This window comes from Flammeovirga sp. OC4, assembly GCF_000812565.1.
Lineage (GTDB): Bacteria > Bacteroidota > Bacteroidia > Cytophagales > Flammeovirgaceae > Flammeovirga.
In genome coordinates, this window is record NZ_JTAM01000017.1 from 1 (window position 1) to 57,671 (window position 57,671).

At 36.2% G+C, this 57,671-nt stretch carries 37 protein-coding genes (1 of these 37 running past the window's edge); 19 read left to right on the forward strand and 18 right to left on the reverse strand.

What is annotated here, in order from left to right:
* Window positions 1-664: 664 nt before the first annotated feature.
* From PL77_RS12615 to PL77_RS12630, 4 genes are all read right to left on the reverse strand, one after another.
* Window positions 665-2,536 (reverse strand): hypothetical protein, encoded by a 1,872-nt coding sequence (locus PL77_RS12615; RefSeq protein WP_044205662.1) that lies wholly within the window; start codon window positions 2,534-2,536, stop codon window positions 665-667.
* Between the two features lie 218 nt (window positions 2,537-2,754).
* The gene (locus PL77_RS12620) at window positions 2,755-4,479 is read right to left on the reverse strand and encodes a hypothetical protein (protein WP_044205665.1); all 1,725 of its coding nucleotides are present in this window, start codon (window positions 4,477-4,479) and stop codon (window positions 2,755-2,757) included.
* Window positions 4,480-4,512: 33 nt separating this feature from the next.
* The gene (locus PL77_RS12625) at window positions 4,513-6,090 is read right to left on the reverse strand and encodes a RagB/SusD family nutrient uptake outer membrane protein (RefSeq protein ID WP_044205668.1); all 1,578 of its coding nucleotides are present in this window, start codon (window positions 6,088-6,090) and stop codon (window positions 4,513-4,515) included.
* 71 nt (window positions 6,091-6,161) lie between these two features.
* Window positions 6,162-9,203: a TonB-dependent receptor gene (locus PL77_RS12630; RefSeq protein WP_044205671.1), complete on the reverse strand. Its 3,042-nt coding sequence runs from the start codon at window positions 9,201-9,203 to the stop codon at window positions 6,162-6,164.
* Between the two features lie 594 nt (window positions 9,204-9,797).
* On the opposite strand from PL77_RS12630, the gene PL77_RS12635 reads away from it, so the two are divergent.
* From PL77_RS12635 to PL77_RS12695, 13 genes are all read left to right on the forward strand, one after another.
* Entirely contained in the window at window positions 9,798-10,838 is a 1,041-nt protein-coding gene (locus tag PL77_RS12635; protein ID WP_044205674.1) for a nucleoside hydrolase-like domain-containing protein, read from the forward strand.
* A gap of 23 nt (window positions 10,839-10,861) precedes the next feature.
* Entirely contained in the window at window positions 10,862-11,992 is a 1,131-nt protein-coding gene (locus tag PL77_RS12640) for a glycoside hydrolase family 26 protein (protein WP_044205677.1), read from the forward strand.
* A gap of 14 nt (window positions 11,993-12,006) precedes the next feature.
* The gene (locus PL77_RS12645; RefSeq protein ID WP_044205680.1) at window positions 12,007-13,890 is read left to right on the forward strand and encodes a sodium:solute symporter family protein; all 1,884 of its coding nucleotides are present in this window, start codon (window positions 12,007-12,009) and stop codon (window positions 13,888-13,890) included.
* Window positions 13,891-14,076: 186 nt separating this feature from the next.
* Entirely contained in the window at window positions 14,077-15,285 is a 1,209-nt protein-coding gene (locus tag PL77_RS12650) for a glycosidase (protein WP_044205683.1), read from the forward strand.
* Between the two features lie 214 nt (window positions 15,286-15,499).
* Complete coding sequence (locus tag PL77_RS12655) at window positions 15,500-16,708, forward strand: AGE family epimerase/isomerase (protein ID WP_044205686.1); 1,209 nt, start codon at window positions 15,500-15,502, stop codon at window positions 16,706-16,708.
* A gap of 262 nt (window positions 16,709-16,970) precedes the next feature.
* Window positions 16,971-18,308: a cellulase family glycosylhydrolase gene (locus tag PL77_RS12660; protein ID WP_044205748.1), complete on the forward strand. Its 1,338-nt coding sequence runs from the start codon at window positions 16,971-16,973 to the stop codon at window positions 18,306-18,308.
* A 2-nt stretch (window positions 18,309-18,310) separates the two neighbouring features.
* The gene (locus PL77_RS12665; protein WP_082026519.1) at window positions 18,311-20,092 is read left to right on the forward strand and encodes an arylsulfatase; all 1,782 of its coding nucleotides are present in this window, start codon (window positions 18,311-18,313) and stop codon (window positions 20,090-20,092) included.
* A gap of 302 nt (window positions 20,093-20,394) precedes the next feature.
* Window positions 20,395-22,080: a DUF4493 domain-containing protein gene (locus tag PL77_RS30525; RefSeq protein WP_172665847.1), complete on the forward strand. Its 1,686-nt coding sequence runs from the start codon at window positions 20,395-20,397 to the stop codon at window positions 22,078-22,080.
* 8 nt (window positions 22,081-22,088) lie between these two features.
* Window positions 22,089-22,718, forward strand: coding sequence for a DUF4493 domain-containing protein (locus PL77_RS12675; protein ID WP_044205689.1), 630 nt, complete (start codon window positions 22,089-22,091; stop codon window positions 22,716-22,718).
* Between the two features lie 102 nt (window positions 22,719-22,820).
* Window positions 22,821-26,351, forward strand: coding sequence for a two-component regulator propeller domain-containing protein (locus tag PL77_RS12680; RefSeq protein ID WP_044205691.1), 3,531 nt, complete (start codon window positions 22,821-22,823; stop codon window positions 26,349-26,351).
* 97 nt (window positions 26,352-26,448) lie between these two features.
* Entirely contained in the window at window positions 26,449-27,018 is a 570-nt protein-coding gene (locus tag PL77_RS12685; RefSeq protein ID WP_044205694.1) for an AraC family transcriptional regulator, read from the forward strand.
* Between the two features lie 253 nt (window positions 27,019-27,271).
* Entirely contained in the window at window positions 27,272-27,832 is a 561-nt protein-coding gene (locus PL77_RS12690; protein WP_044205698.1) for a hypothetical protein, read from the forward strand.
* Window positions 27,833-28,224: 392 nt separating this feature from the next.
* Complete coding sequence (locus tag PL77_RS12695; protein ID WP_172665848.1) at window positions 28,225-33,663, forward strand: PKD domain-containing protein; 5,439 nt, start codon at window positions 28,225-28,227, stop codon at window positions 33,661-33,663.
* 611 nt (window positions 33,664-34,274) lie between these two features.
* On the opposite strand, the gene PL77_RS12700 is transcribed toward PL77_RS12695, so the two are convergent.
* Complete coding sequence (locus PL77_RS12700) at window positions 34,275-35,780, reverse strand: sulfatase-like hydrolase/transferase (protein ID WP_044205703.1); 1,506 nt, start codon at window positions 35,778-35,780, stop codon at window positions 34,275-34,277.
* A 274-nt stretch (window positions 35,781-36,054) separates the two neighbouring features.
* On the opposite strand from PL77_RS12700, the gene PL77_RS12705 reads away from it, so the two are divergent.
* Entirely contained in the window at window positions 36,055-38,853 is a 2,799-nt protein-coding gene (locus tag PL77_RS12705) for a PQQ-binding-like beta-propeller repeat protein (RefSeq protein ID WP_172665849.1), read from the forward strand.
* A gap of 309 nt (window positions 38,854-39,162) precedes the next feature.
* Here PL77_RS12705 and PL77_RS12710 read toward each other — a convergent pair whose 3' ends face one another.
* The 3 genes from PL77_RS12710 to PL77_RS12720 are packed head-to-tail and all read right to left on the reverse strand — an operon-like array spanning window position 39,163 to window position 41,343.
* Window positions 39,163-40,074 carry an AraC family transcriptional regulator gene (locus tag PL77_RS12710; RefSeq protein ID WP_044205753.1) on the reverse strand — a complete coding sequence of 304 codons (912 nt, stop codon included), beginning with the start codon at window positions 40,072-40,074 and terminating at the stop codon, window positions 39,163-39,165.
* Between the two features lies 1 nt (window position 40,075).
* On the reverse strand, window positions 40,076-40,411 hold the full coding sequence (locus PL77_RS12715) for a hypothetical protein (protein ID WP_156152351.1): 336 nt from the start codon (window positions 40,409-40,411) through the stop codon (window positions 40,076-40,078).
* Between the two features lie 17 nt (window positions 40,412-40,428).
* A complete protein-coding gene (locus PL77_RS12720) occupies window positions 40,429-41,343 on the reverse strand; it encodes an oxidoreductase (protein ID WP_044205710.1) in 915 nt (304 codons plus the stop codon).
* Between the two features lie 609 nt (window positions 41,344-41,952).
* On the opposite strand from PL77_RS12720, the gene PL77_RS12725 reads away from it, so the two are divergent.
* The 3 genes from PL77_RS12725 (at window position 41,953) to PL77_RS12735 (ending at window position 47,614) form a co-directional block, all read left to right on the forward strand.
* Window positions 41,953-42,402: a hypothetical protein gene (locus PL77_RS12725; RefSeq protein WP_044205713.1), complete on the forward strand. Its 450-nt coding sequence runs from the start codon at window positions 41,953-41,955 to the stop codon at window positions 42,400-42,402.
* Window positions 42,403-42,857: 455 nt separating this feature from the next.
* The gene (locus PL77_RS12730; RefSeq protein WP_044205716.1) at window positions 42,858-45,350 is read left to right on the forward strand and encodes a hypothetical protein; all 2,493 of its coding nucleotides are present in this window, start codon (window positions 42,858-42,860) and stop codon (window positions 45,348-45,350) included.
* Between the two features lie 371 nt (window positions 45,351-45,721).
* A complete protein-coding gene (locus tag PL77_RS12735) occupies window positions 45,722-47,614 on the forward strand; it encodes a glycoside hydrolase family 36 protein (protein ID WP_052444369.1) in 1,893 nt (630 codons plus the stop codon).
* Between the two features lie 89 nt (window positions 47,615-47,703).
* Here the strand turns inward: PL77_RS12735 and PL77_RS12740 are convergent, their stop codons facing one another.
* Together PL77_RS12740 and PL77_RS12745 are read right to left on the reverse strand one after the other, a co-directional pair.
* On the reverse strand, window positions 47,704-47,979 hold the full coding sequence (locus tag PL77_RS12740; RefSeq protein ID WP_044205718.1) for a DUF3781 domain-containing protein: 276 nt from the start codon (window positions 47,977-47,979) through the stop codon (window positions 47,704-47,706).
* 63 nt (window positions 47,980-48,042) lie between these two features.
* A complete protein-coding gene (locus PL77_RS12745; RefSeq protein ID WP_044205721.1) occupies window positions 48,043-48,477 on the reverse strand; it encodes a DUF1801 domain-containing protein in 435 nt (144 codons plus the stop codon).
* A 219-nt stretch (window positions 48,478-48,696) separates the two neighbouring features.
* On the opposite strand from PL77_RS12745, the gene PL77_RS12750 reads away from it, so the two are divergent.
* Window positions 48,697-49,617, forward strand: coding sequence for a DUF5996 family protein (locus PL77_RS12750; protein WP_044205724.1), 921 nt, complete (start codon window positions 48,697-48,699; stop codon window positions 49,615-49,617).
* A gap of 57 nt (window positions 49,618-49,674) precedes the next feature.
* On the opposite strand, the gene PL77_RS30530 is transcribed toward PL77_RS12750, so the two are convergent.
* The 4 genes from PL77_RS30530 to PL77_RS12765 form a co-directional block, all read right to left on the reverse strand.
* Window positions 49,675-51,045, reverse strand: coding sequence for a family 43 glycosylhydrolase (locus tag PL77_RS30530; protein WP_052444370.1), 1,371 nt, complete (start codon window positions 51,043-51,045; stop codon window positions 49,675-49,677).
* 309 nt (window positions 51,046-51,354) lie between these two features.
* A complete protein-coding gene (locus PL77_RS31765; RefSeq protein WP_156152352.1) occupies window positions 51,355-51,510 on the reverse strand; it encodes a hypothetical protein in 156 nt (51 codons plus the stop codon).
* 135 nt (window positions 51,511-51,645) lie between these two features.
* Window positions 51,646-52,338 carry a DUF2490 domain-containing protein gene (locus tag PL77_RS12760; protein ID WP_044205727.1) on the reverse strand — a complete coding sequence of 231 codons (693 nt, stop codon included), beginning with the start codon at window positions 52,336-52,338 and terminating at the stop codon, window positions 51,646-51,648.
* A 373-nt stretch (window positions 52,339-52,711) separates the two neighbouring features.
* On the reverse strand, window positions 52,712-53,110 hold the full coding sequence (locus PL77_RS12765) for a hypothetical protein (RefSeq protein WP_044205729.1): 399 nt from the start codon (window positions 53,108-53,110) through the stop codon (window positions 52,712-52,714).
* Window positions 53,111-53,564: 454 nt separating this feature from the next.
* Here PL77_RS12765 and PL77_RS12770 point away from each other — a divergent pair, with 454 nt between their 5' ends.
* Window positions 53,565-54,758 carry a multidrug effflux MFS transporter gene (locus PL77_RS12770; RefSeq protein ID WP_082026521.1) on the forward strand — a complete coding sequence of 398 codons (1,194 nt, stop codon included), beginning with the start codon at window positions 53,565-53,567 and terminating at the stop codon, window positions 54,756-54,758.
* Here PL77_RS12770 and PL77_RS12775 read toward each other — a convergent pair.
* From PL77_RS12775 to PL77_RS12790, 4 genes are all read right to left on the reverse strand, one after another.
* Window positions 54,744-55,730, reverse strand: coding sequence for a hypothetical protein (locus PL77_RS12775; protein WP_044205736.1), 987 nt, complete (start codon window positions 55,728-55,730; stop codon window positions 54,744-54,746). The genes PL77_RS12770 and PL77_RS12775 overlap by 15 nt on opposite strands.
* Window positions 55,731-55,822: 92 nt before the next feature.
* Window positions 55,823-56,083, reverse strand: a complete 261-nt coding sequence (locus tag PL77_RS12780) for a hypothetical protein (RefSeq protein WP_044205738.1) — start codon at window positions 56,081-56,083, stop codon at window positions 55,823-55,825.
* 246 nt (window positions 56,084-56,329) lie between these two features.
* A complete protein-coding gene (locus PL77_RS12785) occupies window positions 56,330-56,809 on the reverse strand; it encodes a GtrA family protein (RefSeq protein ID WP_044205741.1) in 480 nt (159 codons plus the stop codon).
* A 148-nt stretch (window positions 56,810-56,957) separates the two neighbouring features.
* On the reverse strand, window positions 56,958-57,671 hold the 3' portion of the coding sequence (locus PL77_RS12790; protein WP_044205743.1) for a hypothetical protein. 696 nt of this gene lie beyond the right edge of the window; 714 of the gene's 1,410 nt are visible here — the last part of the coding sequence; its start codon lies off the right edge, out of view — the gene reads right to left on this strand; it ends in the stop codon at window positions 56,958-56,960.

Consider the following 57,671-nt stretch of genomic DNA (forward strand, 5'->3'; position numbering starts at 1 on the left):
TAAGTTTTCGAATATTTATGGTATTTAGAAATCAGGAGATTTCTGATGATCTGAAGGACACGAATGCCGCTAACGCTTAACATTCGCGCCAGTGGCATTCTATCCAATTCGTTTGGCAGTACTTTCCTTGGCCTTGAAGGGAAAAGCGTTAAGAATTTCATGAATTGAGCCGTTAAAAATGATTTTGCTGTTTGAGCTTTAGCGAGTTTAAAATCATTTAGGCGAGAGGAATGGAATTTAGCTTTTGACTTCTAAGCCTAGATTTTTTGCTTCGTTTTTCATCAATGGAAAAATGAAGAAGAAAGAAGCTTGAAAGTAGAGCCTATAAATGTGTGTAGAAATGTTGATTAAATATTAACGTAAACTAAGTTTTCGAATATTTATGGTGTTTAGAAATCAGGAGATTTCTGCTGATCTGTAGGACACGAATGACGCTATCGCTTAACATTCGCGCCAGTGGGCTTTCTACCCAATTCATTTGCTACTTCTTCCCTTCAAGGCCGAGGGGAGTACTACTAAATGATCTTCTAAAATGCAGTATGTTGCTTTACAATGTCTTCGTGAGCCACAATACATCACCAGGTACCCTTTAATGGCATAAAAAAACAGGTTCAAGCCCTTTTTGATGAAAGACTTGAACCTGTTCTTTTTGAGGTAATTTATATTAATCTAGGATATTATACCCTTTCAAAACACCTTCTTGTTCAATCAGTTCCTCATCAATACCCTTTTCGTTCATTCTGTCATTTTCTAGTTCGACCCAAACTTTATATTCGAATTCATTCAAAATCTTTTTGATTTGTAATTTGAATTTTTCGTAGTTCTTGGCTTTAATTTTTAAATATTCATTTGGGTTATCACCATGTTGCAGAATAGCATTTCTATTAGCTATGAAATAAGTTTGAGCAGCCATTTTCCATGTGGCTTTATCTTCGTTTGAAAGAAGGAAACGAACGCCCATACTTGAGAGTTCAGACTTTAGAATAATGTCGCTCATTGCTATGGATTGATCATGATCCACCGAAGAGGTGATATACATTACAGGATCATATTTAAATTTATGTCCTGTAAAAGTTTTAGGAGATGTATAGTCAATGACTTTTTTACTTCCTCTTTTCACTTTGACATTGATTTTTGTTTCTTTTTCTTTTTTGATGTAAAACTCATCAATACCTGCTTTGGCAGTCCCTACATGAGTATTATTTACATATACTTCAGCAGGAGATTTTAAGAGTGTAACGATTTCTATCATGGATTCCCCTTCATAGTTATTCTTTTTATTTCTGATGCTGAACTTTCCCTCAATATCCATTTCGTTACGGTAGAGGTTTCTAAAGGCCACATAGGTCATTTCTTTTTCTACTTCATTTGATATTCCATTCCATTTATTGAAATGATAGTTCAAAAGTGAAGACAAGGCATACCCGTTGTGGATTTCAGGGTTTAAGTTATTCGATAAGTTATATAAATTCCATGAAGAAAGGTTGAGCAATTCTACATCCGGAGTTAAAGACATTTCCAATAACGTTCTAAACTTTTTTGTTCCTGAAGGATTGTTGGAAAGTAAATAAGTATCATCAATAGAGTGTTTTTTATTCACATATACCTTCTTGCCCGTCTCTTTATGGATAAATGTATTAGGCATATAGTTGAGATAAATATGAGGGAAGAATTTGATATTTTTGGAAGTAAATTTATCTTTTATTTTCTGGTAATCTTCCATTTTCTTCAAGTAGATAAACGAATGTGTAACTGCCTCAAAATGTTTGATAATTTCATCTTGAACTTCCTCCATATAGGTTTGTACATGATAAACTGGAACGAGGTTAAGACTAGCTTTTTGGTTTAAATCGTCAAAGAAGTTTTTGATGTCTTTGATATCTTCTTTTACAATTTTTTGAGATCTTTTAGGCTTAGAATATGAGATAATATTTTTTGTATTACCTGTAAATAAAACTATTTTTCCGTCGGTATTTCTAAGCCATTTCTTTGACATTTTTGTAGCACCATAGATTTCACCAAGATCTCCAGAAACCTTAGCAAAGAGTTGCTCTTTCGTATATTTTGATTTTTTATTTTTAGGAAAAAAAGCATCCAAACAGAAATTAAAATCTATATCTCTGTCTTCAGCTACCTTGATTGTGATGGCCAAAAGTCTTTTAAAGCTCGCTTTGTATTGGTCACTACCGAAAACATTGTATTTGATTTTGAAGACGTCAATACCATACATTTTGGCACTTCTAAGTTCTACCTCTATGGCGTCTCTGAGCTCCAATAAATGTACCTGTAATGAAGTTTCTGACACTGCAGTTTTGTATTTGTTCATGAGTAACTCCTGCTCCAATCCCAAAGTATATTCATACTTATAAGCTTGTAGACTTGAGTATTCATCACCTAAAATACTGTTGAGGTTATAAGAAGCCATTACTCTCTTTTTATGGAAAAAAGATGGAGTGGAACTTTGGTCTTGAGCAGTAATAAAGGGTGTAAAAGATGAAAGTATTAGTAGTACTAAAAGTATTTTTTTAAAAAACATGTTACAAAGTAATTAATGTTAGTATATGTGGATCGTTAGGTCCAATCTTGTAATAATTTACTGTCGCAATCTCATGCTTTTTTATAATATAAGCAAATAAAGCATTTTAACTTTCTGTTGTACTTATACTGAAGAAGAGCAAGGTAAAATGAAGTGCACAAAAAAGGCCGATTCCCTACAAGAGAATCGGCCTCACACTTTTTAATGAAATAAATCGTTTAGAACATTGGTCCATCAGTGATCATGATATCGTCAACGTTCACTTCGTAACGCTCACCATCAATATTACCAGTTGAGAAACCGAAAGCGATGTAGTCTAAAGTACCAGTGAAGTCGGGTTTTTCTGCGTCGCCACCCCAGTTACTCCATGCCATAGTACTCAATCGGAAAGTGTAAAGTTTCCACTCTCCACTTGTTTCCACAAAGTAATTTTCAGTGTTGATATTACCTCCAAATTTTGTGTCATTTTGGAAGATCTCAAATTGAAGGTTACCCTTTGCGTTACCAGTGTTTACCCAGAAAGAAAGGTGAGGATCAGTAACTCCAGAAAGGTCTAGGTTGTTGGAGTTATCCATTTTCAATGCACCTGTCCAGTTCCATCCAGTAGCACCGTTTAAGTGTACGTTTAGGTAGTGATCACCTGAGATAGCGTTCATGTCTCCGCCATCGATGCTGTGCGTAGCTCCTCCACCGTTATCGTCCCAGATGTAAGAAGCCGTTTCGAATCCTTCCAATTCATTTGCAACAACAACAGGACCATCCGTAATCATTACATTGTCGAGGTTTAATATGTAAGGGTTTGCACCATTACCTTGTTTATATGATAGTTTTACGAAATCTAAAGTTCCTTTAATATCCACTTTGTCTAATCCGCCACCCCAATCAGAAAGCTCAAGGTCTTTAAGACTTACAGTCACCCATTGCCATTCGTTATTTGTAGCACGGAATACATAGTTGTCACCATCATTACCAGTATTACTTGCTTTGAAATCAGCACCGTTATCGTTACCATTCTGACCAATTTGTAATTGGAAATAACCTTGAGAAGTTTCAGAGTTGATTTGGAAACTTAAGTGAGGATCTGTGAAAGTCACAAGATCAATTGGCGTATCATAATACAATTGTCCCATCCAAGAAGTCCAACCGTCACCATCAGCTTTTCTTACTGTCAAGTAGTGATCACCTCTACCTTTTGAGATACCGTTACCAGCGTCTAATCCATTTTCAGGCGTTACATCACCTGGCTCATAAGGGTTTACGCCGTCTTCGAAGTCAAATAAAACCACTGGTTCTACTGGATCGAAGAACTCACCTGCATCTTCTACAGAAATAGAACCTGACTCAGGTACATTCGAATCTGCATTGTAAGTAGAAACTTTAATAGTCACTTCGTCTGGTAATTGACTTGGTGCCAATACATTGATTTGAGAAGGGTTGGCATTTGCTCCGTCTACTTCAATAGTTTGACCACCTATGATCACTTCATAGATCAAGTCAACGTTCGTTCCTTTGATGGCAAATACTTGACCTCTTGTAATGAAAGTAGGGTATTCCACGTTGGAAGTCAATGGATAAACCGGCTCATATTCTCCTTCAGAAAACACTTCTTGTTTGTAGGCATTGACCACTCTAAGGTGAGAAACATCAAAGATTCTTGGTAGTGTAGCTTTGATTGTATCTTCAGTGGCACTGACAGTGACATCAGCACAAGGAGTTTCACCTAAATATACTTTTGCATTTTTAAAATTCTCACCCAAAATCATGAACGGTTCACCAATCACGGTAGGATTTTGCAGGTTTGAATCTGCGATTTTTGGTTGAGGGTAATCAATATCGTTCGATTGACTGTACTCTTTTTGAGTTGTACAAGAGTTCATTCCGCATACCATTCCGAAGAATGCTATGCTTAATGAAGCCTTTTGTATTTTATTTTTAATATTCATGATAAATAATCTCTTTTAAGTAAACCAATAGTATTAGTAACCAGGGTTTTGCGTTAAACCGAATGAAGCAACTTCACCTGCAGGAATTGGAAGAACTGGAACACCTCCAAGTTTTTTAGCTTCCATATTCGCCACTACAGTAGCACCATTGGATTCTTCTCTGTAACCAATATTGTCTTTTTGAAGAGCACTAACGTAAGTGTCTGTTCTAAGAAGGTCCCAAAAGCGTAGTCCCTCTAAAGCAAGTTCTGTTCTACGTTCGTGAAGAATAGCCTCCAATAATTGATTACCCGATGCAGTGACATCTGGAAGAGCACTAGAATTGTCTCTTGCAGGATAGTCATTTGCACCTTCATTCCATCCTTTCGGATAAGTCATGTTTCTAGCTCTAGCACGTACTTCGTTTACTCTTTGACGAGCAATTCCTTCATTGCCAAGGTGGTACGCTGCTTCTGCATTCATTAAAAGAATATCAGCATATCTGAATTTTCTTTGGTTCTGAGGGTTATCCGATTGCTCATTTGGACGTAAAGCAGCATCCATTAATACTTTTCTTGGGAAATACCCCGAAAGGAATTGTGATTCTGCCACACCTTGAGCAATACCATGAGCAAACTGTCCATTTTGACCTGCTGTCCAATCTAAGCGAGGATCATTTTCTTCAAACTCGTCTACTAAGTCTTGTGTTGGGTTTAAGAATCCCCATCCCCAACCTTTGATATCTGCAGTACCTCTTGGTGCAGTAAGGATTGGTGAAGTAGAACCAGTGTTGTTATTTGCCCATCCTGTATTTGAAGTGGTATGTTGTACCTCGAAGATAGACCCCGAACCATTTTCACCGTCTTTTTCAAATACTGTAGCAAGGTTTGATGCTAATGAGTACTGACCAGAAGTGATGACTTCGTTTGTTAAATCATATACTTCTTGCCAAGTATGATCATTTGATTTCCAGATACCAATATCATACATAATTACTCTAGCAAGGTAAGCTTTTGCAGCTCCAGAACTTGCTCTTCCTACTTCCATTTCAGATTTATTACCCATCATGTCAGCAGCCATTTTCAGGTCTTCTTCAATTTGAGCAATCACATCTTTGACAGGAGTTCTTCCTACAGCACCAATTTCTTCAGGTGAAACAGGAGCAGTGAATAAAGGCACATCGCCAAACAAACGTACTAAGTAGAAGTAGCTGTAAGCTCTGATAAATAAAGCTTCACCTACCATTTGATCTCTTAATGTTGCATCAAAACTTGTGGCAGGGCTGATACCCTTGATCGCCGTATTTGCTCTGTGAATGGCTTGATAATATGTTTTCCAAGCAGAGTGTGAAGGTCCGTTGATGTTGACAGCAGTCCATTCTTTCAACATTTGAACGTCTTGCATATCACCAAAGTCAGAACCACCTTTCCAAGCGTTGTCAGTCATTACCTCACCAAACATCCACTCTTGCATGTGAGCAACAACACCTTGATCTTGAGCAATTGCCTGATAACAAGCGTTGACGGCCATCTGTGCATTTTCGGGATCATCATAGTATACTGGAGTATCTACTGCTTGTCCTTGAGGATCACGTTCTAAAAAGCTAGAACAACTGTTTGCGAGGGTTAGCATACCGCAGCATGCTAGTATATTTATAATGTTTTTGAATTTCATTTCCTTTCTACTTTTTGAGTTTCAACTAATTAAAAAGTAACGTTCAAGCCTAAAGAGTAAGTAGTTGATTGTGGATAGTTACCAATATCAATACCTTGTGCTAGTGGGTCACCGTAGTGGTCTGGAACTTCAGGGTCGTAACCGCTGTAGTTTGTTAGCGTAAATAAGTTGTCAACTGAAGCATAGATTCTGAAACGTTGTAAATGTAACTTCTGGCAAAGGTCTTGGCTGAAGCTGTATCCTAACTGTACGTTTTGTAATCTTAAGTAAGAAGCATCTTCTACATATCTATCAGAGAATCTACGGTTGTTGTTTGGATCACCTGATACCACTCTTGGCATTGAACCGTTAGGGTTGTTTTCAGGATGGAAACGATTGTCGTAGTAGTTCTTTGTTTGGTTTTTCTGAACGTTTGAATCTTCGATCCAGAATTTTTGAATGTTTGCAGCTTCATTACCATAAGAACCAGTGAAGAATAAGTTCATATCAAATCCTTTGTACTCTAACCCGATGTTGAATGACCCAGTGAAAGTTGGGATAGCAGAACCTAAGTTCATTTTATCATCATCATCAATTACACCATCGCCATTGACGTCAACAAATCTAACATCACCAATACCTGCGTTAGGTTGTAAAGGATTTCCTTCTGCATCAACGTGAGCATCTAATTCTGCTTGAGATCTGAAGATACCGTCTGTTTTATATCCATAGAAGTAAGCAATTTCTTGTCCTTCTTCCGTTCTTGTTGTAAAACCTAATTTGTCAATATAACCACCGTCAATGTGTCCTGTTTCACCAAGGTTTGTGATTCTGTTCTTGATGACAGCAATGTTCGCTCCCACGTTCCATTTTACTTCGTGTTCTACATTTCTGTAGTTGACAGCAAACTCAAAACCTTTGTTTTGCATAGTACCTACGTTCACGTTTGGAGAGTTGGCACCTACATAATCAGGAACGGGCTGCGGAACTACCATGTCCTTCGTGTCTTTAATGAAGTACTCCGCACTAAATGTAAGTTGGTCATTGAAGAAACCAGCATCAATACCTACGTTGGCCATTTGAGCCGATTCCCATCTTAAATCCGGGTTAGACAGTGTAGTTGGTGTTCTACCTTCCACTACGTTTCCGTTGATTACATATCTTAAGTTGTTGGTTACTGTTGATACATAGTCATTGTTACCCGCAGAAGATTGGTTACCTACTTCACCCCATCCTGCTCTTAATTTCAATTGCGTTACGGCATCTGATGATTGTAAGAAGTTTTCCTCTTTGATATTCCATCCTGCTGAGAATGAAGGGAAGAAGCCCCAACGATTTCCATCAGCAAATTTCGAAGAACCGTCTGCTCTAAATGTAGCAGTCAGTAAGTATTTGTTTTGGTAGTTATAATTTGCACGAGCAAAGTAAGACATCAATGAGTTCATTCCTTGAGATGAAGTGGCGAAGTAATCAGATCCTTTCGCTGCTCCTAAGTATCTCATGTTTTCATTGAAAGGAACGTCATAACCTGTAGCTCTAATGTTGTTATAGCTGAAGGCTTGCATTTCCATACCGACCATACCACTGATAGAGTGATCACCAAATGTTTTCGAATAGTTCGCATAGTTAGACCAAACCCAGTCAAACTTGTTGTTTCTATTCTCATCCAATTGAGAAGTCATTCTTTGTTCCTCGTTAGAAACGAAGAATTCTGGTAAGTAAAGCTTTTGTTGTTGGTTTCTGTAATCCACACCAAAGTTAGATGTTAATGTCAAATCTTTAGTGGCTTTAGCATTTAAAGAGAAGTTACCAACAATTCTGTTGTCCCAAGAACGTTTGTATTGTTCTTGTTCTGCCATTCTAGCGGGGTTGCTGTTATAAGCCCAAGTAGAACGAGCATAAGAACCATCTGCATTGTAGACAGGAGTGATAGGGTCAGCCCATAAAGACTGAGTCAAAGGACTTGAATAAATGTCATTCAAGTTCGTTAAAGAGTAATTAGCGTGCGTATAGGCAATGTTTTGTCCAAAGTTTAACCAATCATTGAATTTGTGTGTGTTGTTGAATTTCACAAAGAATTTCTCTAAGTCAGTACCTTTTAAGATTCCTTCATCCTTTACATAAGAAGTAGAGAAGTTGAACTGATTTTTCTCAGAACCACCATTGATACCAAAATTGTAGTTTTGGAAAGAACCTTGTCGTAATAATTCATCTTGCCAGTCAGTACCATTATAGTTACCATTGGCTACATACATTAATTGTTCGAATTCATCTGTACCTTCAGCAAATCGGTTGGCCTCCAGCCCTAACTGAGCATATTCAGAAGCGTTGGCCATTTCAATTCTATTTGAAGCGTGCTTAACACCCGTTTGAGCATTGAAAGTATAAGTCAGTTTTTCTTGTACTTTACCGGTCTTTGTAGAGATCAAGATTACACCGTTAGCACCTCTTGAACCGTATACTGCTGTTGCAGATGCATCTTTCAAGACTTCCATTGAGGCAATATCTTGAGGTGCAATGTGAGAGATGTCTTGCATCGGGAAACCGTCTACTACATATAAAGGGTCTGAGTTGTTGATGGTACCAATACCTCTTACTCTTACTTTAGAACCAGAAGCAGGGTTTCCAGAGTTCGTCACTTGTACACCTGGTACACGACCTTGAAGTGCTTTGTTGACATCCTCTGTGGCAATCACTGTTAGTTCGTCGGTTTTAACAGTAGAAACTGATCCCGTTACATCACTTTTCTTAGCAGTACCGTAACCAATTACTACTACTTCATCCAATTCTTCTAAATCGACTTCCATCTTAATGTTGAAATCGGATTGAGCACCTACTGTAATTGTTTGCTTTTTGTATCCAATTGAGGAAATAAGTAATACTGTTTCATCTGATTTAATACTTAATTTAAAACGACCATCAAAATCTGTAATTGTTCCAATAGCTGTTCCCTGAATAGTGACATTTACTCCCGGAAGAGGACTATCTGTTTCATCTAATATGCTACCTTGTATTGTTCGTTCCTGTGCATAAGCACTCATTGAAAATGTAATAGCGATGAACAGCAGAAAAAAATTTTTTAAGATCTGCATGACTATTTTTTATTGTTTAGTTGTTATTCAATCTAAATACGTTTAGATGAATAGGATTAAATAATAACCGCGGCGTTATGTTTACAAATGTAGGGTAGACACTAATTAATCAGAGGTTGATTTTTGACAAATAAGCGTTGAAAAAAATATTTTTTCATCAACCATGGTTTTTAAAATAGGTAAAAAAATGACTTTTGTGATGAAAATTTACCCCTATAACTACAAGTGCGTCCTACCATGATGGGATTACAATTTATGGGAGAGCTCTGTTGGACCAAAAGGTAATAATTTGGTTTGATGTTTTGAGTAAGTAAGTAATATTCATTTCAATATTTATGATAAAAAAGACCTTTTTTTGAGATTAAAATAACATCATAAATATACACTTTTGTGCAAGAATAATACCCTTTTATATTCGTTTTTATATACATTATGTATGTTTTTGATGAAAATTTACCTAAACTAACAATAGTGGTCCAAGGAGTAGAATTCCAATGTCATCATCAAATTTAAAAATCTCCATAACGTTCGTTAACCGTATCAAGTACATTTGAAATATGATTATCGGAAAATGAAATAAAATCACATCTGATTATGGAGAAAATGTACACTTATATATTGATAATTTTATCCTACTACCTTATTCAAGGGTGTTCTGCTGTAGAGCAGAAGAAGGATATCAGTGTACAGGCCATTCCTAATGTGATTATTACTACCGATATCAATAATGAATCATTTTCGACTACTGATGAACATGCCTTAATTTACTTATTATGGCATCTAAATAATGTTAGACTTCAATCAGTAGTAATGGAGGGATTTAACATTTATGGAGAAAAGAAATTGCAAAGCATCTTAAAATGTTATGCTGAAGATTTCCATAATCCATCACATTCTTTCCAAGAAAATAACTTTCCAACACCTAACGCCATCCAACAACTTATAGTAAAAGGAGAGGATGCAGGTACGAAGAAAATCATACGCCTTTCAAGACAAAATAGAGAAACACCTCTTTACATATTAGTCATGGGAAGTATGAAACCGATCAAAGAAGCATTATTTCTTGCTCCTGACATTGCTCAAAATATAAGAGTGATTACTGTAGGAACGGGTATCAAGCCTCCTAATGAGGATGTTTGTGGAAATCTGAACTGGAACGGATGGGGAAGAACAGAAATCTTTGAAAGGTTTACAGATTTATGGTGGATTGAGAACGATTGGGCATTTAAAGGAATGTCAGAGGGTAAGGAACCTACTGCATATTACAACAATGTCATTAACTACGGAGCCTTGGGAAAATATTTGACCGAGAGCAAAATACAAACAATAAACCTTGAGGAAGCCATTCCTATCATGTTTTTGATTGATTCTAATATCAATGTGAATCACCCAGAATTTGGAGGCTGGACCGGAAACTACATCAAACCGTTTCCGGTAGAGCGACCTAATTATTGGGTAGACAGAGCAAAGACCAAAAAATGGAATTATCGAAAACCTTGTAACTCCTGGGAGCTGGCGGATCAAGTGTTGGAAGAACGGAAACTGAATATCATCCTCAGACGAGGTGATATGTTTTCTTCCCTATTGTCTAAACTAAACAAACTTTATTCTCCAGCAGCAAGGGAGAATAGTTAAAGCATTTTTTAAATTATACTAAAATGAAAAAGATTTTACTTATTTCTTTTCTGTATGGTTTCTTCTCTATTGGAACTAACGCTACCAATACGAATGAAGATCCAAAACCGAATGATAAGAAAGCAACAAAAGCAACAATAGCGCTTTACCAACAATTAAATAGTGTTTCTCAAAACGGGCAGACCATTTTTGGACATCAGGATGACTTGGCTTATGGTTATCATTGGTGGGGCAATAATTCAGATGTCAAACAGGTCACTGGAGATTATCCTGGGCTTTATGGCTGGGATATGGGTGAAATTGGAAATGAAAAGAATTTAGATGGCGTGCTTTTCGAAGACATCAAAAAATACATAAAAGAAGCTTATGCTAGAGGAGGCGTGACTACTTTAAGCTGGCACATGATCAACTTAAAAGAACAATCAAGTTCTTGGGATACAACAAAGGTGGTACATGAGATGTTGAAAGGTGGAAAATACCATAAAGACTTTATCAAGAAGTTGGATTTATTCGCCGACTTTGTCAATGATTTGGAAATGAACGATGAGAAAATCCCGTTACTTTTCAGACCTTGGCACGAGCACAATGGTTCATGGTTTTGGTGGGGCGGTAAAAACGTTTCCATTGAAGATTACAAATCGCTTTGGCAGTTTACTGTGGAATATTTAAGAGATAAAAAGAAGATCCATCATTTGATTTATGTGTACTCTACTGATGCTTTCCAAACGCAGGAGGAATACTTAGAAAGATACCCTGGTGATGAGTATGTTGATGTTTTAGGATTTGATGATTATGGTGCATTCAGATCATATGCAGATGAAGCAAGGGAACAATGGATCATCAATGAGCTGGAAATAGTAGCGAAACTAGCCGAAGAAAAAGGTAAAATTTGTGCATTCACTGAATCAGGTTTAGAAGCAGTGACAGATGATACGTTCTTCACCAAAAAATTATTACCAAAATTGAATCACAATAAATGGACGAAAAAAGCCGCTTATGTGATGCTTTGGAGAAACGCCAACTACCAAAAAGAGCAGAGAGATCATTTCTATGTACCTTATAAAGGACATTCTTCTGCTAAAGACTTTATCCAATTTACGGAAGACCCTAGTATCCTCTTAGAGTCTGACTTTATGAAAATGAAAGAGAATTAATCAACGAACTCATTATGCAACTCGAAACCTTAGATCTGATCATTATTGGGCTTTATCTGCTATCAACAGTAGTGATTGGTATTTATCTGAAAAAACAAGCCTCCAAAAACATGGAATCGTATTTCCTTGGGGGCAACTCTTTGCCATGGTACATGTTGGGCTTGTCCAACGCTTCCGGAATGTTTGATATTTCGGGTACAATGTGGATGGTGTACTTGTGCTTTGTATATGGATTGAAAAGCGTATGGATACCATGGTTATGGCCTGCTTTCAATCAGATTTTCTTAATGATTTATTTATCAATCTGGTTGAGAAGATCAAACGTACTGACTGGTGCGGAATGGATCAGAACTCGTTTTGGTGATGGTACAGGAGGAAAGCTATCACATATGGTAGTGGTGTTCTTTGCCATTTTAAGTTGCCTTGGTTTCTTGTCTTACGGATTTATTGGAATTGGTAAGTTCATCGAAATCTTCATTCCATGGTCGTATGTAGGACAGTTTATGCCATTTGAACTAACGGCAGAGCAAGTACCTTACGCTTACGGTATTTTGTTCACTACAATTGCTACTTTTTATGTAGTAATGGGTGGTATGTTGTCCATTGTTTGGACAGACGTAATGCAGTTTGGAATCATGACCGTTTCCGCATTGGTGATTGGTGGTATTGCAATGTACCAAGTAGATGCAGAAACATTGATGGGCATGGTACCAGAAGGATGGGACTCTCCATTATTCAATTATGATTTGGATATGGATTGGTCGGCTTACATTCCTTCCGTAAATGAAAAGATGGAAAGCGATGGATTTACACCTTTCTCTATCTTCTTTATGATGATGTTGTTCAAAGGATTCTTCGCATCGATGGCAGGTCCAGCACCGAACTTTGATATGCAGAAAATCTTATCCACAAAGTCACCAAAAGAAGCGGCAAAAATGAGTGGTTTTGTATCGGCGGTAATGTTCTTGCCACGATACTTGATGATTGGTGGTTTCACGATTTTAGCGGTGGTTTATTTCAGCGGAGACATCAATCAGGTGGGCAGTGGTTTTGATTTTGAAAACATCTTACCAATGGCCATCAAGGAATTCGTGCCATCAGGTTTGATGGGCTTATTATTGGCAGGTTTATTAGCGGCCTTTATGTCCACTTTCGCATCAACCGTCAACGCTGCACCTGCTTACTTAGTCAACGATATTTACTTAAGATATATCAATCCAAAAGCCAGTGGAAAGCTACAAATGAGAGCAAGTTATATCATCTCGGCAGCCGTAGTGGTAATCAGTACTGTTATTGGATTATATGTTGAAAATATTAATTCTGTATTACAGTGGATTGTATCTGCACTTTACGGTGGATATATCGCAGCCAACTTCTTGAAGTGGCATTGGTGGAGATTCAATGGTCATGGTTTCTTCTGGGGAATGGCAGCAGGTATTGCCGCTTCAATGATCTTCCCATTAGTATTTAAAGAAACCTTGGAACTGTATTACTTCCCGCTATTATTTGCAGTATCATTAATTGGTTCGGTAGCAGGTACATTATTGACAAAACCTACAGAGGAAAAGACATTAATGAACTTCTACAAAACGGTAAGGCCTTGGGGATTCTGGGGACCAATCAAACGTAAAGTGATGGCGAAAGATCCAAACTTCGAAGGAAACAAAGATTTCAAAAAAGATATGTTCAATGTAGTGATCGGTATCGTATGGCAGTCAATGCTGACATTACTTCCACTTTACATCGTCATCAAAGAAGAAATGGGCATTCTTTCAACAGCTGCCATATTGATCATTACCACTTTAATCTTAAAGAAAAATTGGTACGACAAACTACCGGAAGAACCACAAAAAGTGCCGGAAAGTATTGAAGATAAGAATTTAGTAGAGGCGAATTAGATGAACAGACAGGCAACGTAGAACTATACATTGGCGAAGTCTCCTGACTTCGAAATACATATTGGTTTGATGATTCGAAGTCGGGAGACTTCGCCAATGCCCATCACAAGTGACGCCTAACGGCTTAACACTTGCGATATAAAAAGTTACATATAAAAGAGACAAAAAGAAATAAAGAATAATACAATGAACTTTAAAGAGAAATTAACCGGATTAATTGAAAAACAAGAAGCATTATTAAGTAAAACAAATCAACCTACAGATGCTTACAATGGTATTTTTACTAAATACGAAAACCCTATACTTACAGCAGACCATACCCCATTATATTGGAGGTTTGATTTAAACGAAACGTCAAACCCTCATCTTCAAGAACGTATTGGTATGAATGCCACTTTCAATGCCGGAGCCATTCGTTTTAATGGAAAATATGTATTGATGGTAAGAGTAGAAGGTGTGGATAGAAAGTCATTTTTTGCAGTAGCAGAAAGCGATAATGGTATTGACAACTTCCGTTTTTGGGATAAGCCTGTATTAATGCCGGAAACAGAAGAACCTGATACAAATGTGTACGACATGCGTCTAACACAGCACGAAGATGGCTGGATCTATGGTATTTTCTGTACAGAAAGAAAAGACCCTAATGTTCCAGCAGGCGACACATCTTCAGCTGTAGCGGCAGCAGGAATTGTTCGTACAAAAGACTTGGTGAACTTCGAACGTCTTCCCGATTTAATTTCTTACTCAGGTCAACAAAGAAATGTGGTATTGCATCCGGAATTTGTAGACGGAAAATACGCTTTATACACTAGACCTCAAGACGGGTTTATTGACACAGGTTCAGGCGGAGGAATCGCATGGGGATTGACAGATTCGATGGAGAAAGCGGAAGTGAAAGAGGAAAGAGTGATTGAGCCAAAAATCTATCATACGATCAAAGAAGTGAAAAATGGCCAAGGTCCCGCACCGATCAAAACTTCAGAGGGATGGTTGCATTTGGCACACGGTGTAAGAAATACTGCAGCAGGACTTCGTTACGTACTTTATATGTTCATGACTTCACTAGAAGATCCGACAAAAGTAACACATCGTCCAGCCGGTCATTTCATCGCTCCATTGGGTGACGAAAGAGTAGGTGACGTTTCTAACGTAGCCTTTGCCAACGGATGGATTGCCGATGAGAGTGGTGAAGTAAAAATCTACTATGCATCATCAGATACAAGAATGCATGTAGCGACATCAACAATTGATCAACTGGTGGATTACTGCAAAAACACACCAGAAGATGGTTATCGTTCGGTAACTTCAGTGCAGACCATTCATGATATGGTAGAGAAAAATGAAAAGATGATAGAGGAATTGGGACTTACAATTCCAAACAGACAAACAGTTTAAAGTAAGAGTGAAGTACCAAAATAAAGGGTGCAAAATAGTAGTGTGATTCGCGTAAAGTAGGGACGTTTTATTAAAACGTCCTCACGAATCACAACACAACCCCTCTTATTTTGAATGCATTTTCTGAAAAACATTTAGTAGAGAGTATGGAGAGGGGAGAGATTTTTTTGACTCTTCCTTCTTTCTTCAAACAAGCCATAAATTTTTGATAAAAATGATAGACTCGTTCAAAACAGCATTAGAGAAAGAATTGACAGACGGAATATTAAAATATTGGTCAGAACAAACCATAGATCACAAGAATGGAGGGTTTTATGGTCAGATTTCCTATGATAATAAAGTAAATGCAGAAGCGGACAAAGGTGCCATTATGCATGCTAGAATTTTATGGACTTTTGCTTCAGCATACCGTCAGTTGGGAGATCAAAAATACTTGGAGATTTGCGATTATGCTTATGCGTATATCAAAGCAAATTTCTTAGATGAGAAAAATGGAGGCGTGTTTTGGATGGTCGATTATTTGGGAAATAAAGTAGATGGAAAGAAGCAGATTTATGCGAATGCTTTTGTGATCTATGCTTTTTCAGAATATGCGATGGCCAAAGGAATTGTTGAGCCATTGGAATTGGCTTTAAATATTTTCCAAGACATCGAAGAACATTCTTTTGATCAAGAATTGAATGGTTATTTTGAAGCGTATACAGAGGAGTGGGTGTTGATGGAAGACCTACGATTAAGTGAGAAAGACAAGAACGAAAAGAAAACAAACAATACACATTTACATATTTTAGAAGCCTATACCACATTATACATCGCTACAAAAAATCAAAAAGTAGGACAGCAACTTCGTAACCTGATTGAATTATTCTTGGATAAAATCTTAGACACCGATACTTATCACTTTAAACTTTTCTTTGATGAAAAATGGACACTGAAATCAGATGAAATCAGCTATGGTCATGATATTGAAGGGGCTTGGCTGATTCAGGAAGCGGCAGTAGCATTGGGTGATGATGCACTTTTGGAGAAAGTAAAAGAAGTGGCAGTAAAAATTGCGGAAGTGACTTTAGCAGAAGGCATAGCAGAAGACGGAGCAATTGTCAATGAAGGTGATCCTTCAGGAATTACAGACACGGACAGACATTGGTGGCCACAAATTGAGGCCATGGTAGGCTTTATCAATGCCTATGAAAACTCAGAGAATGAAGTGTATTTGCAAGCGGCGCATCGACTATGGAAATACACAGAAGCTCATTTAATCAATAAGGAATTTGGTGAATGGTGGTGGAGAGTAGACGAAAACAATATTCCAAATTTAGAAGAAGATAAAGTGGGTCCTTGGAAAGCACCTTACCATAACGGCAGGGCTTGTATTGAAGGCATTAAACGATTAGAAAAAATACAGCAGGTACAAACAACATAAATACTAAAAAGGTAGAAGGATTAATTTTCGTGCAGTTAAAGAAATAAATTATATCTCAAGTGTTAAGCGGTAGCGTCACTTGGAACTATACATTGGCGAAGTCTCCTGACTTCGAAATACACTTTGGTTTGTTGGTTCGAAGTCGTGAGACTTCGCCAAAGTTTCATCACAAGTGACGCCTAACGGCTTAACACTTGCGATATAAAAGTTTTAACTATGGTGTACAAACCTCCTACAAATCACTACTAAAAACATGAATGAAATGAAAAGATTAAATACACTATTACTATTTGTACTCTTATTGGGAGTATCATGTGTAAAGCAAACCACGGAGCAAAACAACTCCGCTAAAAACAACTTTGTAACCATAGAAAATGGAGCCTTAATGCTGAATGGTCAACCTTACTATTTTATGGGTGCCAACTATTGGTACGGCATGAATATCGGTATGGAAAAATTAGGCGACCGTCAGCGTTTGATCAATGAATTGGATCAAATGAAGGCAATGGGAATTACAAACTTGAGAATCTTGGCGTCTTCTGAGGGAGATGAAAGTCAAGCATTCCAAGTGCATCCAACAATGCAATCTGCTTCTGGGAAATACAATAGAGAAGTGCTAGAAGGGTTGGACTTTTTCTTAAATGAAATGGGAAAGAGAGAGATGAAAGCGGTGATGGTATTGAACAACTTCTGGACTTGGTCTGGCGGTATGCCTCAGTACTTGTTATGGGCAGGAAAAGGAGAAGTACCTTATCCTCAAATTTCTCAAGAATGGAGCAAGTTCACGGATTATTCAAAGCAGTTTTATGCCAATGAAAAAGCCTCTAAAATGTTTGAAGATCATTTGAAAGTCTTGATTACGAGAACAAATACAGTTTCAGGAGTAAAATATACAGAAGATCCTACTATCATGTCTTGGCAATTGGGTAATGAGCCAAGAGGATACAGCGAAGTGGAAGAGTACCACAAGTGGATTGCTAAAACTTCAGCTTTAATTAAAGAATTAGATCCAAATCACTTAGTGTCAATTGGTTCAGAAGGAGATTCTCCAGGGCCTGATGCTGGGATTAATCTTTTGAAAGACAGTGATGTAAAAGATATTGATTACGTAACGATTCACATTTGGGCTCAAAATTGGGGATGGTATGATCCAGCAAAGCCTGAAGAGAAGTTTGATGAGACGAAGAAAAAAGTAAGAGAATATTTATACAAGCATGTAAATGATGCAAAGGCATTAGGAAAACCTGCTGTTTTAGAAGAGTTTGGAATTGCCCGCGACAATGATGATTACTCACCAACTGCGACTACGGTTTGGAGAGACAAATATTACAGTTTTGTGTTTGATGAAGTGTACCAATTAGCCAAAGATAATGCTCCTATTTACGGGATGAATTTCTGGGCTTACTCAGGAGAAGGAAGACCTCCAAGACCAAAGGAATTTTGGAAGAAGGGAGACAATTTCTTAGGAGACCCTCCACATGAACCACAAGGATGGTATGGTGTATATGATAAAGACCAATCCACTATCCAAGTGATTGATGATTATGCAAAAAAAATGAACGGGTTAACATCAAAAGTGATCGCTGATAACGCTCAATAACCATGATGAAATCCATTAGAAATAAAATATGTGTTTTGTGTGGCATGTTGCTCATACTCCTCCCGAAGGCGTATGGGCAAACATCAACAACATCGCCCAATGTCATTGTAATTTTGACAGATGACCAAGGCTGGGGAGACTTTTCCCACACTGGTAATCAGTATCTTTCAACACCTCATTTTGATCAAATGGCGAGTGAAAGTGCAGTACTCAACCGTTTCTACGTGAGTCCGGTTTGTGCTCCAACTCGTGCAAGTGTTTTGACAGGAAGATACCATTTGAGAACAGGTGTTTCTTTTGTCACAAGAGGAAGAGAAAATATGAGATCAGAGGAAGTGACCATCGCGGAAGCCTTCAAGTCAGCAGGATATACGACGGGTTGCTTTGGAAAATGGCACAATGGAGCACATTATCCTGAAAACCCACAAGGGCAAGGTTTTGATACTTTTTTAGGCTTCACTTCTGGTCATTGGAGTAATTACTTCGATACATCTTTGGAATACAATGGAGAAATGATTTCGACCAAAGGCTATATCACAGATGTATTGACGGATTCTACTTTGGCTTTTATTGATAGAAATAAAGAAAAACCGTTTTTTGCTTTCGTTCCATTGAATGCTCCTCACACGCCTTACCAAGTAGGAGATGAGTATTATGATTTGTATAAAGACATTGATTTCGGTTATGGAGAAAAGCAAAACAAGAAGATAGCAACCATCTATGGGATGTGTAAAAATATTGATGATAACATAGGAAGAATCCGTCAGTATTTAAAAGATAATGCTCTGGAAGAAAATACAATTGTCGTTTTCTTATCCGATAATGGCCCTCAAGGAGACCGCTACAATGGTCCTTGGAGAGGTGGGAAAACTTCAATACATGAAGGTGGCTCGTTGGTGCCATGTACATTGCAGTGGAAAGGAAAAATTAAACCAAGTCAGAAACAAGCTCTAACGGCTCATATTGATTTGATGCCTACTTTATTAGGCCTGGCAGGGGTTGAAAAACCAAAAGAGGTGAAGTTTGATGGTGTGGATTTAAGTCCTTATTTATTGAAAAATAAAGCACCTGAATCGAGAAAATTATATACGCACATGACAGGTTTTGAAATCACTGCCGAAAGAGGTGCCGTAAGAGCAGGTGACTTTAGGTATACCACTGAATTTGGAAAAACAGGCTTATATAACTTAACAGAAGATCCTTCAGAAAAACATGATTTGCAAGCTGAATTACCAGAAAAAGCAAAGGAAATGAAGGAGGCTTTCGAGGCGTGGTACACTGATGTAACTTCGGCAGGTTTTGCTGATTTGAGAATCCCGATGGGGTATAAAGAAAGTCCAAGAGTGGTATTGGCGGTCCACGAAAGTACAGGAAAAGGAGATCTAAAATTTAAAGCGAATGTCAATGGTTGGGCTCACGATTGGTTTTTAGTCAATGGAGATGCCACGATTGAATGGCCCATTGAAATTGTAACTCCTTCTACCTTCCAACTCTCCTTAAAATATGCGGGACAGGCCTTAAAAGGAGATGTGATCGAAGTGATTTTTGGTGATCAAATCATCAAAAAGAAAATCAAAAAAGACTTCAAACCCACAGCATTACCTACTCCTGATAGAGTAATGCGTGAGCAAGAAGCAGAGGAACAAACCTGGGGTACTTTGGATTTAGGAGCAATCACATTGCCTGCAGACAAAATCAAAACCTGCACGCTGAAAATCCATAAAAAAGGAAAGGGTGTATTGGAGGTAAAGGAAATTGTAAGTAGGAGAATGGATTCTCTTTAGGAATAAATAACCATGTTTCAAGTGTTAAGCGTTAGCGTCACTTGGAACTGTATATTGGCGAAGTCTCCTGACTTCGAATTACAGAAAAATCTTTTCGAAGTCGGGAGACTTCGCCAATAGTAAATCACAAGTGACGCTAACGCTTAACACTTGCGACATGGATTTATCACCAGCCCATGACTTCAGTCATGGTGCACGATCCAACACTCACAATAAAACAGAATTTTTCAGCATTTAATGCTACTTTTTAAGATAAACAAAAAAGAAAAATTACAATTCAATTTTTGATTATGGAACATAAAATGATTACTAACTTATTATTACTTCTAGTAGGGTTGATGGGCTGTTCTTCAGAAGACACCCCCTCAGATCCAGTCGTGCAGAATGGCAATTTGTCATTGGCTGTAACGATCAATGAGGATGTAGAAGAAAAGACTGCATTCAGATTACAGAGCGAAGGAAGTGGAGTGAAAGTTAACATTGTGGGCGCTGAGGGAAAGACGGTAGTTTCTTATGCTTCCATTGAAACGGTGCCTGAAGCAATCGAACTACCTTCTGGTGTGTATAAAGCTAAAGGTGAGAGTAACTCTTCCGCGCAGTTTGGGTTTGACGACCCTCAATATGGAGGTGTTTCAGAAGATTTCTCTATACAGGCAGAGCAATTAACCAACTCTAGTTTAGAATGTAAATTACAAAACTCTAAAGTGACGGTAGACTATTCTGATTTAGTAAAAAATCAATTCGGAACGTACTCATCAGTTGTGAAGTCTTCTTTCGGTGAATTAGTTTTTGAAAAAGCAGAAACGAGGGCAGGTTATTTCAGATCAAGTGGAAACCTTTCAGTGATTGCGACAATCGGTGAGGGAGAAAGCCAATTGACTTCCGAAATCACAATCAATTCCATCCAGCCGACAACACATTATGCCGTAACGATCGACGTCGATCAAGGAACAGGAAAATTAGTAATTTCTGTAGACGAAACGATTTTAGATGGAGGAAGCAAAGACATTGTGATTACGCCGATTGAAGGAGAAGCTCGCCCTGAGTACAACACCTCTATTGGTTTCTTTACAAAAAATGGAAAACTATACGATGCCAACGGAATGGAGTTTATTCTAAGAGGAGTAAACAACGGTCATTTCTGGTTTGACAGCGGAAATAGAAATACAGCCATCAATGCTTTGACGCCAATTTCGGCATATCATTCCAATACAGTCAGAATGGTTTGGCAAACGAATTATGTTCCTAGTCAATGGAACAATGTACCGGAGACGGATCAGTTGAGAAAAATGATCAATACTGCGATTGAGAAAGGGATGGTGCCGATGATTGAATTACATGATGTAACGGGTGATGAAAGCAAAGAGAACCTTTTGAAAATGGCAGAATACTATGTAAGACCTGACATTTTAGGTGTAATGAAAGAATATGAAAGTATCCTTTTGATCAACATTGCTAACGAATGGAGTGGTAAAACCACCACGTACAGAGATGCTTACAAAGAAGCAGTGACTATGATGCGTACAGCAGGTTTGAAGCACACATTAGTGATTGACGGAAGTGGCTGGGGACAAGATATGACACCAATTTTTGACTACGGTCAAGAGATCATCGATAATGATCCGCAGAAAAATATTCTTTTCTCAGTACACATGTATCAGAGTTACAGAAACGAAACAACGATCACTTCTAACCTGGAAAAAGCAGTAGAGATGAAGTTGCCTTTGATTGTAGGCGAATTTGGATTTCAACACGGAGGTACACCTGAAAACCCAATTCAGATTCCGTATGAGCATATTTTATCTGAATGTGAACGCCTAAATATTGGTTGGTTAGCTTGGTCTTGGAAAGGTAATTCAGGAGGAGTGGAGTATTTAGACTTATCAACGGATTGGGAAGGTACTTCATTGACCGATTGGGGTAAAGGCATTGTGAACGGTGCGAATGGCCTGCAAAATACATCAAAGAAAGTTTCAGTTATTAAATAATTAGTCGGATGAAAAACATTAAAAATATAGTAATGACACTTTTCGTAGGCTTAATAATAGTAAGCTGTAACGAAAAGCAAACGTTAGAAAAAGAATTAAATGAAGGGCAGTTGGTATTGCAATTCGGATCAAATGCAAGAACAAACCAAGACCTCAATGACTACGGTTTAAAAGTGGAAAATGCCTCTGGCGAAGTGGTACTTTCTTACGAGAAAATTTCAGAAGCACCAGAAAAAATCAGCTTGGCAGTAGGTAATTATACTGTAAAGGCATTTAGTGCTGAGGAAATGCCTTATTTCACTTTTGATGCCCCTTATTATTATGGAGAAAAAACGTGTACAATAAATAGTGGAGAAGAAACGGTAGTAGATATCGTTTGTGCACTGAAGCATGTAAAACTGATGATCAACTTTGATGAGCAGATTACAAGTACTGCAAAGTCTTATTCAGCGGTGATTCAAAGCACACATGATGAAATCACGATTGATGCTTCAACTGCCAAAACGGTCTATGCCGAACGCTCTGCTTTAATCATTTCAACAACCATTGAGGAACAAGATGGAACGATGATAAAGAATAAACAAATTGTGTCAGGTTTAGCGTCTAAATCTGAATACACTCTGAATATTTCATACTAGAATTTATAAGATTACTGAAAAGCTGCTTCTCTTTGAGAGGCATGCTTTTCCTATTAACACACTCATAAAAGTTCTACTACACACCTATAAAAATTACATGAAATGAAAGACTCTATTTTTACTCTATTTTTAATACTTCTATGTCAACACTCTTTTTCGCAAGAAAGATCTTTTCAACATATCTCTGATGCTTCCGGATTAACGAACAAAGTAGTAAAAGATATTTACAGAGATCAAAAAGGATTTTTATGGCTTGGTACTCAAAATGGTTTACACCGGTACGATGGCTATGAGATGAAAATCTATAGATCATCATCAGAAGAAAGTAAGTCATTATCTACAAATGATATCAATGTTATTTTTGAGGATGACCAACAGCAACTTTGGGTGGGTACTACTCATAATGTTCATATAATGAATGCTGATGGAGAACACTTTAGGACATTAATTCCTCGTTCGCCATTTGGTACAGAAGCATTTGCGTTTGAAATTTCGTCTATACTCCAAAGTCAAAAAGGAACAATCTGGGTAGGGACAAAAGGTGCTGGGCTCTATCAATTTAATCTGGAAGGACAATTGATCAGTCATCATTTAGCAGATCAGCAGCATCCTCATTTATCAATCATAAATACGTTAGCCGAAGATAAGAATGGCAATTTGTGGATAGGTCATGAAGGGCTCAACCTCAGTATTTATTATTCCCATCGAGGTATATTCAGACAATTATCGGTGGATCAAAACAAAAGTTATTTTTCAAAAAATACGGCCACTAAAATCACCAAAATTCTTCCTATAAGTACGAAGAAAATATTAATAGGGACATTACAAAATGGTGTTTTTGCGATGGACCCAACCACACAAAAAGTCAATTATCTACCAGAAGTTAATCAAGGTCTGAAACATCCAAGTATTAAGGATATTGTGATGGATGACTTTCAGAATATTTGGCTCGCTACTTCTGATGGACTTCACCAACTGTCTAGTTATTCGGATCAGATCATTAGAATTTACAGAAATAATGACTTGAACAATAAGTCCATCGCTGGCAATGCCTTACTTTCTTTACATTATGATCAACAAAATATCTTGTGGTGTAGTGTATCAGGACAAGGGGTAGATTACATAGAACCGAACTTCAAAAAGTTCAAAACTTACAAGAGAGAAGTGATGAATCAAAACAGTTTGAACCACACCACAGTGCAAGCTATTTTTGAAGATCGACATACAAATTTATGGTTTGGAACCAGTGGAGGTGGACTGACATTTTTAGACACTAAAAAGAATAAATTTGAACATTTTGTCCCTGAAAAAGGAAATCCTACTAAACTTCAAGCGTGGGCTGTTTTTGCCATTCATGAAGACCATAAGGACAACATTTGGGTAGGCTCCTACTTGGGTGGATTATCGAAATTTGATAAAAAAACAAAGACTTTTAAGACCTATAAGAATAGTCAATGGGATAAAACAAGTCTTCCTCATGATGATGTGAGAGCTATTTTTGAAGACAGTAAAAAGCAATTGTGGGTAGCGACCAATGGTGGTGGAGTTGCCATTTTTGATACTGAAAACGAAACCTTCAAAACCTTTAAAAGAGAAGAAGGAAAAGAAGATCAGACGCTTTCTAGTAATTGGACTTTGAATGTTTTTGAAGACTCAAGAGGTTGGATTTGGGTAGGTACTTATGGTGGTTTATCCGTTTATTATCCTAATGAAAACCGTTGGGTAAACTTTATGAATGACACAAAAGATAGTCATTCCCTCACACACAATTGGGTGTATGCGGTTCATGAAGATAAAGTTGGAAATATTTGGATAGGTACAGCAGGAGGGTTGAATAAAATTGATGCTCAACAACTCAAGCAGCCTATCAATCATTATTCAAAAGGCTTGATGACAGCTTTTAGAGAAGAACAAGGTCTGAGTAGTAATAGCGTTCATGGAATTTTGGAAGATGATTTTGGGGTGTTGTGGTTAAGTTCTAACAGTGGTCTTTCTAAATTTGATCATAAGAACAATAAAATAACGCATTACACTAAAGATGATGGTCTACAAGGTAATGAGTTTATTCCAATGGCATTTTGTAAGACTAAGGCTGGAAGATTAATTTTTGGTGGGAATAACGGAGCCAATGCCTTTCTCCCTAATGAAATCATCAACAACCCTTATAAACCGCATATTTACCTGACTAGTTTTTCACTTTTTAATCGTGAAATCAAGCCGGATTCCACTTCAACTATATTGCAAAAAAACATAAGTAGCACTGATGAAATTAGTTTACATTATGATCAAAATGTATTGACATTCAGTTTTGTAGCATTAAATATGATTTCACCAGAGAAGAATCAGTACGCTTACAGGTTGGAAGGTTTTGATAAGGATTGGAATTATGTTGATGATAAAAGAGAAGCCATTTATACCAACCTTGATCCAGGGGAATATATTTTCAGAGTAAAAGGAACGAATAATGATGGACTTTGGAATGAGGAAGGGCAGGAAATTTTGTTGATCATACAGCCTCCTTATTGGCAAACGTGGTGGTTTAGATTACTTGTTTTTGCGGTGTTGCTGTTGAGTATTTTCTTGGGTTATAAATGGAAAGTTCGTGCGTATAAAAGGGAGCAACAAATCTTAGAAAAAACAGTAAAAGATCGCACTAGAGAATTGGCAGAAAGGAACAATGACCTTGTGATGATCAATGAGGAAGTGCAGCAGCAGGCAGAAGAGTTGGAGATGCAAAGAGATAATTTATCTAACACGAATAAATTGATCTCGGAGAGAAATATGGAATTGAATGATAAGAATAATAAGATCTCTAACCTGCTCGAACAATTGCAGACAGCCAACGGTGAAATTACGCAGAAAAACAGGCACATTACCGATTCCATTCGTTATGCCCAGACCATGCAAGAGGCCATTTTACCAATAACAGAGCAGTTTTCGTCTTACTTTCAAAATCATTTTATTTTATTCAAACCGAAAGATATTGTATCAGGCGATTTCTATTGGGTGAGTGTAAAAGATGAAAAAAATAGACTTTTTATCGCTTCTGTAGATTGTACAGGGCACGGTGTACCGGGAGCTTTTATGTCAATGATCGGGATGTCACTTTTAAATAAAATTGTCAACGAATACAATATCGAAGATCCTTCTTCTATCTTAATTCACTTGGATGAAGGTATCCGAAAGGCTTTGAAGCAAGAGCATTCTAAAAACACAGATGGAATGGATTTGAGTATAGTAAGAATTGATCAGCACGGAGAGGAAAAAAACTTATGCTTCTCTTCGGCCAAAGGCTCTATGTATATTTATTTTTCCGATCAACAAGAACTGCAAAGAGTGGTAGGAGATAAAATTTCCATTGGAGGAATAAGACGTAAAAAGGAAAAGAAATTTACAGAACAGCATTTCCAGTTGAAAAAAGATGATCGCTTCTTTTTACTCACCGACGGTTACATAGACCAATGTGATGAAGATCGCAAGAAATTCGGTTCAGTGAAGTTCGAAAAAATTCTCAATCAAACCATCCGTATGCCTTTAGAAAGACAACATCAATTGTTGTTGGATGTCCTAAGAATCCATCAAGGTGAAATGGAACAACGAGACGATATTACAATTTTAGGCTTTGAAATATAATGTAAATGATAGTTTGTAGGGCGGTCCATTGCACTGCCCTACAACAAATTAAATGATGCAAATAAAACCATGAAATAACAGTATAAACCAACTAGCTATGAAGAAAAATGAATTATTAAAATTGGGTTTTAAATCTTTTATTCTCCTTCTCTTATCTGCTACAATTATTGAATCCATTTATATTATTAATGTAGAAAATAGAGAAGATTATATCTACAACATTTACTTGATTGTATTGCAGCTTTTGATTCTAATTTCATTGATGACCTATCTTTTCTTTTATAGAAAAGTGAAAGAAGAGAAAGCATCGATTCAAGAAAGAACGCAACAAAAAGAAGATGATTTGATTTTGAAAATTGATGAAATCATACAATCAAAACTCTCAGATTCAGAATTTAATGTTGTTGAAATCGAAAAAGCAATTGGTGTCAGTAGACCGGTGCTTTTAAACCGTTTCAAAAGAGTAAAAGGCACAACACTAGTCAATTACATTAAAAAAGAAAGACTCAAAAAAGCAGAAGAGCTTTTGTTATCATCATCAGACAACATCTCTGAAATAGCCTATAAAGTGGGCTTCTCAGATCCAAAATATTTCAGCAAAGTATTCCGTCAGGATAAGGAGTTAACACCCACGGAATACCGAAGACAAAAACAATTCATCGAATAGATTTTTTAGTAGCAAAATTTTCATTTCATGTTGATAGGGGTATGTAGTTTACATATCTCTATTTTTTTGGAATAAACTACAGGCAAAACCTCTGGGAATTAAGTGTTAAAGAGCTCATAAGTTTCATTAAATTCAATACGATTTATTATAAACTAAACTTGAATAGTTAGATGAGATAACTAACTTGGACGGAATGAACTATTAAATAGTAAATAAAATGATATTATTCATGAATTCAAACTAAACAACAAACATGAAAAAACTAAGCTTAAATGATGGCAATCAAAATGAATTAATTTATTATTCTGATTGTAAGAAAGGTATTATAGACAGATGTTTGAACGATAATAATTGGGATAATTATGACATAGATGATAATCCATACACAAGACTAATTGATTTGATTGATGATCATTCCAATGCTCCAAATTCGTTTACAGGGTTTCAAGATTTTGAAGATTATTGGTTGAAATTGAATCGATGTCAAAAAATAATATGGTTATTTGGGATGTTAAATGTATATGTGAATTCAGTAATTATTGATGAATTCTTTTATAATTTCAAACCTTTTATTTTTGCTGTCATTGAGATATTAGGAGAATTAGGTCTTACCGATGAATTAGAGGCTTATCGAGAAGAACTTTATTATTTTATAGAGGATAGTGAAGATAAAGAGTTAATATCCTTCTTAGATACTCTGAAACAAAATATAGTTGAGAGTAATATAGGGTTGTTAGATGAAAGAAACATGAAGAAGACCCATATTCAACTTTTCAAATATGTATCAGATCATAAACAACTCTTTTTCAAGTAATAAGGTATTATATTCAGTAATTTTTATGGTGGTTCGTGAGCCACAAGGCATTGTGGCTCTTCAAGGTGATACATTTTCAAATTAGCAGTTTCGTTTCTTGAAAGCATATCCTCTGTAGAGACGCAATGCTTTGCGTCTCACGAACCACAACACGTGACAATTGTATCTAATCTTGCTTAAACTGAGTACTTAATAGACTCAAAATATAGGGCTGTCAAACCCATGACCTGCTAAACATTAAAACACCTACTTTTAAACATCAAGGAGTCAAAAACAATAAGGTGTAAATATTTAAACCTCCCCCAATCCCTTAAAAAATTACACTTTATAAGTGTTGAAAATACAGACTTTTGAATAGAATTTTTAACTAACGTATTACTATGAAGTCTGAAATGAATAAGATGTTACGCATCTTGAAATGGTTAACGCTAACCCTTTCACTTTATGGGGTAAGTACCGCTTTGGTACAAGCCCAAAACACAAACAATACTGAATCATCCGGAATAAGTTGCTCTTCTAATGATCACTGTCCTCCGGGCTATGTGTGTGAAGGTTGGCCGACTTATGAATGTGTTCCTGATGGATCGGGGGGAGATAACGGTGGTGACATTGGTGAAAACCCAGATCTACCAATTCAAGGGGCGAATAAAATTGGTATTTTATGGACCTCGTGGGATGTTTCTCATTTTACAAACTATTCAACGTACATTGATAATATGGATAGTTGGGGTATTGAATATGTTTCTATTAACCCTACTTATTTTGTCAACACCTACGAAGAGGGAATTATTACACAGTGGGAAGGAGCAGAGAAAACACCTAGTATTGCATTGCAAAAATCGGTAATCAAGGAGCTTTTAAGCAGAGATTACTATATCAACTATAGACCGCATATTGACCCGATCAAGTATGCGATGCCGATGGGAGCTACGAGAGATAATTGGAGCACCGTTCCTGGAGGTCAAGATTGGAGAGGTAAGTTTGATCAATTTGATCCGGTAGACCCGACAATTGGCTATCGTGAATTGGTCATTTTGCCAGGGCTTCAAATGCTAGCAGAAGCTATCCGAGAAACAGGAGCACCGACAATGCCCATCCGATTTGATTTAGGGGCTGAATTAATGGATGCCATGTTGAATTATCCTAATGAATGGATACAACTTCGTGATGAAGTAGAAGGATTATTAGCAACAACCTACAGCGATGTTGCACAACATATCACATTGAGCCACAACTTCTGTCATCATATCGAACTCTTATTGAGTATTCCAGAACACCAAGACTTCTTTGAGAGAATAGAGCCTAGTCAGCAATTGAATCCTGAAGCACAGTTCTTAGATAGAGCCGGTGTAACCAATGAAGACAGAGCGGCAATTGGTAGATATATCGCAGGGTTAGATGAAATGACAATATCTCAATATATGCCATTGGATATCTTCGCTCAAGAGGGGGCAATGACTACTCCCGATCAGGTAAAACAAGCCTTATTGTGGCACGAGGATAACTTTATCAATGAAGTATTGATTGGTGCGCTTGGTATTGCACCACAAGATATTCCGGTTTTACATATTGGTGAATATGGTATGGGCTGGAGAGGTTTGGCTGCTCCTAACGTTTGGGATGCTGATGCGTGGGTTGATGCCGGAGCAGGTCAGTATATTTTAAATGATACAGAACAAATGACGGATGCGGCCATCGCTATTGATGGTATTGTAAAGTATGTTGCGGATGATTCTGAAACGAAATTCAATTCTTTTCTATTGTGGTTTGGTGGTGCACCTTACGATGTGATTGGAATTAATGAACATTCTGAGTGGTATAATGCCACTGCTGCGGACGCTTTATCAACGTACTGGAATACACATGATGGTGCACCTGCTACATTACTTCCACCATTTGAAGGCCCTATTGATGTTCCCGTGGCTAAAGCGGGGTCGAATCAGACCGTTATCGATGAAGATGGAAATGGTGTAGAGACCATTACACTTGACGGTAGTGCAAGCACAGATGATGTTGCAATAACTTCCTATGCTTGGTCAGATGGAAATAGCGTAATTTCTACTGATGCGATCGTAACATTTGAACTTGATTTAGGTACTTATACATTTACTTTAACGGTAAGTGATGCAGACGGAAATACTGATACTGACGAGGTAGTCATTGTAGTAAGGGAGTCACTACCTAATCAAAACCCTGTAGCAATAAGCACTTCACCGAAGGTAACAGATGCTGATAATAATGGTGTGAAAGTATTGACTTTAGATGCATCTGAAAGCACCGACGATGGAACTATTGTAGCTTATGTATGGTCAATAGATGGCGTTGAAATTGGTACAGGAGTGACTATTAATCATGAATTTGCAGTAGGGACTCATACCGTTGAGTTGACGGTAACAGATGATGAAGGTGCGACAGGTACCACTACAGCAACGGTTATTGTAAATCCATTTAATGCGAGTCGAATGGACCGAATTCTTGTAGGTAATCAGTCTCTTTTCTTATCCGGTGGTAACTTAGCGTGGTATAATTTTGCCAATGACTTTGGTGAGAAAACGACCAACTTGGCCTACTACGAACAAGCGATTTCTGATTTTGCAACAAGAGGAGGTAACTCCATGAGACTTTGGGTGCACATCAATGGAGCAAATAATCCTGAATTAGACGCTAGTGGATATACTTCTGGACTTGAGCCTTCAATGATTCAAGATTTAAGAGATGTATTGGATATTGCTTACGATCACAATGTTGTTTTAAACTTATGTTTATGGTCTTTTGATATGCTAAATACAAGAGATTATCCTTTAGAAGTATCTCAAAGAGCGAAAAAACTATTGGAGGAAGAAAGTAATATTGATGCCTATATCAACAATGCTCTGATTCCAATGGTCAATGGATTGAAAGATCATGAGGCTTTACTATCATGGGAAATTTTCAATGAGCCGGAAGGCATGAGTAATGAATTTGGCTGGGACTTTACAGACCATGTGGCAATGGCAACCATCCAACGCTTTATCAATAGACTTTCAGGAGCGATCCATAGAGAAGATCCTAGTGCCAAGGTCACCAATGGTGCATGGTCATTCAAAGCCAATTCTGATATTTTCTCAGGAGTAGAGAAAAACTATTATTCAGATATAGAATTGATTGCTGCGGGAGGAGATTCATTGGGTATTTTGGATTACTACCAAGTCCATTATTACAGTTGGGCAGGTACTACTTACTCTCCCTTTGTCCATCCAGCATCTCATTGGGAATTAGACAAACCATTGGTCATTGGTGAGTTTTATGTAGAAGATCAGCCAGGTCCAGTGGCAGAAGAAGATTTATTTAAAATTCTTTATGACAATGGCTATGCAGGAGCCTGGGGCTGGCAGTACAGAACCTATGATGACGGTGACAACACAGATGAAATTCATAGAGATGCCATGCTAGCCGGTATTAAAACAATTGACGGTTATCCTGATATCGCTATTGATCCGAATAGAAATCACAAACCTGTTATTGTCGGTACGATCAATAGCTTCAGAATAGATAAAAATGCAGCAACATTGGCAGGGTATTCAGACCTGAATACGGTTTTTAATGATCCAGAAGGAACAGCCTTGAATTTTACAGTAGAAACATCGCCGGCAAATGTAGTGCTTCCATCGGTCAACAATGGAATGTTATCATTGGCATTTGCAAATGATGCCACCGGAGAGGTGAAGGTAACAGTAACAGCGACAGATTCAGGTTCCCCTGCTTCATCAAGATCCTATGATTTTATTGTCAGTGTCAACGAACCTGGAACGGGCAACTTAGCACTGTATCAGCCTGTCTCAGCATCTTCAGTAGAAGAAGGAGCCAATACTGCTGAAAGTGTAAATGATGGTAATCAATTGACAAGATGGTCAAGTTTATATGAGGATCCAAGCTGGATTGCGGTAGCCTTTGATCAGGAATATTCTGTCAATGAGGTGAGATTGTATTGGGAAGGTTCGTACAGTTCGCAATACGAAATTCAGGTATCACAAGACGGTGCATCATGGAATACCGTTTATACCAACAATGCAGGAATAGGAGGAGAAGATATTATCACTTTCCCTGCTGTAAATGCAAGACATATCAGAATGTTCGGTCTTCAAAGAGCATTAGAATGGGGACATTCCATTTATGAATTTGAAGTGTATGGCGATGTTCCAAAATCTATTGCAGCGAATGCTGGCCCAGACCAATTCTTGAATGACAATGACGGAGACGGTATAGAAATCGTAACATTGGATGGAACAGGATCAACGGATAGTGAGCAAACCATTGTAGCTTACGAATGGACAGAAAATGGTGTAAGCATTGCTTCAGGTGTTACTGAAAATGTAGCACTATCGGTAGGAGAACACTTGATTACTTTAACAGTCACGAACGACCAAGGTATCAGTAGTTCAGATAATATGAAAGTGACGATCTTGCCAGCAGGATGTCTTTCAGACGCAACTCCTCTAGCTTCGAATTGGTCATTAGGAAATGAGTGGTCGGATCAAAACAATGGTTCAGGTTTATCCAATGCAGGAGGAGCGTTAGTATTAAGCCATAGAATGTGGGGAAAAACGGATATATGGATGATGCAAACAGGCGTTCCTTTGACCATTACTCAAGGTGAAGCAGTCAGCTTATCTTTTGACTTCAACTCGGCTAACTCACCTGCAGTCACGGCTATGAGTGTAGCATTAATTTCATCTTTCGATAACGAAGGTCCAGTAGATATAATACAGTCAGGTATTAACGTAACAGGTCCATTTGAAACAGGATTCAATACTTACAATGTTGACTTCACAGCAGCAGCAACTTTGAATAATGCGTACCTAGCCTTTTATTTGGAATTCGCTTCCCAACCAAATCAAGTGGTCACCTATGCTTTGAAGAATCTAACAGTTTGCACAGGCACAGCGAGCGAAAATACACCTCCAATAGCGAATGCAGGTATAGACCAACAATTGACAGACAGTGATCAAGATGGATTGGAAACAGTAGTTTTAGATGGTACAGCAAGTACTGATGCAGAAGGTGCTATCACTTCTTACCGTTGGATGTTAGAGGGAGTAGAGATAGCGACAGGCAGCAACCCAACAGTAGAATTGTCAGTAGGAACCCACCAGATCACATTAATTGTAACAGATGCCGATGGCTTATCTGCCACTGATGAAGTAACGGTTGTTGTAGAAGATGTACCGTTTGAAGAAGGTATTCTTGAAGCTGAAAATGCAGCCTTGACTTCAGTAACTGTAGAAACCGATGCAACAGCCAGTGAAGGTGCTTATGTTCACATGCAAGGAGAAGGTACAATCACTTGGACCTTCAATGCATCAACAGCCGGAACCCAAACCATTAAGATCGCTTATTTCTTACCTCATAGTAATAAAAACCAGTATGTAGATGTCAATGGAACTTCCTTAGGAAGCATCTTATTTGATGGACCTACAAACACATGGTTAGAAAAATCGATCGATGTTGAAGTGATTGCAGGGAGTAATACCGTGACAATTCGTAAGCATTGGGGGTACATGTATTTTGATTACATAAGTACTGGCACTGTTACAAGTTCCAACTCTAGAGCAGTGACTCAAAATACAATACCTACACTTGACGAAGTGACAATCTATCCAAATCCGGCATCAACAGCAATTACAGTAGATGCAGAAGCATTCGAGTCATTAACGATCTATGACTTGAAAGGTATTGCCTTGATCAACTCTAATGATCCAACGGTTCAGATTGGTGCATTGGGTTCTGGTATCTATTTGGTCAGAGTAAGTACTGCAAATGGAGTGAAGAGCCTAAGATTGAGTGTAAGATAATTTTAAAGAGATGATTTTGAATGCGGGGTGAAAGCCTCGTGTTCTTTTTCAGCTAGAAATTGATAAAAAGCAGCTCATTCTTTTCATACTGAAGTAATAATTTGGTGGGAGCGAATGAAATAAGGGTGAATTTGAAAAAGGATTATACTAATATAAGTATCATAAAAGTGAATTATAGTGACACTTTTTTGACAAAACACTTTATCAAAAAATTAGAACCCTTTCAATGATCAAATTTCTCTTTTTGGAAAGCTCACGGTATTTGTCGTGGGCTTTCAATTTATATCAGATATCGGTGATGATTTTTATCTAAAAAACACATAATCATGCTGCTATAAAATTATTACAAATTGAAAGATTAAGGATAAATAATCGTATCATGATCACTTACATTTGTAATGTAATAATTTAGAAAAGAAGGTTAATTAGACAGTTTTATCACCTCTTCTAGACGGCATATTAGAAGAAAGAATTTATTTCAAAAAAGGTTAAAAATACTTTTAGTAGTTAATAAGTAAATACTATCATTTCATAGAAAGTTAAAGCATAGATTCACGTGAACCTATGCTTTTTTGTTTTATGATCTAGTATTAAGTCAGAGCACTAATTTTCTAAAGAATATTACTTCGTATTTGAAGATTTACTTTCTCAGTATTGACAATATCATCTTTCGTACGAGTCCCATAATCAAGGAGTTTAGAGGATAATTCGGAAATAATATTTCTGTATTTTGGATCATCAAATAAATTGATAGTTTCTGCTGGATCTCTTTCCAAATCAAAGAACCAAGGTTTTTTCTGCTGTGCATCAAAAATCAATTTATATTGATCAGTGACAGCAGCCACCCACCCATCAATTCGTACAAAAGTAATATTTTCAAAAGTAGATACATTTTGACCTTTAAGTAGGCTACTGAAATCTTTCCCTTCGGTACTAGCAGGGTTGAAGTTTTTACGCTTCACATTCATAAGTGACAAGAAAGTATCCATCCAATCTGCTGTATTAAGAGCATGGTTGACAACTGTATTTTCTTTGATGGCCTTAGGATAGCGAATTAAGAATGGAATTTTAGTAGAGCTTTCATATGGAGTCCCTTTATTTTCGTGTCCTAATTCACCTAACATATCACCATGATCAGAGGTGAATACAATAATGGTGTTATCCAATAAAGCGGTTTCTTCTAGTTTCTGAAATATTTTCCCAATGTTATCATCAATACATTTGACCATACCATGATATTGAGCGATATGTTTGATGAGTTTTGTAGAATCATATCCTATTTTGAAACGTTGCTTTTTTGTAACCCAGCCAGGGTATTCTTCATTTCGTAAGGCGGAAGTAGAATAGGTCTCTGGCAGTTTGATATCTTTTGTCGAGTACATCTTATTATAAGGAGCTCTTACAAGATTTGGGGTATGTGGATCTGGTAAACTGAGTACACACATGAAGGGACCCTTTTGATGATTTTCAATAAATTCTAAAGTTCTGTTCGTTAACCAGTCAGTGGTGTAAGTTTCTTCATCAGCAGTTTTGATGGCAACAGCAGCTTTATCTGTTGGGATGAAGGGTTGGTGGTCTCCATCAAAATCGAGTTTTTTCCAATGTCCTCTGTTAAACATGTACTTGTATTCAGAAAATCCGTGGTAAACTGGGTCCGGTTGCCACCCCGGTTTCGCATCGTCTTTAGCAAGGTGCCATTTACCAATATATCCAGTGACATAACCCTCGTTATTGAGCACTTTTGCGATAGTGTTGGCCTTTTTATTAATACCTTTCCCGTTTTTTGTTACACCTGTAGTTTGAGGATAATTTCCTGTAAACATTGAAGCTCTTGAAGGAGCACATGAAGGTGTAGCACAGTACATACCATTTAGAATAGCTCCTTCATGACCAATTCTATTGATATGCGGAGTATCAAAGCCAGGAATTTCACCCCAAGGATTGGCCATTTCTTTCAACCCTTTTTTTATCAGCTGTTCTTTATAGGCGCCGATTGTTCTAAAATTATGTTCATCCGTGATGATCAGAATGAGGTTTGGTTTTTCTTGTGCGATCCCCCAGTTTTTAATACATAATATAAATACCAATGAGAGGATGGTCTTAAAATTTAGTTTCATATAAGTAATCTTTCATTAAAAATTTCATCTCAATTTAGAATACCCATCAAAATAAACTGTACCTCTCCGTTTATATAGCGTATACCGATATCAATACTATAGCTTATGCTATAAGCTCATCGTTAGAAAGGAAAGAAAAATAGTAGCCATTTAGAATTTCCACTTATTTATTGCAACTTCAATTGTATTCGTAATGACAATAAAAATATCGAGACGCACACATTGACAAATAATTATTACAATTTTAGTGACTACAAACCAAATGAAAAGATTAATGAATTACTTATACAAAAGACTACTTTTTAGCTCTCTTTTGATGTGCTTAATTTTTCCATCAAATGCAGGCAGTATAACAAGTATTGAGACAGGTTATACTATTACGTTGGTAAGAACAGCTGTCATCAAAAGCAAAACTCATATTGTTGCTAATTCCTATGAAGGGACTGTCATGTTATACACTTTTGAAGGAAAGCAGAAATGGAAGAATAAACTTTCGGGTTTTGCAAATCATGATGTGTGGTGTGGGGATTTGAACAATGATGGGAATGACGAAATTTTGGCAGCAAATGCAGATGGTTACCTGTACTGTCTGGATGAAAAAGGAAAGTTGAAATGGAAATTTCGATCTGGTGAAACACCATTAATTAGTGTGACCGTTGTTGATGGTACTAGTGGCCGCTTTATTGCAACAGGCGGAATGGATAAAAATGTATATTATCTCAGTACAAAAGGGGAGAAGTTGAAAACTATTTCTGCATATGATTATTCGATTCAGAAAGGATGGGGGAATAATGGAAAAAGGTACCCCCAAGAGAAAGTTCATACCACGAATTTCTTAAGAAAAGCACAATTTGGAAACGAAGAAATACTGATTCATGCTGGTGCTATTAATCAGAATTCCACATCAGGAGCCCTTTATTTCTTTAAAGCAAATGAAGTAACACCATTTAAATCGATCATTTTAAAATCGAAAAGCCCTATTGGGGATTTAAAAGTTGAAGATGTTGACGGTGATGGTTATGATGAAATTTACATGGGTTCTTCGGGCATGATTAAGAATTCATTTGTGCAGAAGGTTGATTTAAAAGACTTTTCAAAAAGGATTTTCCATTTTAAAAACAATAAACTTACTCGTAAATCTAAAAATGGATACAGAGTCCCTCAAACCGTGAGTATTGGAGAAGGAAAGGAAAAAAAGATGTTGAGTCTGTTTGGTGAAAGGCTATTACTTTACGGAACTGACTTTACAGGTGAAGAGGTTGAGATGGTCGTTGGTCATTATTCGTTTAATGATTTTTGGAAAGATCCTCAGACCAATCAATTGCTTTTAGCAAGTGCACAAAGTGGAGGAAGTTGTATTCATATTATTCAACTAGATCACAAGTCTTGGAAAAAAGATTTTGCCAATTTAGTGCCTAAAGGAAAGATCCGTAAGATATTAGACAATACAGCAAATTTTAGGAACGCAATACAAACTTTTGAGTCTTCAAAATGGGATGGAAAAGGGGAAGATGTGTATTTTCTGACTGAAAAAGTAAACGATGGAAATGAGGAGGTAATCCAAAGAATAAAGCAAACTGAGGCTTCGCCCTATTTCTTCAATAGCAAACACTTACCACATGTTGAAAATTGGGACCGTTCTGGTTTTGGAAATGATTTTTATGAAAAGCGTAGAGATCGAAGAAAAAAGTATACTAAAACACAAGAACAGATGCTCAATGATATTCTACCATTATATAAGGGAGCGAAAGGAATAGCGTATTGGGGAGGCCATGGCAACGACCCTATGATGATCAGTTTAGCAACAGAAAAAAAGATTATTGATGCAGGCGGGAAGCAAAAGAAAACGGTAATGATTTTCCCTGAACTAGAACATTATACCTCCGATTTTGAATACACACTTCAGCATTTTCTATATCCATTGGCAGAGTATTCACAAGGTAAAAATGCCAATATTTATGTGAGAACAAAACATACTTTTTGGCAGGGAATCGTTTATTTGAAAATGTGGGACAAGTTGTTGTCAGGTGAATATGCTGATGTTTTTGTACCATCAATGGAAGAAACGACAGATAAAATGATGGACTTGAGTGTGGCAGGTAAATTGGGAATCTGGGCTAGTGGTGCCACTGACAGTTGGGGGATCAGAGGAGCTAGAGATAATGCAAGTTACTTCAGACTAAGACAACATTCTCATCAGATGCTTCCTAATCATTTTTTAAGAAACTTGGTGTATGCGATGGCAAGTGGAGCACAGTATGTCAATAATTACGCTGTAGATCAACAATATCTTAGTTTGCTTTATGAAATGATAGAAAAAGGCGTTTTATACGTTCCTAAAAAGTCGCAGTTGGTAAGTATCAATCCTGTCCACCTCAGTATGAAAGAGCCCGATAAAGACTATTTAGATGAAGGAAATAATTTAAAATGGACTACATTTTACGATGAGGAGTATGAAAAAGCAAACCCCAAAGTATTTTCACGAATGAACGGAACGTGGCCTGCAGCTCCGGTAAAATCATATGATTTTTCCACTTACGCATCTGGAAATAAAGAAAGAAGATTAGATTTTATGCCCAAATATCACAACGGCATTGTGCTAATCACTCCTGTACAAGAAGGTGTTTTCGCAGATAAATCAGCACCTAGAGGAAATTTGGAAGATCACTTACACCCCATGTACAAAGGACTGTTGAAGGAATATATCACCGATGGTAAAAACTATCTTTCTTCAGATGGATCATCAGTTTACCCCGCCAATAGCGACTATTATAAAGAAATTGAAAAATCAATTCAAGAAGGGGCAAAATCATTACCAATTAGAATAAAAAGTGGCGAAGTAGCTTGGGTGGCTGTTCAAACCTCTCCGGGGCATATTCGTCTCACTCTCATTGACAATGGATATCTTAACCCTGATGATAGAGTAGCAAAAGTGATTTTACAGAGAGAAGTAAAAGAGATAAAGGACATTGTGAGTAATCAAACTTTGAAAGCACACGGTGACGTATTGGAAGTAACTATTCCATGTGGGCTTTTCAGGTTTATTGATATATCTTTGGAAAAGGAGTTATAGTCAATGATTCCCATTTTGTAAACTAAGTTTCCGATTATTTCTAGTTTTTAGAAATTAGGAGGTTTTAGATGATATACAGGGCACGAATGATACTTTTACTTAACATTCGTGCCTATTTATATCATTTAAGTAACTGTTCAAAACTACCTATAGCTTAAATGCATTTGAATTAAACTCAGGTTTCGTTAAAATTTTTCGTCTTAGCTATGGCTAGGACTGTAATTTTTACCTCACCTGAGATCATTCTACATTGATAAACTATATTTAATTATGATCAGCTACTTACTTACGACATTGTAAATATGATCTTCAATTCAAGTCCACTCTAAATTGCTTAGGTGTTTTTCCTGTTTTGTTTTTAAATAAACGGCTGAAATATTGAGGATATTCAAATCCAAGGTGAAAGGCAATCTCAGATATACTTTTGTCTGTATTGACAAGGTCTGTTTTTGCTTTCTCAATCACAAAAAGATGAATATGATCTTGGGCAGTACTTCCCGTTTCTTTCTGTAAAAGATCACTCAAATAACTATCTGATAATGATAATTTTTCTGCAAAATAGCTCACTTTTGGTAATCCATTTTCAAGTACAATTTTAGATTGAAAATACTCTTTTAAAAGCTTTTTGAAACGGCTTAAAATAGAGGTGTTCTGTTGCTTTCTTGTGAGAAATTGGCGGCCATAAAAACGCCTGATATAATGTAATAAAAGCTCAATACTCGATACTAAAACATCTCTGCTGTACTCGTCGATATTTGATTCATATTCTTCAACAATTTTTTCAAGAATATTATTGAGCGTTGCTTTTTCTTTATCGGATAGGTGAAGCGCCTCTTTAGTTTCGTAAGAAAAGAAACTGTAATCTCCAATCTTATCGTGTAATCCGTAGCCCAATATTAAATCGGGATGGAAATAAAGTGCCCAACCTTCTAATTCCCCTTTTTCTGAAACTTCATCTACTTCTATAATCTGATTTGGAGCGACACCAAATAGATATCCTTCCGAAAAGTCAAAATATTCCCTTCCATATCTAAAAGGGTGAGCCACTTTTGTCTTTAAAGTAATGGCATAAAATGGAGTGCCAATTTTCAAGTACAACATTTCCTTTGTAATAGCGACTTCGGAGAGATCAATCACTGAAATTAAAGGATGATTGGGCTTTTTATAACCAAATGATTCATGAAGCTCCGAGATACTATTTATTTTATAAAAGGAATTCATCTTAATTGTATTTTTTGAAAATCCACCACCCAGCATAAATGAATACGAATTGGAATATCAGTCGGATCGTTGTAATTGGTTGAGGTCCCACTACAGGATCATCTCTAAACATATCCCAAATATGAAGAGGAAGAAAAGCCACCATTAAACCCATAAATGCTATTCCGCCCCATTTTTTATAGCTTGGAATGAGAAGTAAAACCGCGGTTATAAATTCAGTGATGGCTGCTAATATATTGGCCAATTCAACGGAGATAAAACTCGGAATCATGGGGGCATAAAACTCCGGAATGAGTAAATGAGCGACCGCACTGATGAGTAAGACGATAGCTAACATGAGAGGAAGTGATTTTTTCATACTTTGATACTAAAATCGGTTTGTGTCAATTGTTCACTAAGTTCCCAAAGTCGTTGGTTAGTGTTATCGTCTTTGACCAACGTGTTGGGTTCATTAAGCACTGGGTAACCACGGAAGTTGCCCATTTTTGCTGGACCATAGTATTCTCCACCTTTAACTTTAGGATCTGTAGCAGCACGTAATGTTGGTAATATGCCCATTTCTACTTTTTGTGCCATAAAGAAGTTCATTATTCTTCCTTGTAATCCCATGTGTTGCTGCAAATTGGTAGCCGTATATCCGGGGTGTGCCATGACACAAGTTATTGAACTCTTTTGTTTTTTCAAACGTCTGTCAAGTTCAGCAGCAAAAAGCATATTGGCCAACTTGCTTTGGGAATAACTAGCCATTTTGTCGTATGATTTTTCAAACTGAAGGTCTTCCCAATAGATAGCAGCTTTATTCATTTTTGCCACGAGGCTACTCAAAACAACGATCCGAGATTGAGGTGTACTTTCGAGTAGTTCTAGCAGTTCATAAGTTAATACGAAATGCCCTAAATGATTGGTGCCAAATTGTACTTCAAATCCTTGCTTGGTTTCATCTCGTTTCACGGGCATCATTACACCGGCATTATTAATGAGGACGTTCAGTTGCTGGTATTTTTGCTTAAAAGCATTTGCAAAAGTTCTCACTTGATGAAGGTCCGCCAAGTCCAATTGCATTAATTCAACATCAGCATTCGGTACTTCCCTTTTTAGTGTTGCCATGGCTTTGTGTCCTTTTTGAAGGTCCCTAGCTGTCATGATGACTTTTGCTCCTTTCTGTGCCAATACTTTAGAGGTCCCATAACCTAAACCACTGTTAGCCCCTGTTACAAGAAAAGTCTTTCCTTTTTGAGATGCGATGTTGTCTACTGTCCAATTACTCATGATATAATGTTTTATTGTTTAATACAAAAGTAGTGGGACGGAAGGGCGAAGTACTTATACGTTTTTCGGAAGTTTGTATACTTTTTCAGGAAGGCTCATAGCTGAAGTTCTATAAAATATTTCATACTAAGTATACATCTACAACTATAACCTTGAGGAGTATTATATAAAAAATCAAAAAATAATTCACCTTAAAAATGGGTAATTTTCAATACTTTTTACTTTGAAAATGTTATATATTGACCTTTTAAAACATATTTAAAGCTTTGTTTTTTGAGGTAATTGTAAGGATGTGTGATAAAATCGTAAACTTAAATGAAAAGGTTTACTTATCACTTTATGAGTTACATATGTGTTACCTTTTGAGTGTTTTTTATAATGTTAGATTTAAAGGGGAGTATTTGTAAATATTCAATTACTATCAAAATGGAGTAAAGAAAACAGTATTAAAATTCCCTAAGCGTTGAAAATACACTATAAGTTAAATTATGATTTTTTTTATTAAAACGCTTAGCAAAGAAAAATGAGTTTATTAGCATTGCAGTGAAAACCAATTAGACAACACATGATTCGTCTATTTTTTTATCTAACCTAATTAATAATTAAAGTATGAAAAACTTAGCCAATTTATTTAGTTTATTGTTTATCGTGACAATGACATTTTCTTGTTCTTCAAAAGATGAAGAAAACCCCAACATTGATCAAGTTTTTGTGAGAACTTCCGAAGCGACAGATGGAAAAACTTCTGAAGTACTGATTCAAAAAACAGCATCAGGAATTGGAACTATTGAAAAACGTTGGAAAGAAGTAGCTGTTAATGATGAGGGAGATACCCTAAGTATCGGTCATTATCACTTATTGGGTGACTTTGATAGTGTATCTATTTTCCAAGCAGGAGTAACGGATTACCATGTTACAACCCACACGTTAAGAGAGAGTATTGTAACATTACCAGACCTTACACCAGAAGAAAAAGAAACTAAAGGTGATAGTAGAGTAGAAACGCTAAACTGGTTATGGGAAGATATTAATTCATTTAGCCTTCCAGACCTTTATTAATCATTCAAAAAGTGAAAGGATAGCCCACAAATATCAATTGTGGGTTTTTTTTGATTAAAAAATTACCTTCAAACATAACTATCCTATTTATCTCATTGAGAAGAAAATATTGCCCCCTTTCAATTGGCACACTTTAAACGAAGTTTTCATTCACTTTCAGTCGGTCTTTTTTCAAGGTTTTCTAGGATTGATTTTCATACCTCCTTCATTTTTATTCTACCCCAAAAAGTATTGTTGTAGTGACAAGAAACCTCATTTGCAGTGTGTTAAAGGAGTTGTTTTTAAATACAATTAATCTTTATATTGCATTCAAATAAATGAACCTCTTTGTCCCCAAGTATCTTTCCGTTAGTAGAAATAAAGTAGATAGTATATCCCTCTTGTGAATAGATCTGCTTTAGAACAACAATTTTTTAATACTAATTTTTAGAATACTTATTCATAATTAAGAAAAGATGAAAAATAAATTAGAACTACTTCTACTGATATCCGCCTTTATATTTGGGTTTAATGTACATGGACAGGATATATCTACTCAAGAAAAACCAAAAAAACTAGAGGTTCCTTCTGAAGATTTTGTCTTCAAAACAGATCGATATAATCTTACACTAAACAAGGACGGTAAGTTTACTTCTCTTGTAAAAGCGGATGGACAAGAAATACTGAATGCAGATCGTACTAAGAATTTTTTCTTGAATATCCCTGTAAAAGGTGAAGTAGCGTTTACAAAACTTTTTAAAAAAGGTGATGATTTTGTATTTGGTACTGAAGATGAGAAGTTTTACGCTACTTTTAGTATTCAAGCAAAGCCTACTTATGTAGTATTCACATTGAAAGATTTTTATGGTGATCTTCCAGTTGGAACAGAGTTAGAATTTTTGATTGTGTCATCCACTGAAATCAAAGGTCTTCCTTTAGATTATGCTGGTATTGAGAAAAGTAAAGGAGCAATAATGAATTTCCATGTTGTCTTTGAACATCTATGGGAAAGATATAAAGGGAATTCATTAGGAGGTTTCATTTTGTATTATAAATCATCACCAGAAGCAGAGGATGAAAGTATTATTCGAGCTTGGGGTGAAGAGAACATGCCTCATCCTGTAGTGGAAGGAGAATGGAACTATGAAAGAGCAAAAAAATGGTTAGCAGATTGGCAGTTAATGTTTACCGATCAATCCGTAATGTACATTGCACCACAAACACTTGATGAGTTACCATTTTATGAGCGTTATTTAGAAATGACGGGTGTGACTACAATTAATCTATTTACGAACATATGGCATGGAGGCTTCTGGCCAAAAGATACACCTAACTGGGCCGTAAATGGTATTTTTGGAAATCAGGAAAACTTACGAAAATTTTCGCTAGAACAAAGAAAGAAAGGCCGTAGTATTAACCTTCACTATGTGAGTGGTGGTATTGGTGTAAAAGACCCAATCTATGCAAAACCAAATTTATCAGATGAATTGGCCTCTTGGGTGGATGGAACCTTAGAAGAAGGAATTTTTGAGGAAAGCAAAGTGATTTCCTTTAAGCCCAGTCAATCGTGGTATAAAATGCCAAAAGACTTTACGTCCAAGAAGCAGTTAGTAGGTTTTGTAACGGAACCTTCACGTCCTTTTATGAAGTTTGACTACTTGAAAATCGATCATGAACTCATTAAAGTTTCTAAGGTAGAGGAAGGAGAGAACGGAAATTGGAAGTTTTACATAAAGAATAGACAAGCCAAATCAACTGAAAAAGCAGACCATAAAAAAGGTGCACAAGTAAAAGGTATTGTGATGCCTTACAACATGGTGTTTGTACCAGACAACAATTCTGAACTATTTAAAACTATAGCCACCAATTATGCAGCATTATTAAATGATTGTCAGGTTTCAAATGCACTATTTGATGGGGCTGAAATTCATGATTATGATGGGAAATGGGGTTTTAGAAAATTTGCCCAAATCGTATATGAGCACTTAGATCACCCAGTTGTAACACGTACTTCATATGGTAAAGAGCCAGATGCTGGTTTTATTGAGTATAGATTAAATCAAACGAAAAAGTTTTTGACTTCACCTGTAGGAGATCATAACCACGCTAGAGCATCACTTCGTTTGGAGAGAAATAGCCGTACCCACAAGAGTGAATTAAGAGGTGCCTCTAATCTCTTAGCAGCTCACTTTATGTTGAGTACACAAGCGGCTTACAATGGTAGAAACTTCTCTATTTTGAGACCTGATCCAATGTTTGGCATTACATTAGAAAAGTTAGATGCTTATGGTAGAACGGATGAACTCTTATCTCTTCTTCCTAAATGGAAAGATGCTAGTCGTAAATTAACGCAAGAGCAAAGAGAAAAAATGTTGGCGACGCATGAATCATATAAACATAGGTTAGCTTCTAAGATAGGATTTGAATTGAGGGAGACAGAAACGGAGTATTTAATTTATCCGATTCAGATGATGAGACAATCTAAAGATGCAATCAAAGAAGATTTGAAAAAAGATCCTCCCATCCAACTATTCCATATGAAGCAGGAAGATGGAATGTTTACGCCAAAAGCGAACTTATTCTTTGGAGAAACGAAATACATGAAGAATAAATATGAGACACAAGCTCCTCAATTTATCATTAGAGTTATGATGGGTGAAGGTGAGTTAGTAGATCCATCAATTCAGATTGGAAAGTCAAAAATCACGGTCAAATCATCGCTTCAGTTACAAGCAAAGGCAACGCAATACATAGAGTACAGAGGTGGAGATAAGGCGAATGTTTATGACAAAAACTGGAATTTAAAAGAAGTGGCAGAAGTGAAAATAAAGGGAACATTTGAAGCTGTAAAAGGAGAAAATACAGTAACACTTTCTTCTGGTAACCACGCCAATGTAAAAGCTGAATTATTATTATTCACTGAGGGAGAACCAATCAAAGTAGCGAAAAGTGCTCCATTAGTGTGGTAATATTACAAGCAGTTTAGCAATCGGCTGAATATACTATATTCTATTCATTTTAATCAAAATCTTTTCATTTTCATTGGAATGATATAAATAAGCAAAAGAAAGATTGATATCAGATGCTTTATTAATAAAAGTGTAAATTTTTGAAAGATATAGAATTCTTTTTTGTGCGAAATTGCCTTCAGTAAAAAGATCAACATGTGAAAGTGATCAGAGAGAATCGATTTTTGATTTTCGCAGAAACAATAATGATGAAATGAAATTGAAAAGAACATTATTTAATAAGGGTGATATGAGAACATCATTCCTGTTTCATGTCATAAAACTCTCTGATTTTTTTATCAAAACAACAAGCAATAATTAAAAGTATACTTATGAAGTTGAAAAATTTTTTATTATCAGCTATTACTATTTTTTTAGTATGGGGTTGTGGTAATACAAAACTAGAGGGAGACCAAAAGTTTGCGATTAACAACTCAGCCAAAGCTAAATTGTTCAGAGAGAGATTAGAAAAATCTCCTTCAGTATTAGATGATAAAGACGGTAATGTGATTCCGTCTAGTGACTACAAATTATCAAGAAAGTGGGAAGGAAACATTTGTAAAACGGTTTTAACCAATACGAGTGACAAAGTAATTAACCCTAAAGAAGTTATCATTTTCACCTTAGAGGAGCATGGTATCAACCCTGACTCTCCAGTGTATGGTGAAGGTTTTCAGATGTTGCACCAAAACGGAGGTACGTTAGGAAAGCACGAAAACAGAGGTTCTAACTCGGATAAAGGTCACTATAGAATGAAGGAATTGAGAGATATTCCTACTGTTTATGGTCTATTGAACATCAATGTAGATGAGGAAGAAAACTTTATGTTAGGTTTTACTTCTTGTAAAAAATTCATTGGTCGTATTGCTTATGACCAAAATCAAATGTTGATCGCTGTTGATGCTGAAGGTTTAGCATTAGCACCAGGCGAAAGCTGGAACCTAGAAGACTTTATCTTTATTGATGGTGAAAACCAAGGTGATTTATACGATGAAATGTCGGATGAAATTGTAAAGAATCACCCTGCAATGAAGAGTGAAAAAATGCCTATTGGATGGTGTTCATGGTATTGCTACAAAGAGGATATCACGGATGAAATCATGATGAAAAATCTGGATATCTTTGCGAAGAAAGTTCCTGAAATGGAATACATTCAATTAGACGATGGTTACCAACCGTATATGGGTGATTGGTTAGATCCAAACCCTGCTTATGGTGACGTGAGAAAAACAATCGACGGTATCGCTGCAAAAGGTTTCAAACCTGCAATTTGGGTAGCACCATTTATTGCTCAAAAAGAATCAAGAGTTTTCAAAGAACACCCAGAGTGGTTCGTAAAAGGAAAAGATGGTCAACCATTGAACTCAAGCACTGTTACATTTGGAGGTTGGAGAGAAGGACCTTGGTACTGTTTAGACGGTACCCACCCAGAAGTACAAGCACATTTAACACATGTGATCAAAACGATGCGTGAAGAGTGGGGAGTAAATTATTTCAAATTAGATGCTAACTATTGGGGAGCTATCCAAGATGGAGCTTTCTACGACAAATCAGCGACTCGTATTGAGGCTTACAGAAGAGGTATGGAAGCGATCTTAAAAGGATGTGATGACCAATCTGTAGTATTAGGATGTAATGCTCCAATTTGGCCTTCATTAGGTTTAGTAACTGCACAGCGTACATCTGCAGATATCAACAGAAAGTGGTCTAACTTCAGAAAGTTAGCGATCCAAAACTTAAGCCGTTGCTGGCAAAACGAAAAGGTTTGGGATGCTGACCCTGACTGCATCGTACAAACTGCTGATAGCCCATTCGGCGGTAATCCAAAAGAGATTACAAAAGATGAGTGGTTCTTCCACTTAACATCTATCCATGCCGTAGGTGGTTTCTCATTAGGCAGTGATAAAGCAGAGTTAATGACTGACGAGGATTTCAAAATCTTAAAGAAATTATTAAAACCAACAGGTAAAGGTGCCAAGTTCAAAAACTCTAAATTAGAAGTGGGTGTTACTGATCTTGGTGATACACAATACTACTATGTATTCAACTGGACTGAAGAACCAATTGATATGAATGTAGAATTGATCAAAGGTGCGAAATTAACTGATTTCTGGACAGATAAAGAAATTGGTGAGTTTGAAGAAAAGTACACTGTGAAACAATTAGCTCCTCATGCTGCTAAATTATTAATGGCAACAAAGGTGGACAGCCAATTAGGAAAATAGTGTATTTCCTCAAATGATAAAGAAACAGATTGAATAATTTGTGATATTGGATTTTTGCCCTGGTACTCGTTGTGAGTGCTAGGGCATTTTTATAAACAAACCTTCAGTTTATCGAGTCGATCTACAGTAATTACCCTAAATGTGTAGGAGTTAATAGTGATTCTAACATTGTGTTTTACATTACTTATATAGAAATTCTTACCCTTTTTAAAATAATCATCTTCATCAGTATCTTGTAATATTTCTAGAAGGAGAGACTCAATTTTTTGTCGATCAAAATCAGTTGAAAGTTTTTTATTGATTCGCCCATACACTAGTTCAGTGTAACAGATGTATTGAATGATTTGTTGTTTTCTATTTGTCATTAATAGTAAGAATCAGAGTGAGCAATTGAGCATTTCAGTTGCTCCATAATTAGAAATTCCTTTTTATATACCAAGAGTGACCAAGTCCTTAACTTTATGGTATTGTAAAGTTGCTTTGATGCAAGCTTTTATTTCAGGAACAGGAATTTTTTGGTCTAGGTCAAAAACGATGGCCCTTTTACCTTCATACTGGAAAGTACTCCCAAATACAGACTGGAAGGTCTCCACTAATCTGCTTGAACATTGAAAATAAAGTGCATATTGATGAGGTTTTTTGGTTTTCCAATCCATGCGTAATGTACTTCCATGCTTTGTGATATAGCTAGGTTCTCCCCATTTTAGTGTTTCCTCCAAGATGTCAATACTTTCTATTTCTTGGGCGGTTTCCAAAACCAATGTTCTTAATTGATACATCTGAGGCTTGACAGCATCAGGATAATTTTCGAAAATGTGAAGGACTTCAGGATTAGAGTCCAGTTGGAATGAAAGATCAGACATGATTATTTATTCGTTCATTATTTTTATCTTAGTAGGTAAGTATTAAGACAAAATTATTTATTCTATTTATTTGCGATTACCTCCTTCAAAAACGCTAAATACTAAATAGATCGACTATTCATATGTTTTATTCGCCAAGAGTCAATAAGAATTAATGATGATCTATTTTTGACTTAATACCTCACTCAAGTTATTGATAATAATAATTTTTCAAAAACAATGAACCCAAAAAGCACTAATTCTCAATGGCCTGTACTCGATTTTCAAGAAATTGAAGCAACACTAGCTACACTACACCAATGGATTCAAATTGTTGGTAAAATCCGTTTGAAGACAATGCCTTGGCAGAACCATTCATGGCATGTGACTTTATACGTTTCTCCGAATGGTATTACAACTCAAGGGATTCCATTCAATGGGAGTTTTTTTCAGATTGATTTTGATTTTGAAAATCATGAATTGATGATAACAGCATCGCAAAAAGCACCTGAAGTTATTCCATTACAATCTATGACGGTTGCAAAGTTTCATGATTTATTGTTTGAGAAACTCACAAAACTTGGAGTAGAAGTAACAATTCACGGTAGTCCAAATGAAATGGAGCCTGCAATTCCTTTCAAGGAAAATACAACGAATAAAACTTATGATCCAGTGGCTGCGAATACCATTTGGAAAGCATTAATGCAAGCCAATTGTACTTTCCAAAAATTCCGAAGTCAATATATAGGCAAGTGCAGTCTCGTTCATCTATTTTGGGGTGCATTTGACTTAGCCGTTACTCGTTTTTCAGGAAAAGACGCTCCCTTACATCAAGGCGGGATGCCTAACATGCCATTAGAGGTAATGCAAGAGGCTTATTCAAAAGAAGTGAGCAGTGCTGGTTTTTGGCTAGGCTCAAAAGACTTTCCAGTACCTTCATTTTATGCTTATGCCTACCCGAGTGCTCCTGAGTTTGGAAACCAAAAAGTAGCACCAAAACAAGCATTTTACAGTGAAGAAATGGGAGAGTTTTTCTTGAAATATGAAGATGTTCAACAGTCTGATAACCCTGAACAAATGTTACTAGATTTTCTGCAATCTACTTATGAGGCAGCGGCAGAGACATCGAAATGGGATCGAGATAATTTGGAAAGAAAATAAAAAATAGTTTAGATTTTTTATCAGTTCACCATTTTAGGTGAACTGATATTTTTAAAATTATTCTACAATAATACTCTTGACTTCCCAAGCTGTATTTTCACTTTCAGCAGCAGGCTGAAGTGCAATTTGATGCAAGTATTTTTGATGCTTTTGAAAGTCTGATAATGGAATAATGATTTCTTGCCAGTCAGTAGTATTCGATGTATTGATGGTGAGCCATTCTTCCTGAGACCAGTCTACATTATGAGGATTATTTTTTGTGTAACGTTTAGGGTTTTCATAGCTATACAAAGCCATTTTTATTTGTTGAGTAGTTGTGTGCTTCTTCAATTTTAAGCGGACCTGTTTGCAAAGGTAAATTGGGCTGTGTAAATAAGGAGTTGAGGTAATGATAGCTCCTTTTTCAGTAGTTTTACCAAATAAGGTACCCTCCTTTTTATTGTAATTAAAATCTGTTCCTTGCTTTGCTTGCCAACCTTGTGTAGAATAAGTAAAATCATAAACTCTGCCTGGTAGAGGATATTCAAGGTTGACTTCAGGGATTTTCACGGTTCCATCTTCGTTGAAGTATAGTGGTCTTAATTGTACCCCTCTGTAATAGGCATTTGTTTCATGATTTTCTTGAATGCTATACCATTGTCCTTCCCACTCAAAAGCACTACCGTGACCACCGTCTAGGTACTCTCCTTTGTAGCTATATGGACCATGTAATGTTTTTGACATTCCGTATTGATTGCCCCAAAAGAGGTAATACCATTCATTTCTTTTGAAAATGGTAGGCTTGTCACCCGTAGGTTTTCGTTTTCCATTGTCCAACATAATGGATAGCTTTTGAGGTTTGTCCGCCAAAGAAATCATATCATCTCCCAATGTAGCAATGTAATACTGCCCTGCTCCAAAGATGATATAATGCTTTCCATGATCTTCAAAGACTTCGGGGTCATACGATTTAGTTTTCGTTAGCCCTTTTGGAAGAAGTGGTTTACCCAAGGCGTCTTTCCAAGGTCCTTTCATGGAAGGTGCCACCATTACGCCAGTGCTGTACGTTCTATTGGAAAAATACCAATAAAATTTCCCGTCTTTTGTAGCTACATCTCCCGCAAAACAATTATCATGATCTCCAATATAGGTTTGAGTAGGCAAAATATTTAAATGATGTTCCCAATCCATCAAATTAGTGGTAGACCAAAGTTCCCATCTGTCCATCACACAAGCACCATAGGTGTCCCAGCTTTTATCATGACCGCACATGGTATACAAAGTGTCATTGACAATGATGACATGCGGATCAGCCAAACCTCTATCGGGAGCTATACTATTGATACTTACAGGTTCTTTTGTAACGCTTTTATGTTGCTGTTTGATACATGAAAAGGAGATGAAAAAAAGGATGCAATAAATGCATTTCAATACGTACTTGTTTGCCATTTTAATATTCTAATTTAAAGTGTCATTTCATTTCAAATAGGATATTACTAAATGTTACTACAATAAAAAGAAAGTAATCTTCATGTATTTAGTCCTACAATAAATCACCCTTTAAATAAGAAATATTTACCCTCTGTATTGTTTTTATATTTGAAGCTATTGATATGAAAGTCTTAGTTTTGATTGATGTTTCAACTAGAAAAAGTGAACTCCACTACCTAATTTTAAAAATAAGTGAAAGCCAGAAACAAAAAAGGTTGTCACATTATGATGTAACAACCTTCCTTAAGAGATATTTTATGAGATGGATTAAATCTCGTCATCAATATCTAAATCAAATTTTTCCAGCGAATTGATTTGATCTTCCCAATCCGAACCTTCTATATCATCTAGTTCATCAAAAGAAGTTTCATCATTATCTAATAATAAATCGTCGTCTAAATCGAATGTTAAGAAATCGTCCATAGCAATAAGCATTAATGTGTTTTAGAATAAATTGAAATACACTCTATAGTACGCCAATGTCTACACTATGTTTTTAGTATTAGAATCTATTTACAGAAAATAAATTTAACCTTAAAACCTTGTTAATGAAGGGGTTTAAATGCTTGTTTTCTTGCGTCCAAACAGAGGTCCAGTTCTTAAAGGTTTGATAGTATGTGATACCTTTACCCTTATCATATTTGATTCATTGATGAAGGAAGACTCCGCTTTTGTATAACTTCTCTCATTGATGTATTGTAGGGTAACAAAAACATTTTTATATGCTTTCCTTGTCAGACCAATGTATAATCTATTTGAAGCTACTCTTGATTTGGGGTCATTCAACACAAAGAAGGGTTCAGCACCCAAAGTACAATACCCAAAGAAGGTGGAAAATTTTACCGATGGGTTATACCTTAATCTAAATCGAGTGTCTGTACCATCAAAGAAGATTTGTTCTTCAAAACGTAAACGTTGAGTAAAAGTGAAAATACTTAACCTTGAATTGAATACAAAGTCTTGATAAGGGCGGAATTCCTCTCTGGCAGCATTGCCCGCAACAAACATGACACCTCCTCTGACATAAAAATTATCATTTATGTCATATCTTAAACCACTTCTTGCTTGCCATCTTTCACCTTCGGGAAAGTAAAAACGGTAACCTACATCAGAATCAATAGAAAACTTGTATGACAGTTTATAGCGATTAAAATAATGAAGCCATAAAATATCATCTTGAGCAAATGATTTACTTGTAGTAATGACAACAATAACGAAGCCTATAATTAGGTGGCATATAGTTTTTGTCATGTTAGGTTTTTGAAATAATGATTGATATGAAACAAAATTAGTAATTAAATTTTGATATACATCTTATTCAATTGATTAACTCCGTTAATTAATCATAATCATGACAAAAAGAGCGAATTTTGAAATTTACTTTTAAATAGTGAAAGAGCTAAATTCAGTTTGTGTAACCGCTAAATTTAGATGTATTTAAATTATTTAGAATACCGATAATTGTGAAATTTAAATGGGGAAAGTATTGATAATGCTATAATTTGAAGCAACATCGAGTTGTTATTTAAAGTTTGGTAGCATTAATAGATGTGAAGGAATTTGTTATAAGTAATCTTAAATTGATATTAGTTTATATTCTAACAAATTAATTCTCATTTTAGTTTTAGCATACTTTCATTTGTCTCTCTACATTTTGGATATCGATATAAGCATCAATCCAATCTTTCGCTTCATGCAACTTTTTAAAAGTGTTGATACTCCATCCTCTGTTGTAACCCATTGTTTCTAGGGTATTTCTTTCAAAATGTGATGATGATGTAACAATGACAAATTGGATTTGCCTAGAGAAACCTAACTCACTTAAGCGAGCAATTGTGGTGTACTTATCAGTGATGTCAAAAGGAAAATCGAGCCGTGAGCCATCTACAAAAAGTAAGCTGGAGTGATTTTGCCTGAGAAAACCGGCACATTCTTTAAGAGCGATTATTAAAGAATCCATTTTAGGTGTACCTTCTAATGTTAGTCTCACTAAGTAAGCGTTTGTTGAAATATTATAATTCATAGTCCATTGGGAAATAGTATGACGTTTAATTAAAATAAAGGTAGTTTAAAAGACTGTAGTTTACATAGATGTCTCAAAATAATCAAACTTTTCTCAAATAGATTCTTTATAAAATGCAATTCTATACTTTGTTTTTTAGAAATTGAAGATTGTTGTCTAAACGAATATAATCCTCATTATTTTACCCTAGATGGAGGTTTTATATAAAAACTGTAAATTCGAAGAATTACATAATATCTCCTAAAACTACAAATTGAACAATTTTTATTTAATTTGTTAAATATCAATTATTTATGAATTTTTTCTTCCTAAAATATGTTCATTTCTTCGCGGTTCAATAGGTGCTGTAACATGAAGTGAGTCCTGTGAATTTATCTCAACGAACTTGAACAAGTGGTTACGAAGTTTTGATAATAATGTAAATGCTCCGTAATTGCGGACAAAAGCTCATTTCATGAAAAATAACAAACACTTTACACTCATCTTATTATTAGGGTCTCTCTCCATGATTGGTCCATTTAATATAGATACCTGTCTTCCTGCATTTGGTCGAATTGCCAATGATTTTGGAGTCACTTTTTCCCAAGTGGAAATTAATACATCATTATTCTTTTTTGGTTTTGGAATAGGCCAACTTTATGGTGGTTATATTTCTGATTTAAAAGGAAGAAAGTGGGTGGTGAGTAGAGGACTGGGCGTGTCCATGCTAGCCAGTTTGATATTAGTCATGGTCAATCAGCTCGAAGTTTTTTACTTAATGCGATTTGTTCAGGCCATCGGAGCAGGTTTCGTAGGGGTTTCGGTTGCCGCAATTGTAAGAGATAATTTTCAAGGAAAGGAAGCCGCAAGTGTAATGTCCATGGTCGCTATGATTGCGATGGGAGCACCATTGATTGCTCCGTCCATAGGTGCATTTTTATTATCAATAGCGTCATGGAAGGCTATTTTTATATTTATTGCAGTGTATGGCTTGTCCGTTCTCATCTTTTTGAATTTGAAATTGGAAGAGAAAATTCAACCCCAACGTCAATCACATAATTTCCTACAAGGGATCAAAAAGGTATATCAAAATGTACCGGCATTGGCTTACATGGCCGCAATGGCTATTCCTTCAGGGGCGCTGTATACTTATCTTACTTCTGCACCTTTTATCTTCCAAGAATACTTTGGTTTAGGAGAGCAACAGTTTGCGATACTCTTTGGTGTCAACGGTTTTTCTTTGATCATTATGAATAAGATTAACTCAGTTTTGGTCAAGAAACATGGCCCTAAACCATTGATGAATGTAGGTTTAACAATACATTTTACATCTTTAATTGTATTACTGATTATTGTATCTGTATTTACACCTACACTCTATAACACAGTGCCATTTATTACCTTACACGTTTCCACTTTAGGGCTTATCTCTGGTAACGCGACTTCTGTAGCGTTGGAAAAATTTGAAAAGCATTATGCAGGTATAGCAAACTCTCAGATGAGGGTAGTAGGTATTATCATTGGTGCAGTAGCCGGAGCAATTGCGAGCTTATTGAATAACGGTACGTTATATCCAATATTAGGAGTGATGATTACTTGTTCAGCACTTGGTATTTTTACCTATATATCATTGAAGAAAAAAGCACAAAAAACGCTAGTTTCTGCGTAATACATTTTTAAAAATAAATCTTTTGATTTGATGAGGAAGGTTGATGTACCAAGGAAGATTATTCCATGATATATAAGGTACATCAACTTTTTTTTGTGTCAGTTGTTCAAAATGTCTTCTGACTTCATACTCATATTGAGCTGTAGAGCTAGGCATTTTGATGTAAGTTCCTAGGTGTAAAGGGCTTGTACACCTTTTTTCTTCTTGGAGAAATTGATTAAATATCAATAATCGTCCATGTTTATTCTTCTTTTTGGGGTCTGCGGTGTTAAGAAAATACTGCCACCTAGAGTGGTGATGGATAAAAATGGAAGAGGCTTCAATTTGATTCTTTTGATCATAAATGGAGTAGATTCTTACCTTCTTTCTTATTACTAAAGCAGGAAGGATTTTATTTAAAAAAGCATTTATTTCTCGGTTATCCCTAACTCCAATTTTAGGTAAAGTAAATTGATTAAAAAGCTGTAAAAAACCATCAATATTTTGGTCTAGTTGTACTTTCTGATTTCGCTTGATGGATTGTCTAACATTCTTCTTTTTTGATTTAGAAAAAGAGGAAAAAATAGTATCATACCCTTCAGATAAGTGAATGTTTAAATCCTCACCAGTTTGAAAACCTGTATATTTCCCGTTTGTATTACCTATATATTCAATACAATAGGGAATGTGATTTTGAATCAGAGTTATTGCTTCTTTTAAGAATCGTTCAGGTTGTTCTAAAGTAGAAAAATAACCCAATTCTGGAGTAAACAAAGGCATTTTGATAAACAAACGATGAGCTTTTTGATATACAGGAAAAGGCATTACCCACACATATTTATTATGTTCTTGTACTACTATGCCCCACCAATCAGGAGCAACGATATCCAAATACCATGAATGTGCAAACAGAAGTGATTGAGGTGATGTATTGATACATTCATCCCAAAGGTCTGTGTCAAGTTTGTTTCTTTTAATTAATTCTACTTTCAAATTTTCTTCAATTTTGACACAAAAAAAACACAGTACATTTAAATTCCAAATAAAAGTACTGTGCCTTGCTATTTCTATCAGAGGATTACTGTCTATTCATCTTCTTTTTTCTTTCGACGCCTTTTAGGAAGTTTATCAAGTTCCACTTGAACAAGTTGTCCCATCTCATCAAATGAGAGGATATGTGAGATTCTGCCACCTTCTGGCAATGGTTCTCCAACGTCATATTTAAAGAGTGATAACCTAGAGAGTATATCTCCATTAGTGGAGGCGATATATTGACGGTTTGAGTTGAGATCAGTAGTGTGATCAAATTTTAGGTTATAACTTTTTGAGTTAAATAAAACTTCCATGAGAATAAAATGAGTATAGTTTAAAGGTTAGACAAATATTTAATGTGTTGATTTTAAATAGATTATAAATATGGTTGAAATATTAGATAATTACTAATAAAATGATGATTGTGTACCTTTTTTTATGAATTCAGTTGTTATTTTAAATCATTCATTCAAATGATGTCCTTCTCTTATTCTGATGAAGTATTCGGGGTACAATCTCTTCAATAATTGGAATGTAAGTTTTCTAATTCGAATGCTTTTTCAATCACTTTTTTTGACTTTGAAAGTATAGAAATGTTGAGAGATATACGAAAAAATGACCGCAACAATTGTAGTAAGCAGTTTTGATGGAGTAGGATAAAAATGAAGAATATCCACAAAGACCTTCATTAAGATATAATTGATAAAAATGGAGCCAATACTTACCTGAAAATACCTGAAAAATTGTACCCATCCTCCAAGGTTAGAGTCTTGAAAAGTCACATATTTCTGTAATAAAAAACCGGAAGTTAGCGTGATAGGGTAAACCATAAATAGAGCTGCTATATGTGAGCTCATTATAAACAACCCAAAATCTATATTTTCTTCGAAAAGAACGTAATGAAAAATTAGAAAATACAATACTAAGTCCAATACCATATTCCCACCTCCAATTGCAGCATATCTAAACGTTTTGATCGGAATAAACTTTTCAAAGGGTCTGTGGAAAAAATCTATAAATTGTATAATCGTGTTTTTCATATTTGTTTTTTGTCTCGGCAGAAGACAAATATATCACAGAAATACAATATTATGCACAATTCATTCTTGCTTGTTCATGAATATTAGGTAAATGTGTTAAGGGTGAAAAAGTTACGTTATCAAACTTTACTATGTATAGCGTCGTTTTTTATTCTTCTTTATTAGGTAAAGTATGAAATAATAAATGGTCAATATGCGCCTCAAAATTTTGATCAATGCTTGGGTCTTTAAACATCAATCGAAATTTCATGGTATTGTCTTGGACAATATTGTCTATACCCGCATAGATAGTATCATTTTTTATCGAATAAATGTATAGCCTGTAGGCTTGAATACCACTATTACCTATTAAGCCAATTTCATGATCTAAGTTTTCAGTTCTGAGCTTTGTGTTGTTTGAGTTAAGGTAATAATAGCTTTTTGCTTCTGGCATTTCAGGTCCTAGGTTAATATGGATTCCATTTCTATCAAAAGTGGGTGAAGTAGAATTATCACCTAAGAATAGCCTGTAATTGTTTTGGTACCGATAAACTTGAGCACCTATAGAAGCATCATCTGATGAAAAAAGGTTATTACTTTTTGTGAAATACATATTTTTATGGTTTGAAACATAATGTACCTCTACTGTATCGCTACTTTCATTGATGCTTCTATTTTTGGTCTCTTCATAACTTTGGAAGGAAATATCTTGATAAAAAGGTTTACTGTAAACAGAAGTATCCCCTTCTTGATACACCAAATGAAGATCTTGACTTACTTGTAATATTAAATTCGAGTTGTTTTCTAAAGAGTTTAAAGCTTTATTTCTTTTACCATTAATCAGATAGAGGTAACCATTTTCGTCTGAAGTATTAATCTCTAA

Coding starts and splice junctions, on each gene's coding strand:
- PL77_RS12615 (WP_044205662.1), bottom strand. CDS start 2,536: ATGTTTTTTAAAAAAATACTTTTAGTACTACTAATACTTTCATCTTTT.
- PL77_RS12620 (WP_044205665.1), bottom strand. CDS start 4,479: ATGAATATTAAAAATAAAATACAAAAGGCTTCATTAAGCATAGCATTC.
- PL77_RS12625 (WP_044205668.1), bottom strand. CDS start 6,090: ATGCTAACCCTCGCAAACAGTTGTTCTAGCTTTTTAGAACGTGATCCT.
- PL77_RS12630 (WP_044205671.1), bottom strand. CDS start 9,203: ATGCAGATCTTAAAAAATTTTTTTCTGCTGTTCATCGCTATTACATTT.
- PL77_RS12635 (WP_044205674.1), top strand. CDS start 9,798: ATGGAGAAAATGTACACTTATATATTGATAATTTTATCCTACTACCTT.
- PL77_RS12640 (WP_044205677.1), top strand. CDS start 10,862: ATGAAAAAGATTTTACTTATTTCTTTTCTGTATGGTTTCTTCTCTATT.
- PL77_RS12645 (WP_044205680.1), top strand. CDS start 12,007: ATGCAACTCGAAACCTTAGATCTGATCATTATTGGGCTTTATCTGCTA.
- PL77_RS12650 (WP_044205683.1), top strand. CDS start 14,077: ATGAACTTTAAAGAGAAATTAACCGGATTAATTGAAAAACAAGAAGCA.
- PL77_RS12655 (WP_044205686.1), top strand. CDS start 15,500: ATGATAGACTCGTTCAAAACAGCATTAGAGAAAGAATTGACAGACGGA.
- PL77_RS12660 (WP_044205748.1), top strand. CDS start 16,971: ATGAAAAGATTAAATACACTATTACTATTTGTACTCTTATTGGGAGTA.
- PL77_RS12665 (WP_082026519.1), top strand. CDS start 18,311: ATGATGAAATCCATTAGAAATAAAATATGTGTTTTGTGTGGCATGTTG.
- PL77_RS30525 (WP_172665847.1), top strand. CDS start 20,395: ATGATTACTAACTTATTATTACTTCTAGTAGGGTTGATGGGCTGTTCT.
- PL77_RS12675 (WP_044205689.1), top strand. CDS start 22,089: ATGAAAAACATTAAAAATATAGTAATGACACTTTTCGTAGGCTTAATA.
- PL77_RS12680 (WP_044205691.1), top strand. CDS start 22,821: ATGAAAGACTCTATTTTTACTCTATTTTTAATACTTCTATGTCAACAC.
- PL77_RS12685 (WP_044205694.1), top strand. CDS start 26,449: ATGAAGAAAAATGAATTATTAAAATTGGGTTTTAAATCTTTTATTCTC.
- PL77_RS12690 (WP_044205698.1), top strand. CDS start 27,272: ATGAAAAAACTAAGCTTAAATGATGGCAATCAAAATGAATTAATTTAT.
- PL77_RS12695 (WP_172665848.1), top strand. CDS start 28,225: ATGAATAAGATGTTACGCATCTTGAAATGGTTAACGCTAACCCTTTCA.
- PL77_RS12700 (WP_044205703.1), bottom strand. CDS start 35,780: ATGAAACTAAATTTTAAGACCATCCTCTCATTGGTATTTATATTATGT.
- PL77_RS12705 (WP_172665849.1), top strand. CDS start 36,055: ATGAATTACTTATACAAAAGACTACTTTTTAGCTCTCTTTTGATGTGC.
- PL77_RS12710 (WP_044205753.1), bottom strand. CDS start 40,074: ATGAATTCCTTTTATAAAATAAATAGTATCTCGGAGCTTCATGAATCA.
- PL77_RS12715 (WP_156152351.1), bottom strand. CDS start 40,411: ATGTTAGCTATCGTCTTACTCATCAGTGCGGTCGCTCATTTACTCATT.
- PL77_RS12720 (WP_044205710.1), bottom strand. CDS start 41,343: ATGAGTAATTGGACAGTAGACAACATCGCATCTCAAAAAGGAAAGACT.
- PL77_RS12725 (WP_044205713.1), top strand. CDS start 41,953: ATGAAAAACTTAGCCAATTTATTTAGTTTATTGTTTATCGTGACAATG.
- PL77_RS12730 (WP_044205716.1), top strand. CDS start 42,858: ATGAAAAATAAATTAGAACTACTTCTACTGATATCCGCCTTTATATTT.
- PL77_RS12735 (WP_052444369.1), top strand. CDS start 45,722: ATGAAGTTGAAAAATTTTTTATTATCAGCTATTACTATTTTTTTAGTA.
- PL77_RS12740 (WP_044205718.1), bottom strand. CDS start 47,979: ATGACAAATAGAAAACAACAAATCATTCAATACATCTGTTACACTGAA.
- PL77_RS12745 (WP_044205721.1), bottom strand. CDS start 48,477: ATGTCTGATCTTTCATTCCAACTGGACTCTAATCCTGAAGTCCTTCAC.
- PL77_RS12750 (WP_044205724.1), top strand. CDS start 48,697: ATGAACCCAAAAAGCACTAATTCTCAATGGCCTGTACTCGATTTTCAA.
- PL77_RS30530 (WP_052444370.1), bottom strand. CDS start 51,045: ATGGCAAACAAGTACGTATTGAAATGCATTTATTGCATCCTTTTTTTC.
- PL77_RS31765 (WP_156152352.1), bottom strand. CDS start 51,510: ATGGACGATTTCTTAACATTCGATTTAGACGACGATTTATTATTAGAT.
- PL77_RS12760 (WP_044205727.1), bottom strand. CDS start 52,338: ATGACAAAAACTATATGCCACCTAATTATAGGCTTCGTTATTGTTGTC.
- PL77_RS12765 (WP_044205729.1), bottom strand. CDS start 53,110: ATGAATTATAATATTTCAACAAACGCTTACTTAGTGAGACTAACATTA.
- PL77_RS12770 (WP_082026521.1), top strand. CDS start 53,565: ATGAAAAATAACAAACACTTTACACTCATCTTATTATTAGGGTCTCTC.
- PL77_RS12780 (WP_044205738.1), bottom strand. CDS start 56,083: ATGGAAGTTTTATTTAACTCAAAAAGTTATAACCTAAAATTTGATCAC.
- PL77_RS12785 (WP_044205741.1), bottom strand. CDS start 56,809: ATGAAAAACACGATTATACAATTTATAGATTTTTTCCACAGACCCTTT.